Origin of the sequence: Methylobacterium sp. Leaf102 (assembly GCF_001422425.1) — a bacterium.
Taxonomy (GTDB): Bacteria; Pseudomonadota; Alphaproteobacteria; order Rhizobiales; family Beijerinckiaceae; genus Methylobacterium.
Genome location: NZ_LMMX01000012.1, coordinates 242,462 through 298,631, shown reverse-complemented (window position 1 = coordinate 298,631; position 56,170 = coordinate 242,462). Strand labels below are relative to the sequence as shown.

50 protein-coding genes and 1 pseudogene (1 of these 51 only partly in view) are annotated in these 56,170 nt (G+C 67.4%); 25 read left to right on the top strand and 26 right to left on the bottom strand.

The features are described 5' to 3' along the window. The 4 genes from ASF27_RS09555 to ASF27_RS09540 form a co-directional block, all read left to right on the top strand. Nucleotides 1-634 carry the 3' portion of a metalloregulator ArsR/SmtB family transcription factor gene (locus ASF27_RS09555; protein ID WP_056170241.1) on the top strand. Its footprint begins 374 nt before the window's first position, so the window shows 634 of its 1,008 coding nt (coding positions 375-1,008); its start codon lies beyond the left edge, outside the window; it ends in the stop codon at nucleotides 632-634. A gap of 62 nt (nucleotides 635-696) precedes the next feature. Beyond that, nucleotides 697-1,617, top strand: coding sequence for a methylenetetrahydrofolate reductase [NAD(P)H] (gene metF / locus ASF27_RS09550; RefSeq protein WP_056260709.1), 921 nt, complete (start codon nucleotides 697-699; stop codon nucleotides 1,615-1,617). Nucleotides 1,618-1,791: 174 nt separating this feature from the next. Next, the gene (metH, locus tag ASF27_RS09545) at nucleotides 1,792-5,544 is read left to right on the top strand and encodes a methionine synthase (RefSeq protein ID WP_056170235.1); all 3,753 of its coding nucleotides are present in this window, start codon (nucleotides 1,792-1,794) and stop codon (nucleotides 5,542-5,544) included. Between the two features lie 191 nt (nucleotides 5,545-5,735). After that, a complete protein-coding gene (locus tag ASF27_RS09540; RefSeq protein ID WP_056170711.1) occupies nucleotides 5,736-6,167 on the top strand; it encodes a hypothetical protein in 432 nt (143 codons plus the stop codon). A gap of 18 nt (nucleotides 6,168-6,185) precedes the next feature. Here ASF27_RS09540 and ASF27_RS09535 read toward each other — a convergent pair whose 3' ends face one another. Further along, on the bottom strand, nucleotides 6,186-6,401 hold the full coding sequence (locus tag ASF27_RS09535; protein ID WP_056385137.1) for a hypothetical protein: 216 nt from the start codon (nucleotides 6,399-6,401) through the stop codon (nucleotides 6,186-6,188). A gap of 167 nt (nucleotides 6,402-6,568) precedes the next feature. On the opposite strand from ASF27_RS09535, the gene fae reads away from it, so the two are divergent. Continuing rightward, the gene (gene fae, locus ASF27_RS09530) at nucleotides 6,569-7,108 is read left to right on the top strand and encodes a formaldehyde-activating enzyme (RefSeq protein ID WP_056170227.1); all 540 of its coding nucleotides are present in this window, start codon (nucleotides 6,569-6,571) and stop codon (nucleotides 7,106-7,108) included. Between the two features lie 139 nt (nucleotides 7,109-7,247). Further along, nucleotides 7,248-7,658: a DUF1236 domain-containing protein gene (locus tag ASF27_RS09525; RefSeq protein ID WP_056170708.1), complete on the top strand. Its 411-nt coding sequence runs from the start codon at nucleotides 7,248-7,250 to the stop codon at nucleotides 7,656-7,658. Nucleotides 7,659-7,826: 168 nt separating this feature from the next. Here ASF27_RS09525 and ASF27_RS09520 read toward each other — a convergent pair whose 3' ends face one another. The 6 genes from ASF27_RS09520 to ASF27_RS09495 all read right to left on the bottom strand — a co-directional run bounded on the left by ASF27_RS09520 (nucleotide 7,827) and on the right by ASF27_RS09495 (nucleotide 12,454). Continuing rightward, entirely contained in the window at nucleotides 7,827-8,096 is a 270-nt protein-coding gene (locus tag ASF27_RS09520; RefSeq protein WP_056170224.1) for a hypothetical protein, read from the bottom strand. A 152-nt stretch (nucleotides 8,097-8,248) separates the two neighbouring features. After that, the gene (locus ASF27_RS09515) at nucleotides 8,249-8,611 is read right to left on the bottom strand and encodes a hypothetical protein (RefSeq protein ID WP_056260702.1); all 363 of its coding nucleotides are present in this window, start codon (nucleotides 8,609-8,611) and stop codon (nucleotides 8,249-8,251) included. 146 nt (nucleotides 8,612-8,757) lie between these two features. Next, nucleotides 8,758-9,576 (bottom strand): class I SAM-dependent methyltransferase, encoded by an 819-nt coding sequence (locus tag ASF27_RS09510; RefSeq protein WP_056304500.1) that lies wholly within the window; start codon nucleotides 9,574-9,576, stop codon nucleotides 8,758-8,760. Nucleotides 9,577-9,658: 82 nt separating this feature from the next. Beyond that, entirely contained in the window at nucleotides 9,659-11,131 is a 1,473-nt protein-coding gene (locus ASF27_RS09505; RefSeq protein ID WP_056170215.1) for an amino acid permease, read from the bottom strand. 110 nt (nucleotides 11,132-11,241) lie between these two features. After that, entirely contained in the window at nucleotides 11,242-11,895 is a 654-nt protein-coding gene (locus ASF27_RS09500; protein WP_056359530.1) for a DJ-1/PfpI family protein, read from the bottom strand. Between the two features lie 178 nt (nucleotides 11,896-12,073). Then, nucleotides 12,074-12,454, bottom strand: coding sequence for an SWIB/MDM2 domain-containing protein (locus ASF27_RS09495; RefSeq protein WP_056170210.1), 381 nt, complete (start codon nucleotides 12,452-12,454; stop codon nucleotides 12,074-12,076). 553 nt (nucleotides 12,455-13,007) lie between these two features. Between ASF27_RS09495 and ASF27_RS23395 the strand changes: the two genes are divergently transcribed. After that, on the top strand, nucleotides 13,008-13,133 hold the full coding sequence (locus ASF27_RS23395) for a hypothetical protein (protein WP_274533785.1): 126 nt from the start codon (nucleotides 13,008-13,010) through the stop codon (nucleotides 13,131-13,133). 82 nt (nucleotides 13,134-13,215) lie between these two features. Then, entirely contained in the window at nucleotides 13,216-13,650 is a 435-nt protein-coding gene (locus ASF27_RS09490; RefSeq protein WP_056260698.1) for a PRC-barrel domain-containing protein, read from the top strand. 65 nt (nucleotides 13,651-13,715) lie between these two features. Here ASF27_RS09490 and ASF27_RS09485 read toward each other — a convergent pair whose 3' ends face one another. Continuing rightward, nucleotides 13,716-14,096, bottom strand: coding sequence for a hypothetical protein (locus tag ASF27_RS09485; RefSeq protein ID WP_056170204.1), 381 nt, complete (start codon nucleotides 14,094-14,096; stop codon nucleotides 13,716-13,718). A gap of 465 nt (nucleotides 14,097-14,561) precedes the next feature. On the opposite strand from ASF27_RS09485, the gene ASF27_RS09480 reads away from it, so the two are divergent. The 3 genes from ASF27_RS09480 to ASF27_RS09470 all read left to right on the top strand — a co-directional run bounded on the left by ASF27_RS09480 (nucleotide 14,562) and on the right by ASF27_RS09470 (nucleotide 18,566). Beyond that, nucleotides 14,562-15,242, top strand: coding sequence for a PRC-barrel domain-containing protein (locus ASF27_RS09480; RefSeq protein ID WP_056260696.1), 681 nt, complete (start codon nucleotides 14,562-14,564; stop codon nucleotides 15,240-15,242). Next, a complete protein-coding gene (locus ASF27_RS09475) occupies nucleotides 15,239-16,582 on the top strand; it encodes an MFS transporter (protein ID WP_056359527.1) in 1,344 nt (447 codons plus the stop codon). Before ASF27_RS09480 ends, ASF27_RS09475 begins: the two co-directional genes overlap by 4 nt. 220 nt (nucleotides 16,583-16,802) lie before the next feature. Next, entirely contained in the window at nucleotides 16,803-18,566 is a 1,764-nt protein-coding gene (locus ASF27_RS09470; RefSeq protein WP_056170195.1) for an ABC transporter ATP-binding protein, read from the top strand. Nucleotides 18,567-18,599: 33 nt separating this feature from the next. Here ASF27_RS09470 and ASF27_RS09465 read toward each other — a convergent pair whose 3' ends face one another. From ASF27_RS09465 to ASF27_RS09450, 4 genes are all read right to left on the bottom strand, one after another. Next, nucleotides 18,600-18,971, bottom strand: a complete 372-nt coding sequence (locus tag ASF27_RS09465) for a response regulator (protein ID WP_056170193.1) — start codon at nucleotides 18,969-18,971, stop codon at nucleotides 18,600-18,602. Nucleotides 18,972-18,991: 20 nt separating this feature from the next. Further along, complete coding sequence (locus tag ASF27_RS09460; protein ID WP_056170190.1) at nucleotides 18,992-20,269, bottom strand: ATP-binding protein; 1,278 nt, start codon at nucleotides 20,267-20,269, stop codon at nucleotides 18,992-18,994. A 129-nt stretch (nucleotides 20,270-20,398) separates the two neighbouring features. Beyond that, nucleotides 20,399-21,754 (bottom strand): M48 family metalloprotease, encoded by a 1,356-nt coding sequence (locus tag ASF27_RS09455; RefSeq protein WP_244480966.1) that lies wholly within the window; start codon nucleotides 21,752-21,754, stop codon nucleotides 20,399-20,401. Between the two features lie 146 nt (nucleotides 21,755-21,900). Continuing rightward, nucleotides 21,901-22,716, bottom strand: a complete 816-nt coding sequence (locus ASF27_RS09450) for a DNA-binding protein (RefSeq protein WP_082478919.1) — start codon at nucleotides 22,714-22,716, stop codon at nucleotides 21,901-21,903. A gap of 622 nt (nucleotides 22,717-23,338) precedes the next feature. Between ASF27_RS09450 and ASF27_RS09445 the strand changes: the two genes are divergently transcribed. The 4 genes from ASF27_RS09445 to ASF27_RS09430 all read left to right on the top strand — a co-directional run bounded on the left by ASF27_RS09445 (nucleotide 23,339) and on the right by ASF27_RS09430 (nucleotide 27,841). Further along, a complete protein-coding gene (locus ASF27_RS09445; protein ID WP_056260689.1) occupies nucleotides 23,339-23,749 on the top strand; it encodes a helix-turn-helix transcriptional regulator in 411 nt (136 codons plus the stop codon). 143 nt (nucleotides 23,750-23,892) lie between these two features. Next, complete coding sequence (metK, locus tag ASF27_RS09440; protein WP_056170702.1) at nucleotides 23,893-25,071, top strand: methionine adenosyltransferase; 1,179 nt, start codon at nucleotides 23,893-23,895, stop codon at nucleotides 25,069-25,071. A gap of 4 nt (nucleotides 25,072-25,075) precedes the next feature. After that, complete coding sequence (locus tag ASF27_RS09435) at nucleotides 25,076-25,819, top strand: tRNA (guanine(46)-N(7))-methyltransferase TrmB (RefSeq protein ID WP_082478917.1); 744 nt, start codon at nucleotides 25,076-25,078, stop codon at nucleotides 25,817-25,819. A 375-nt stretch (nucleotides 25,820-26,194) separates the two neighbouring features. After that, nucleotides 26,195-27,841: an HWE histidine kinase domain-containing protein gene (locus ASF27_RS09430; protein ID WP_244480965.1), complete on the top strand. Its 1,647-nt coding sequence runs from the start codon at nucleotides 26,195-26,197 to the stop codon at nucleotides 27,839-27,841. Nucleotides 27,842-27,861: 20 nt separating this feature from the next. Here ASF27_RS09430 and ASF27_RS09425 read toward each other — a convergent pair whose 3' ends face one another. After that, nucleotides 27,862-28,881, bottom strand: a complete 1,020-nt coding sequence (locus tag ASF27_RS09425) for a hypothetical protein (protein ID WP_056359518.1) — start codon at nucleotides 28,879-28,881, stop codon at nucleotides 27,862-27,864. A gap of 219 nt (nucleotides 28,882-29,100) precedes the next feature. On the opposite strand from ASF27_RS09425, the gene ASF27_RS09420 reads away from it, so the two are divergent. The 7 genes and pseudogenes from ASF27_RS09420 to ASF27_RS09395 all read left to right on the top strand — a co-directional run bounded on the left by ASF27_RS09420 (nucleotide 29,101) and on the right by ASF27_RS09395 (nucleotide 38,958). Beyond that, nucleotides 29,101-29,700 carry a superoxide dismutase gene (locus ASF27_RS09420; protein ID WP_056170175.1) on the top strand — a complete coding sequence of 200 codons (600 nt, stop codon included), beginning with the start codon at nucleotides 29,101-29,103 and terminating at the stop codon, nucleotides 29,698-29,700. 159 nt (nucleotides 29,701-29,859) lie between these two features. Beyond that, nucleotides 29,860-31,389: a murein biosynthesis integral membrane protein MurJ gene (gene murJ, locus ASF27_RS09415; RefSeq protein WP_056359515.1), complete on the top strand. Its 1,530-nt coding sequence runs from the start codon at nucleotides 29,860-29,862 to the stop codon at nucleotides 31,387-31,389. Nucleotides 31,390-31,583: 194 nt separating this feature from the next. After that, a complete protein-coding gene (locus ASF27_RS09410; RefSeq protein ID WP_244480959.1) occupies nucleotides 31,584-32,714 on the top strand; it encodes an FAD-binding domain-containing protein in 1,131 nt (376 codons plus the stop codon). 575 nt (nucleotides 32,715-33,289) lie between these two features. Beyond that, nucleotides 33,290-35,722: a PAS domain S-box protein gene (locus ASF27_RS09405; protein ID WP_056359512.1), complete on the top strand. Its 2,433-nt coding sequence runs from the start codon at nucleotides 33,290-33,292 to the stop codon at nucleotides 35,720-35,722. Between the two features lie 160 nt (nucleotides 35,723-35,882). Beyond that, a pseudogene (locus tag ASF27_RS23070) lies at nucleotides 35,883-36,319 on the top strand (IS630 family transposase); the annotation flags it as partial. Between the two features lie 1,309 nt (nucleotides 36,320-37,628). After that, nucleotides 37,629-37,892, top strand: coding sequence for a hypothetical protein (locus ASF27_RS09400; RefSeq protein WP_056170165.1), 264 nt, complete (start codon nucleotides 37,629-37,631; stop codon nucleotides 37,890-37,892). Further along, complete coding sequence (locus ASF27_RS09395) at nucleotides 37,885-38,958, top strand: HD domain-containing phosphohydrolase (RefSeq protein WP_244480958.1); 1,074 nt, start codon at nucleotides 37,885-37,887, stop codon at nucleotides 38,956-38,958. The genes ASF27_RS09400 and ASF27_RS09395 overlap by 8 nt, the downstream gene beginning before the upstream one ends. 577 nt (nucleotides 38,959-39,535) lie before the next feature. On the opposite strand, the gene ASF27_RS23065 is transcribed toward ASF27_RS09395, so the two are convergent. The 12 genes from ASF27_RS23065 to ASF27_RS09335 all read right to left on the bottom strand — a co-directional run bounded on the left by ASF27_RS23065 (nucleotide 39,536) and on the right by ASF27_RS09335 (nucleotide 52,003). After that, the gene (locus ASF27_RS23065) at nucleotides 39,536-39,679 is read right to left on the bottom strand and encodes a hypothetical protein (protein WP_244480957.1); all 144 of its coding nucleotides are present in this window, start codon (nucleotides 39,677-39,679) and stop codon (nucleotides 39,536-39,538) included. Between the two features lie 253 nt (nucleotides 39,680-39,932). Continuing rightward, nucleotides 39,933-41,501: a sensor domain-containing diguanylate cyclase gene (locus tag ASF27_RS09385; RefSeq protein ID WP_244480956.1), complete on the bottom strand. Its 1,569-nt coding sequence runs from the start codon at nucleotides 41,499-41,501 to the stop codon at nucleotides 39,933-39,935. 32 nt (nucleotides 41,502-41,533) lie between these two features. Then, the gene (locus tag ASF27_RS09380; RefSeq protein ID WP_056170161.1) at nucleotides 41,534-42,091 is read right to left on the bottom strand and encodes a protein phosphatase CheZ; all 558 of its coding nucleotides are present in this window, start codon (nucleotides 42,089-42,091) and stop codon (nucleotides 41,534-41,536) included. A gap of 777 nt (nucleotides 42,092-42,868) precedes the next feature. Beyond that, nucleotides 42,869-43,840 (bottom strand): type II secretion system F family protein, encoded by a 972-nt coding sequence (locus tag ASF27_RS09375; RefSeq protein WP_056170156.1) that lies wholly within the window; start codon nucleotides 43,838-43,840, stop codon nucleotides 42,869-42,871. Between the two features lie 32 nt (nucleotides 43,841-43,872). After that, nucleotides 43,873-44,841 (bottom strand): type II secretion system F family protein, encoded by a 969-nt coding sequence (locus ASF27_RS09370; protein ID WP_056170153.1) that lies wholly within the window; start codon nucleotides 44,839-44,841, stop codon nucleotides 43,873-43,875. Nucleotides 44,842-44,890: 49 nt separating this feature from the next. Continuing rightward, complete coding sequence (locus tag ASF27_RS09365) at nucleotides 44,891-46,339, bottom strand: CpaF family protein (protein ID WP_056170152.1); 1,449 nt, start codon at nucleotides 46,337-46,339, stop codon at nucleotides 44,891-44,893. A gap of 54 nt (nucleotides 46,340-46,393) precedes the next feature. Further along, nucleotides 46,394-47,638: an AAA family ATPase gene (locus ASF27_RS09360; protein ID WP_056359510.1), complete on the bottom strand. Its 1,245-nt coding sequence runs from the start codon at nucleotides 47,636-47,638 to the stop codon at nucleotides 46,394-46,396. Between the two features lie 112 nt (nucleotides 47,639-47,750). Next, nucleotides 47,751-48,494: a CpaD family pilus assembly protein gene (locus ASF27_RS09355; RefSeq protein ID WP_056260666.1), complete on the bottom strand. Its 744-nt coding sequence runs from the start codon at nucleotides 48,492-48,494 to the stop codon at nucleotides 47,751-47,753. Nucleotides 48,495-48,541: 47 nt separating this feature from the next. After that, complete coding sequence (locus ASF27_RS09350; protein WP_056359507.1) at nucleotides 48,542-50,065, bottom strand: type II and III secretion system protein family protein; 1,524 nt, start codon at nucleotides 50,063-50,065, stop codon at nucleotides 48,542-48,544. Nucleotides 50,066-50,100: 35 nt separating this feature from the next. After that, nucleotides 50,101-50,904, bottom strand: a complete 804-nt coding sequence (cpaB, locus tag ASF27_RS09345) for a Flp pilus assembly protein CpaB (protein ID WP_056304488.1) — start codon at nucleotides 50,902-50,904, stop codon at nucleotides 50,101-50,103. A 141-nt stretch (nucleotides 50,905-51,045) separates the two neighbouring features. Further along, a complete protein-coding gene (locus ASF27_RS09340; RefSeq protein ID WP_056359731.1) occupies nucleotides 51,046-51,564 on the bottom strand; it encodes a prepilin peptidase in 519 nt (172 codons plus the stop codon). Between the two features lie 247 nt (nucleotides 51,565-51,811). Continuing rightward, nucleotides 51,812-52,003, bottom strand: coding sequence for a Flp family type IVb pilin (locus ASF27_RS09335; RefSeq protein WP_056359506.1), 192 nt, complete (start codon nucleotides 52,001-52,003; stop codon nucleotides 51,812-51,814). A gap of 347 nt (nucleotides 52,004-52,350) precedes the next feature. Here ASF27_RS09335 and ASF27_RS09330 point away from each other — a divergent pair, with 347 nt between their 5' ends. Beyond that, complete coding sequence (locus ASF27_RS09330; RefSeq protein ID WP_056359502.1) at nucleotides 52,351-52,839, top strand: pilus assembly protein N-terminal domain-containing protein; 489 nt, start codon at nucleotides 52,351-52,353, stop codon at nucleotides 52,837-52,839. A 22-nt stretch (nucleotides 52,840-52,861) separates the two neighbouring features. On the opposite strand, the gene ASF27_RS09325 is transcribed toward ASF27_RS09330, so the two are convergent. Next, the gene (locus tag ASF27_RS09325; protein ID WP_056359500.1) at nucleotides 52,862-54,364 is read right to left on the bottom strand and encodes a phosphomannomutase/phosphoglucomutase; all 1,503 of its coding nucleotides are present in this window, start codon (nucleotides 54,362-54,364) and stop codon (nucleotides 52,862-52,864) included. A gap of 303 nt (nucleotides 54,365-54,667) precedes the next feature. On the opposite strand from ASF27_RS09325, the gene ASF27_RS09320 reads away from it, so the two are divergent. Beyond that, the gene (locus ASF27_RS09320; RefSeq protein ID WP_056170127.1) at nucleotides 54,668-55,354 is read left to right on the top strand and encodes a 50S ribosomal protein L25/general stress protein Ctc; all 687 of its coding nucleotides are present in this window, start codon (nucleotides 54,668-54,670) and stop codon (nucleotides 55,352-55,354) included. Between the two features lie 143 nt (nucleotides 55,355-55,497). Then, on the top strand, nucleotides 55,498-56,124 hold the full coding sequence (pth, locus tag ASF27_RS09315) for an aminoacyl-tRNA hydrolase (protein WP_056359497.1): 627 nt from the start codon (nucleotides 55,498-55,500) through the stop codon (nucleotides 56,122-56,124). The last annotated feature ends 46 nt before the right edge of the window (nucleotides 56,125-56,170 follow it).

Below are 56,170 nucleotides of genomic sequence, written 5' to 3'. Positions count from 1 at the left end.
CTTCTTCGCGCGTCTCGCTCCGAAGTGGGATCACCTGCGCTCGCTCCATGTGCCGGAGGCCACCGTCGAGGCCGCCGTGCTCGATGCGCTGGGCAACCGGCCGATTCACAACCTCATCGATCTCGGCACCGGCACCGGCCGGATGCTCGGACTGCTCGCCGGCCGGGCCAGCCGGGCGACGGGCCTCGATTCCAACCATGCCATGCTGTCGGTGGCGCGCGCCAACCTCGAGCGGGCCGGCCTGTCGCGGGTCGATCTGCGGCAGGGCGACATCCATGCTCCGCCGTTCGGGCGCGGCAGCTTCGATCTGGTGCTGGTTCACCAGGTCTTGCATTACCTCGACGATCCGGCTCGCGCCCTGCGCGAAGCCGTGCGGCTCGTGGCGCCGGGGGGGCGTCTCCTCGTGGTGGATTTCGCGCCCCACGATCTCGAGTTCCTGCGTGAAACCCAGGCCCATCGCCGCCTCGGCTTCGCACCCGAGCAGGTGACGGGCTGGCTCAACGATGCAGGACTGTCCACCGTCACCACCCGCGATCTCGCCCCTCCGCCGGCCCTGGCCCACCACCAGCTCACCGTGACGCTCTGGCTCGCCTCCGAAGCCGAAGAGGCCGGGCTTGAGCGGGCCGTCGCCTGACCGACGCACGTCACATCCTGTTCGCGATCCGTCTGAACCGACCGACATTGAGGACGACCCCGATGCCCACCGCCTCCCAACACCGCGCCAGCCGCGACGGCTACCGTCCGATCAGCGTCTCCATCGAGTTCTTCCCGCCGAAGACCGACGAGATGGAGAAGATCCTGTGGTCGTCCATCGAGCGCCTGGCGCCGCTACAGCCGAAATTCGTCTCGGTGACCTATGGTGCCGGCGGATCGACCCGTGAGCGCACCCACAACACCGTGGCCCGCATGGTCCGGGAGACGGGTCTCAGGCCCGCCGCCCACCTCACCTGCGTCGATGCCACCCGCGAGGAGATCGACGCCGTCGTGCAATCCTACTGGGATGCCGGCGTGCGCCACATCGTGGCCCTGCGCGGCGACCCTCAGGACGGCGTCGGTACGACCTATCGTCCGCATCCGGGCGGCTACGCCCAGACGGCGGACCTCGTCGCCGGGATCAAGCGCATCGGCGACTTCAAGGTCTCGGTCTCGGCCTACCCTGAAAAGCATCCCGAGGCCGCCAGCCTCGACGCCGACATCGACGCGCTGAAGGCCAAGGTCGACGCCGGCGCCGATCAGGCGATCACGCAGTTCTTCTTCGAGAACGACATCTACCTGCGCTACGTCGACAAGGTGCGGGCGGCGGGCATCGATATCCCAATCATCCCGGGCATCCTCCCCGTCCAGAACTTCAAGCAATCGGCCAACTTCGCCCGCCGCACCGGCGCCTCGGTGCCGTACTGGCTCGCCGCCCGCTTCGAGGGGCTCGACAACGATGCCGACACCCGCCGCCTCGTGGCGGCGGCGGTGGCGGCCGAACAGGTGCTCGATCTCGTCGATCGCGGCGTCAACGACTTCCACTTCTACTCGATGAACCGTTCCGACCTCGTCTACGCCATCTGCCATCTCCTCGGCCTGCGTTCGCAGGCCCCGAAGGTGGCGGCGGCGAAGGCGGCCTGAGCACACGCGTTCGACCTTCTCAGAATCTCATCCTGAGGCGCCCGCGTCGGCGGGCCTCGCAGGAGGACACCAGCACCAATGTGCGAACGGGAGCCCTCCTTCGAGGCCTCCGCTTCGCTCCGGCACCTCAGCACGAGGTGGTTTGATGGGACCCAGCGTCTCCAAGGATACACCATGACCGACCTGCGACCCGTCGATGGAAAAGAGATCGAAGCCGCGCTCCGTGCGCGCGCCGCGGAAAAGATCCTCGTCCTCGACGGGGCGATGGGCACCGTGATCCAGCGCCTCGGCTACGGCGAGGCGGACTTTCGCGGCAGCCGCTTTACGGATCACGGCCACGACCAGAAGGGCAACAACGACCTCCTGATCCTGACGCAGCCCGATGCGATCCGGCAGATCCACCTCGACTACTTCCTCGCCGGCGCCGACATGTGCGAGACCAACACGTTCTCGGGGACCACCATCGCCCAAGCCGATTACGGCATGGAATCGATCATCCACGAGCTCAATTCGGAGGGCGCGCGCCTCGCCCGCGAGGCCGCCGCCCTGGCCGAAAAGCAGGACGGCCGCCGCCGCTTCGTGGCCGGCGCCATCGGCCCGACGAACCGCACCCTGTCGATCTCACCGGACGTGAACAATCCCGGCTACCGCGCCGTGACCTTCGATGAGGTGCGTCAGGCTTACATCGAGCAGGTGCGCGGCCTGATGGACGGGGGCGCCGAACTCATCCTCATCGAGACCATCTTCGACACCCTCAACGCCAAAGCGGCGGTCGCCGCCGCCTGGGCGGTGTTCGAGGAGCGGGGCATGGTCCTGCCGATCATGATCTCGGGCACGATCACGGATCTCTCCGGCCGCACCCTCTCGGGCCAGACCCCGGAGGCGTTCTGGAATGCGCTCCGCCACTCCGCGCCCCTGACCATCGGCCTCAACTGCGCACTCGGCGCGAAGGAGATGCGCGGCCACATCTCCGAGCTGTCGCGCATCGCCGACACCCTGGTCTGCGCCTATCCGAATGCGGGCCTGCCCAACGAATTCGGTCTCTACGACGAGAGTCCCGAAGCCATGGGGAAACTGGTGGGCGAGTTCGCCAGCGCCGGTATCGTCAACATGGTCGGCGGCTGCTGCGGCACCACCCCGGACCACATTCGCGCCATCGCTGAAGCCGTCGCGGGGTGCAAGCCCCGTGCGATCCCGGAAGTGCCACGCCTGATGCGCCTGTCGGGCCTGGAGCCGTTCACCCTGACGAAGGAGATCCCCTTCGTGAATGTCGGCGAGCGCACCAATGTCACGGGCTCGGCCAAGTTCAGGAAGCTGATCACCGCCGGCGATTACGCGGCGGCCCTCGACGTCGCCCGGGATCAGGTGGCGGCGGGCGCCAGCATCATCGACATCAACATGGACGAGGGCCTGCTCGATTCCGAGAAGGCCATGGTCGAGTTCCTCAACCTCGTCGCGGCCGAGCCCGACATCGCCCGCGTGCCGGTGATGATCGACTCCTCGAAGTTCCACGTCATCGAGGCTGGGCTCAAGTGCGTCCAGGGCAAGGCGATCGTGAACTCGATCTCCATGAAGGAGGGCGTGGAAAAATTCATCGCCGACGCGAAGGTGTGCCGCTCCTACGGCGCCGCCGTGGTGGTGATGGCCTTCGACGAGCAGGGCCAGGCCGACAGCTACGAGCGCAAGGTCGAGATCTGCACCAAGGCCTACCGGGTTCTGACCGAGGAGATCGGCTTCCCGCCGGAAGACATCATCTTCGATCCGAACGTGTTCGCGGTGGCCACCGGCATCGAGGAGCATAACGGCTACGGCGTCGCCTTCATCGAGGCGACGAAGACCATCCGCGAGACCCTGCCCCATGCCCACATCTCGGGCGGCATCTCGAATCTCAGCTTCGCCTTCCGGGGCAACGAGCCCGTGCGCGAGGCCATGCACGCGGTGTTCCTGTATCACGCGATTCAGGTCGGCATGGACATGGGCATCGTGAATGCCGGCCAGCTCGCGATCTACGCCGAGCTTCCGGCCGAACTGCGCGAGCTGTGCGAGGACGTGGTCCTCAACCGCCGCGACGATTCCACCGACCGTCTGCTGGAGGCGGCGGAGCGCTTCAAGTCCGGCGGCGGCGTCCAGGCGAAGACCGCCGACCTGTCCTGGCGCGAGGCGCCGGTGCAGAAGCGCATCGAGCACGCCCTGGTCAACGGCATCACCGAGTACATCCTCGCCGATACCGAAGAGGCGCGCCTGGGCGTCGAGCGCCCGCTCCACGTCATCGAGGGCCCGCTGATGGCCGGCATGAACGTGGTCGGCGACCTGTTCGGTTCGGGCAAGATGTTCCTCCCGCAGGTGGTGAAATCCGCCCGCGTGATGAAGCAGGCCGTGGCCTACCTCGAGCCGTTCATGGAGGCGGAGAAGCTCGCCAATGGCGGTGACGGCAAGCGCCAGGCCGCCGGCAAGATCCTGATGGCGACGGTGAAGGGAGACGTCCACGACATCGGCAAGAACATCGTCGGCGTCGTGCTCGCCTGCAACAACTACGAGATCATCGACCTCGGCGTGATGGTGCCGGCGGCCAAGATCCTCGACGTGGCCAAGCGCGAGAACGTCGACATCGTCGGCCTGTCCGGCCTCATCACCCCGTCGCTCGACGAGATGGTGCACGTGGCCGCCGAGATGGAGCGCGAGGGGTTTTCGGTTCCCTTGCTCATCGGTGGGGCCACGACCAGCCGCGTCCATACCGCCGTGAAGATCCACCCTTCGTACAACCGGGGCCAGACCGTCTACGTGACGGATGCCAGCCGCGCCGTCGGCGTGGTGTCGAGCCTGCTGTCGAAGGAGACACGGGATTCGACCATCGAGAAGGTCCGGGCCGAGTACAGGAAGGTCGCCGACGCGCACGCCCGCTCGGAGCTCGACAAGCAGCGCCTACCGCTGGCGAAAGCCCGCGCCAACCCGTTCCGGATCGACTGGTCGGGCTACCAGCCGAAGAAGCCGAGCTTCACCGGCACGCGGGTCTACTCCTCCTACGAGGTCGCCGATCTCGTGCCCTACATCGACTGGACGCCGTTCCTGCAGACCTACGAGTTCAAGGGCCGCTACCCAGCGATCTTCGAGGATCCGAACCAGGGGCCGGCGGCGAAGGCCCTGTTCGACGATGCGCAGGAGATGCTCGCGCAGATCGTCGCCGAGCGCTGGTTCAACCCGAAGGCGATCATCGGCTTCTGGCCGGCCAACAGCATCGGCGACGACATCGCCCTCTACACCGGTGAGAGCCGCTCCGAGAAGCTCGCGACTTTCCACGGCCTGCGCCAGCAATTGTCGAAGCGCGACGGACGTGCCAACACCTGCCTGTCGGATTTCGTCGCTCCCGCCGACACCGGTATCGCCGATTACGTCGGCGGCTTCGTGGTCACGGCTGGCCTGGAGGAGGTTCGTATCGCCGAGCGCTTCGAGCGGGCCAACGACGATTACCGCTCGATCCTGGTGAAGGCGCTGGCCGACCGCATCGCCGAGGCCCTCGCCGAGCGCATGCACGAGCGTGTGCGGAAGGACTTCTGGGGCTACGGCGCCGATGAGACCTATGCGCCCGAGGACCTCGTACGCGAGGAATATGCCGGCATCCGTCCCGCCCCCGGCTACCCGTCGCAACCCGACCACACCGAGAAGGTGACGCTGTTCGATCTCCTCAAGGCGGAGTCGCGCATCGGTGTGAAACTCACGGAATCCTACGCCATGTGGCCGGGCTCCTCTGTCTCGGGTCTCTACATCGCCCATCCGGAAGCGCATTATTTCGGCGTCGCCAAGGTCGAGCGCGATCAGGTCGAGGATTACGCGCTCCGCAAGGGCATGGATCTGGGGCAAGTCGAGCGCTGGCTCGGGCCGATCCTCAACTACGATCCGGCCCGCTATCTCGCAGCGGCGGCGGAATAGGGTACGAAGCCCCTCCTCGCTTGCGGGGAGGGGCGATGATGGTCCGGACGTCGAAACGCGCGGGAGTGTGTCCGGGCAAGGCTTGACCGTGGGGACGGCTGCGCTTCAATGCCCGCCGAGACTTTGGCGAGGCCAGACGGAAGGGCGCCCCGATCGTGTACCGGCTGACCAGCCCCGTGCTGTCGACCAAGATGCCCGCGGCGCTGGCGGTCATCACCCTCGGCCTGCTGGCCTCGGGCTGCACCGGCTTCTCCTACCTGTCGAAGACCTATGTCAGCCTGACCCCCCAGGTGGTCACCATCGGCTGCAAGGATCCCTACGAGGTCTACGACCAGCGACGCCTGCGCAAGATGCTCATCGTCTCCAATTCCCTGCGGGAGGTCACCGGCTGCGGGATCGACGACCGGCTCGAGGGCGGCGACCCGGCCCTGACCCGAACCAAGCGGTTTCGCGATGCGGCCCGCACCTATCTCGACGAAACCGTGCGGGAGGATTGCCGGATCACCGGCGAGACCGTGTTCACGGATCTCCAGACGGAGTTCGCCTACACCTGTGCCGGTCCGATCGAGCCACGCGGGACCAAAGTCCCGCGCCTGCCGGGTCGCAACCGCGTCGGGCTCTGAAGGCTCGGCCCCGGAGGATCAGGTTTCGGGCGGATGCTGGAACGTCCGCTCGATGGCGTCGCCCGATGCGGCCAGTAAGGCACGCGCGAGGATGCGGGCCTCGTCCCGGTCGAGGGCGAGGATCGCGGTGAATGGCTGACCGGCGACATCGGGCAGGCCGATCTCGAGCTGTACGCCATCCGCGCTCTCCGCGACCGACAGGCTCCAGTCCCGGTCGTGTGACCCTCGGCTCATCGTCTCGTCACCCTCGTGGCGGGTGCGTCCCGCCATTCCTGCATGACCGATCCCCTGCGATCAGGCCAGTCTCGCCCGGCGATTGACGTCGCGCCACCCGGTGGTGTTTGTGCGCCCCGACCCGCCCGGTTCATCGCCGGGTCCACAAACCTTCGAGAAAGACACCCATGTCCGAGATCTGGTTCCGCACCGGCGAAGCCACCGTGCTCGCCGCCGAAGGGCAGTACACCGATGCCATGCCAGAGGTGCTCATCGGCTCCACCCGTGGACCCGCCGGCCACGCCTTCGCGGGTATGATGGGGCAGGTTCAGGGGCACACCCGGATGTTCGTGGTGCGCGACCTCAACCAGCTCGTGCGCCCGGCGACGATGATGACCACCAAGGCCACCATCCACACGGCCGAGTACGTCGAACTTCTCGGCGGCGTGGTTCAGGCCGCAACGGGCGATGCCATCATCGACTGCGTCATCGAAGGCGTGCTGCCGAAGGATGGCCTCGACGATCTCTGCATGATCATCATGATCTGGCTCGACCCGCGCTGCGCCGACGATACGAATCTCGACCACAAGGACCTCTACCGTACGAACTACGAGGCGACGAAGCTCGCCATCGCGCGTGCCATGAAGGGCGAGCCGTCCATCGACGAACTCATCGCCAACCGGAAAACGGTGAAGCACTACGCGTTGGAGGACGTGATCGAGTATTGAGCGCGAACGCCGGCCGTACGCATCGAAATGGTGGGCACGGCCCCTCGGGGATCGACGGTTTCGGGCCTTTCGCGGGCGGGCCCGCGATGGACCCCGACCGACCCCTACACAGACAGCCCGCATGGAGAACCGGAACCGGATGCCCCTCAAAATCATCGCAGCCATCGCGTTCGCGATCGGCGCTGCCTCGGCGGTCCAAGCTCAGGGCCTCGCACGCGGCGCGCAGGATGGCGCAGAACGGGGCGGCAATATCGCCGGCCCCCTCGGAGCGGCCGTCGGCAGCGCCATCGGGGGCGCCGTCGGCACGGCCAACGAGATCCTGGGGATCGATCGGCGCGAGCGCTTCCGCATCTATACGCAGGGCGAACGACGCCCCTCCTTCGCCCACAAAGGGCCGATTCAGGTCGGAACGGTCCTGCCTCCGAACGGTGTCGTGTACTACGACGTCCCGCCCGAATTCGCCCTGAAGGGTTTGAACTACACCATCGTCAACGATCATCCGGTTCTGGTCGACCCGGCGACACGCCGGATCGTCGAGGTGATCGATTGAGCTTGGATTAGGAACCCTGTTCCATATCGGCATTTCCGAAGGCCGGCGTGCCGCTTCGGATCCGATCTTCTGGAAAACGGACATGGCCGGCCCGGGCGGACGTATCCAACCCGAGCCGGCCAAGCCGAATATCAGTGGCCGGTCCTTCGCGAAGGACCGACGGCGTTGTCAGCGGTCGCGACGCTCACGCACCGTGCCGCGCTCCTCGCGGCGCTCCATGCGCTCTTCGCGCCGATCCGGATCGACACCGAGGACGCCACCGACCGTGCCCGTCGCGGCTCCGACCGCACCGCCGACGATGCCACCGACCGGCCCGGCCGCGCGATTGCCGTCCTCCACGCCGCGTTCCGCGCCGCGTACGGTTCCCTGGGCCTGAGCCGAGGCCGACAGGGCCAGGGGTGCGAGAACGAGGGTGCTTGCGAGAATGAAAGCCTTCATGGCCGTCTCCTTGATCTGCTGCGCTGGAGGCCCCGCGGCGTGTCGCGCCGACGGGGCCAGCTCATGAGGTCAACGAACGACGGCCGGATTGGTCCCCATCTCCGACACTTCTTGCCGCGAGGGAGGACCAGCGGGGCTTCCGAGCCAACCGATCAGCAGCTCAGCCGGCGGCCTTCGCGGCGGCCGAACTTCTGATAATGCGCCAGCGCCGAGGTCAGTTGGCCGGCACGCAGGGCTTGGGCGACGTCGGGGTTGCACCGCACGTAGGAGCGCTCATCGAACCCGCCACCACCGCCCCGATCCGCATAGCCCGAATCGCGACCACGCGACCCGCGTCCGCGATCGTCGTAATCGTCGTCGCGATCACGGCGTCTCTGCCCATAATCACGATCGCCATAGCCCGAGTCGCGCCGGTCATAACCGTAATCCCGCCCGCCGTAAGGCTGAGCCTGTGCGAGATCCACCGGGACCAGCAGGCTCATGCCGACAGCCGCCACTGCAAAAAAGACTTTCATCGTGTGTTCTCTCCCCAACTAAGCACCACAACGATCCTGGGCCGTCGTCGGTTCGATCATCGGCCTCAATGCGCGAATGACGATCTGCCGAAGAGCCCGACGGATAGGATTGGCTCGGCACGAACCGCGTCGTCAGCAGCGGCAATCTAATCTGGCACTCCGTAGGACTCGACTGATGTGTGAGCCGTTTCTCGGCGCACGAATACGTAGATGGCTTCGCGTCCGGTGTCCGAACCGTCGAAATCGCCCAGCACACCCGCGAGGCTGAGGCCGCACCGCTCCGCATTCCTGACGATCTCGGTTCGATCGACTGCATGATAGACGAGTTCTTCCCACGACTGCCGCGTGATCGTCCCGGCGGGATCGATCAGGGTATACTCCATCACCTGACAGAATCGGCCGGTGTCCTCTGCGAACGTTCGCGCGACCACGCGGATACGGACGCTGTCCCCGGCCGCATTGTACGGACCGGACAGTTCCTCGTCGCCGAGGGGCTGGCGCAGCATGGCATGGGCGGGCAGATGGATCGCCGCCTTGCCGCCGGGTTTCAGATGCCGGGCGACGACCGCCAGGGCGTCCGCTCGCGCGGTGGGCGTGCCCAGATGCGCGTAGCCGTAGAACGGGATGATCGCTCCATCGAATTGGCGGTCCAACACGATGCGGGTCATGTCGCCCTGCATCAGGGCGATGCGGCTTCCCACCTCCGGCGGCAGGCGCTCGCATTTCATGGCGGCGCGCTGGATCATCGCGGGCGCCAGGTCGACGCCGAAGACGCCGTAGCCGCGCTCCGCCAGAGCGATCACGATCCGGCCGGTGCCGCAGCCGAGTTCGAGGACCGACGATCCGGCGGGGCCCACGAGGTCCGCATAGAAGTCGATATCGCCCCGAAAGGGATAGGCGCTCGAGACAACATCGTAGAACGCCGCACTCAAGCCGGTATCATCGTAGTAGGGGAGGTTGCTCATCGCATATCCAAGGAGGCTGACCCGTCGCCCATGGGCGGCCGGTCAGACGTTCCGTTGTCCTGCCGCACGATGGAAGCGCGCCTCAAGTGCCGGCCTGCTCGCGGCCGATGCGGCTGTGACGGCGGCTCCAGCTGAAATAGATCACGAAGCCGATGGCGAGCCACACGAGCAGGCGCAGCCAGGTCTCGCCATCCAGCGACACCATCATGGCAAAGCAGCTCACGATACCGAGGATCGGCACCAGGGGGACCAGGGGGGTGCGATAGTCGCGTCGTGCATCGGGTTGGGTCCGGCGCAGGATGATCACGCCGGCACAGACGAGCATGAAGGCCAGCAGCGTACCGATGCTGGTCATGTGGCCGAGCTGGCTGATCGGAAGGAAGCCGCCGAGCGCGCTGGTGAAAACCATGAAGAACAGGTTCGAGCGGTACGGCGTCTTCCAGGTGGGATGAATCTTGGAGAAGAAGCCCGGGAGCAGCCGGTCCTGGCTCATGGAGTAGAACACCCGGCTCTGGCCGAGCAGCAGCACCAGGATCACCGTTGAGAAGCCCGCGATGACGCCGAGCGTCACGAGGCTGCGCAGCCACGGAAACGGCGTCTGTGCGATGGCGGTGTTCACGGGCGCCGCATCGCCCCTCATCTGGTCGTAATGCACGAGGCCGGTGAGCACGCCGGCGAACAGGATGTAGATGACCGTGCAGATGGCAAGGGAGCCGAGGATTCCGATCATCATGTTGCGCTGGGGGTTCTTGGCCTCCTGCGCCGCCGTCGATACGGCGTCGAAGCCCACATAGGCGAAGAAGACGACGCCCGCGCCGCGCATGATCCCGCTCCAGCCGTACTCGCCGAAGGTGCCGGTGTTCTCGGGGATGAACGGCACGTAGTTCTGCGCCTTGATGTAGAACAGGCCCACGCCGACCACGACTGCCACGACGGCGAGCTTGATCATCACCACGACGGCGTTGACCCGGGCCGATTCGCGGATGCCGATCATCAGGAGCGCCGAAGCCGCCACGATGATCAGGATCGCCGGCAGATTGACGAGGCCGTGCGCCGTCACGCCATCGACGGTGTAGGTCTCGAACGGCGAATGGACGAGGCCCGGCGGAAGGTTGATGCCGAGGGTGTCACGCAGGAAGCGGGTGACATAGCTCGACCAGCTCACCGACACGGTGGCGGCCCCGACCGCATATTCGAGGACGAGATCCCAACCGATGATCCAGGCGACGAGTTCACCCATGGTGGCATAGGCGTAGGTGTAGGCCGAGCCCGCCACGGGGATCATGCCGGCGAGTTCGCTGTAGCACATGCCGGCAAACGCGCAGGCGATGGACGCGATGGCGAACGAGATCACCACGGCCGGGCCAGCGTGTTCGGCCGCCGCGATGCCGGTGAGGGAGAACAGGCCGGCGCCGATCACCGCGCCGATCCCCAGCGCGATCAGGCTCCACGGCCCGAGGGTGCGGGCGAGCTTGTGCTCGCCGCCCTCGGCATCGGAGTTCAGCCGTTCGAGGGATTTCGTCCGGATGAGGTCGTCCGCCAAACCGCCGGCCATGCAACGTCTCGCTGTTGGAAATCCGTGAGATGGCCGCGACGTTAACGCAAATTATCCGATGTACCAGCCGGTCGCCGTGCGCCCGTCGCGGTTGTCCCACGCGAGGGCCATCAACGCGCCCGGGCAGCAGCGAGCGAGCCCTCGATCAGATCCTTCAGAATGCCGGTGGCGGAAGCCGTGATCGCGGGGCCGGCAGTGCGTGGCGTGCCGGCCACGAAGGGGGGCTGCGGTGCGTACTCCGCCACGAGCTGGCTGGTCCGGGCGTAGTCCGGATCGCGCAGGCGCGCGGACAGCGCCAGGGCGAAATCGAGACCGGCCGAGATGCCGGCGCTCGTCACGCGATTGCGGTCGAACACCACCCGTTCATCCACGGGGATCGCATCGAAGAGGGGCAGGACCCGATCGCGGACGCACCAGTGCGAAGTCGCCCGGTATCCCGTCAGCAGGCCCGCCGCGCCGAGGATCAGGGACCCGGTGCAGACGCTCGTGACCCAGTCCGCCCGCCCGGCGCGATCGCGCAGGAAAGCGAGCAGCCGCTCATTGCGCATCTGGTCGGGCGTTCCATCGCCGCCAGGCACGATCAGGACATCGAGGTCCCGCGGACAGGTCTCGAAGTCCGCGGTCGCGACGATCTCGAGTCCGGTATCGCTGGCGACGGGGCCGATCCGCTCGGCCACCAGATGGAAATTCGGACCCGCGAGACCAGCCAAAAGGGCCTGGGGCCCGACCACGTCCAGGGCCGTCATCCCCGGAAACAGCACCATGGCGATCTGCCGGAAAGGCGCCGGGTGGGCCGTCGTTTCGGCGAATAACGGCTGGCTACCCGTTGCGGAAAATCCGGCCGACAGTATGCCCATCGTCGCGAGGGTCACGGCCTCGCGACGGCTCGGTCCGGCATCGGCCGCCGGCCCGTGTTCGGGGCCGGCGCGACGTCCCGCAGGATCAGGCGGACTTGAGATGGGCGGCGAGATGCTTGTTCATCTCGAACATCGTGCACTTATCCTTGCCGAAGACCTTCTTGAGCTTGTCGTCGGCCAGGATCTCGCGCTTGTTCTCCGGGTTCTGAAGCTCATGCTTCTTGATGTATTCCCAGACCTTGCTGACGACCTCGCCACGGGGCAGGGCGGCATCACCGACAACGGCCGCGAGCTCGGGCGACGGCTTGAGCGGCTGCTGGAGAGCGTTCGGCTTGGCGCCCTCGCCCTTGGGGGCGGCGACCTTCTTGCCCTTTGCGGCGGTCTTCTCGGCGGCCGGCTTCTCGTCGCCAGTCGCGGCGCTCTTGTCCGCGCTCTTGGTGGCACTCTTGGTCGTGGTCTTGGCCATGGATTTCCTCCAGAGGTTCGGCAGCGAGCGCCGGTACGCCCACGGCACGTGGCCTCGGAGCGCATAGCTGCAACAACTAAGCAGTGTTGCGACCGTTCCAAGGGAAATCCGCCCTGTGCTTGGGAGCCGTCCACAGGGAGCGCGCCCTATCAACAGGATCGCTCCCGGCGCACGTGGAGAAGTTCAAGGCGCACATTCGAGATCTTGATCGGTGTCGGCGTTGTACTTTGCCTTGTCCGAGCGCGAAGCCAGCGATTCCAGCGGGCGGTAGCGCTCGCGCGATGCCGAGCCAAGGCCATGACTTGCAATGGTTTTCTCGAATTCTCGCAACGCCGGCCGGTAGGGCGGAGGTCTACGGCGATCCCTTGTTCCGGCGGCGACCGACCTCGCCGGAATACGGCCGGCTTCAGCCGAGGGTGCGCGGCGGACTACGCGGTTCGTCCTTGCCCGCGAGGAACGAACTAATTTTCGCCCTCGATGGATCGACCGCCCGACGCGGCTTTTGCGCCTTCCGGAAACGGACGGTTAAGCCTCCGAGGCCGAGGGTCCGGCCATGATCATCGCCGTCTTCGCCCTCGCCCTCTGTGCGGCCCTCGCTCTCATCGGCGGTCTCGGAGCCGTCATCGCGTCCGAGTCCGGCACCGTCTCGGACGCGCCGCACGGCGCCGGGTACATCTGAGGCACCCGTCCGGGGAGAGCGATCCGGGAACCGGGGCGGGGCGCTCGCGCGTTTGCCGTTCCAGACATCCCGGAGCGACGAAATGCCGACCGATCTTCCCAATGAGCGCCCGATCAGGCCAGCCGGGACCCTCGAACTCGATCCCAAGGGCGAAGGGGTCGCCATCGACGAGACGCCGCGCCTCATCGCCTCGGACAAGGTCGAGGGTACGGCGGCCTACGACGCGGACGGCGCGCATCTCGGCACCGTGCATAATTTCATGGTGGACAAGGTTTCGGGACAGGTCGCCTACGCGGTCCTGTCGTTCGGCGGCTTCCTCGGTCTCGGTGAGAGCTACCATCCGCTGCCGTGGCGCTCGCTGCGTTACAGCGTCGAACTCGGCGGGTATATCGTCGACATCGACAAGGATACCCTCGCCCGAGCTCCGACGCACGGGGCCGGCGAAGATCCGTTCGCCGATCCCGCCTTCGGCGGACGCCTCGACGATTATTACGGCGGCCGTCGCTCCGCGATCTGAACTGCCTTAGGACAAGGGCCGGCGCATCGAGCGCCAGCCCTTGGACGCGCAGATCCCGGGTGGCCTCAGAACTTGCCGCCGACGCCGACGCCGCCCGAACCGAGGCTGGGGGTCATTCCACCGCTGCCCGAGCCCGAACGCCCGTCCGCGCTGCCTTCGATGTCCTCACGGCGAATGCGCCGCTCTTCCGACGCGGACGCGCGGGCGACGCCGCCTGCCGAGCGAGGCAGATCGAGTCGTCGCGTCGGCGTGGTCTGGATCTGGTTTCCATCGGCATCGACGCGGGCCGAGCGCGGACCCGATGCGTTCGGGACCGAGCCACGCATCGAGGGCGGCGGGCCGACATCGCTCTCCGGCATCACGCCGCCGCTACTGCCGAGCGCCTGGCAGCCCGCGAGGGCTGCGGCGAGGAGCGCCGCGGCGCTGGCGTTTCGAATGAAGGGCATCGGCTCAAGTCCTCGGACGATCGGGCACCCCCACACGGTGGGGTCTGGGCGAAGTTTCGCGTGTGTACGACGCGGGTTTGACGAAAACCAGACGAGGCGGATCGATCCCGACGACATAGGTCGGGAGATCGGATTCCAGCGAGATCCGTGACCGCGCCGCGAGGCGCTGGGACGCAGCCGCACTAGGCCCTCGAATTGGCCGATTGCGAACCGCAAGGCGGAATGGCAGAGCTGTGCGGGACCCTGCGCGGATCCGCGGAGTCGGCCCGGTTTTTGCCCACAGATTTTTGGCCGATGGTCCTTGCCGGATCTCGCCTTCACAACTTCGCCTTGGTCGTTGCGCAGTGACACGAGACCCGGACATGGGACCCGCTCCGTTGTGGGAACCCGCCGGATGGGTCCGTGTCCTGTCCAAGGGCCGGCGCGATCATCGCTCGGGGAACGCACGTGTTCAGATTTGTCCGGATGATCGCCGCGACGACGATCAGCCTCGGGGCCGCCTCCGCTTTCGCCGAGGATACGCCCCCCGGCAGCAAACCCGCCGAGGTACCCGCTGCGCCCGCAGGGCCGAATGGGGCCGCTCCGCCTGCACCGCAGGCGCCCCCGGCGCCGACCTCCGTCCAGCCGGCACCTGCTCCGACGGGCGCTGCGAACCCGGCTCCGGCCCAAGCGCCGGTTCTGCCCACGGGGACTCCCGCCACGGTCCTCGACACGGCGGATTACGAGGGCGTGCTCGGCAAGGCCGTGCGCAGCGCCACCGGCGAGGACATGGGCCGGATCATCGACATCATCCTCGACAAGGACGGCCGCCCCCGCGCCGCCATCATCGATTTCGGCGGCTTCCTCGGCGTCGGCTCACGCAAGATCGCGGTGGATTGGCGCTCCATGCGCTTCACCTCGGACGGCAAGCCGACGCGCCTCGTCCTGCAATTGTCCCGGAATCAGGTCCGCGTCTCGCCGGAATACAAGGCGGGCGAGCCCATCGTGGTCCTTGGGCCGGCGAGCCCGGCTGTCCCCGAGGGCGAGCCGCCGGCTGCCGCCCCCGTACCACCCGCTGCGGCCCCGGCTGCCGCGCCCGTCGCGCCCCCGGCTCCGACCGCCGAGAAGATGCCCGAGAAACCGGCAGAGAGAACGCCGGACAAATGACGGTTCCCCTCCCGAAGGACCGGCGCCCCCTCAAGCCGAGGGAGGTCGTCCGGTCCGAATTCCGGCCGCGCCCGATGCCTCGGCGCGAGGCCCTGGCCGATGCCGCGGAGGGTCCCGCCGACATGAAGGCGATCTCGCGCACCAGCAGCCAGGGCCTCGATGGGTTCGCATTCTTCGTCGCCAACCTCCAGACGGGGTTCGGGCCGTTCCTCGCCGTATACTTCACCCAGGCGAAGTGGACCCAGTCGGACATCGGCTTCGCGCTGACCATCGGCAGCCTCGTCAGCCTGCTCGGTCAGGTCCCGGGCGGGGCTTTCGTCGATGCCATGCGGTCGCTCCGCTTCGCCGCCGGCTTCTCGGTCGTCGCCATCGCGCTCAGCGCCTTCGCCCTGGCCATGTGGCCGAACTTCCTCATCGTCATTCTGGCCATGGCCGCCCATTCGGCGGCGAGCTGCATCCTCACGCCGGCCATCGCCGCCATCAGCATCGGTCTCGTCGGCCATGCCCGGGCCGGTGAGCGCCTCGGGCGCAACGCGAGCTTCTCGGCCCTGGGCAACGCCGTCGCCGCCGCCGGCATGGGAGCCTGCGGCTACTATCTTTCCAACGACGCGGTGTTCTACCTCACCGCTTTCCTGATGATCCCAACGCTGGTGGCCCTGTCGTTCATCCGGGCCGACGAGATCGGCCCCGTGACCGTGGCCAAGGCGCCGGGTCCCGCCCCTGGGGCCGTCGCGCCCCGGCGCGACGGTGTCGTCCGCGCCCTGCTGGCGAATCGGGCACTGATGTGCTTCGGCGGATGCATGATGCTGTTCTTCCTCGCCAATGCGGCGATGCTGCCCCTGGTGGGCAGCATGCTGACCCTGCGCGCCAGCGAAACCGCGACCGCCCTCATCGCCGCCTGCATCGTCGTTCCGCAGGTGGTGCTCGCAGTCTCGGGGCCGGCCGTCGGGCGCGCCGCCGAGCGTTGGGGCCGCCGCCCGCTCCTCCTCATCGGGTTCGCCGCCCTGCCGATCCGCGGTCTCCTGTTCGCCTACACCAGCAGCCCCGAACTCCTCGTGGCGATCCAGGTGTTCGACGGAATCTCGGCCGCGGTGTTCGGCGTGATGGTGCCCCTCGTGGTATCCGACGTCACCCGGGGCACCGGGCGCTTCAACCTCGCGCTCGGTGCCGTCGGCACGGCCATGGGGATCGGGGCCGCCCTGTCCACATCGCTCGCCGGCATCATGGCCGATCGCTTGGGGAGCCATTCGGCCTTCCTGGGCCTCGCCGCGGTGGGCTTCGCCGGCTTCGTGATGATCGCTCTGATCATGCCCGAGACCCGACGGTCCACCGTCGCTTAATCCCCGGGGTGGGGACTGGGCGGCATTGAATTCGCTTGCCGCTCAAGCCGCGTTCAGGTTTCTTCCTTGAGAACGGACGAAGCTGGACGTTAGCGTGCAACGCTCGACCGAGCTTCGCGTTGCGATCCTTGGGGGCACATAAGTCGCGTGCGGATCGCGCACGGGCTTCGTTCGAGGGACGGCAGGCGCGGGTCTGCTGGAAAACGGGATTGTCACCGCGATGGAAGACCTGTGCGTCTATGCAGACAGGCCGTTCGCCTTCGTCGCGCGCTACCTGCGCCGCCGGGCACTGCCGCATCTCGTGATCCTGTGCGCCGTGCTGGGCGCCGTCGGTTTCTCCGTCAGCACGGATTACGCCCTCAAGGGGGTCGTCGATGCCCTGAGCAAGGGGCCCGAGGCCGGCCTGATCTGGGGCGCGCTCGCCCTGCTCGTCGCGTTCATCGCCGCCGACAACATGCTCTGGCGCGTCGCCAGCCTCACGGGGTCGTTCACGTTCGTCGGCGTGACCGGCGACATCCGCCGCGACCTGTTCCGCCACATGACCGGGCATTCGCCCTCGTTCTTCGCCGATCGCCAGCCCGGCACCCTGGCCTCGCGCATCACCGCGACCTCGAACGCGATCTTCACGGTCGAGAACATGTTCGTGTTCAACGTGATGCCGCCTTGCGTCGCCGCCTTCCTGTCGATCCTCTACATCGGCACCGTCAGCCTCACGATGGCCCTGGTGCTCGCCGGCATCTTCGCCGCCGTCGTGTTGCTGATGTTCAAGATGGCGGCCGCCGGTAAGCCGCTGCACCACGATTTTGCCGCCAAGGCGGCTTCCGTCGACGGTGAGATGGTGGATCTCGTCGGCAACATGCCCCTCGTGCGCGCCTTCTCGGCGTTCAAGCGCGAATACACCCGCTTCGACGGGACCATCGGTGTCGAGATGCGCTCGCGCCGTTCGTCGCTGCTCTATCTCGAGAAGCTGCGTATCGTGCACGCGATCCTGACCGTGCTGGCCGTGCTCGGACTGCTCTATTGGGCCATCACCCTATGGGAGGCGGGGGCTGCATCGAACGGGCAGGTGGTTCTCGTCTGCACGCTCGGGATCCGCATCCTCGCCGCCACCCGCGATCTCGCCGTCGCCCTCGTGGACGCGACCCAGCACACGGCCCGCCTGTCGGAGGCCCTGCACACCCTGCTGCAACCCCACGATCTCACCGATCACCCGGAGGCCGTGCCCCTGTCGGGGACCGGCGCGGAGATCACGTTCGACCACGTCGCCTTTTCGTACCCCGACGGGCGCGCCGTGTTCACCGACTTCGACCTCGCCATCCAGCCCGGCCAGCGCGTCGGTCTCGTGGGCAAGTCGGGCGGCGGCAAATCCACCTTGTTCTCCCTGCTCCAACGCTTCTACGACGCGCAGGGCGGGCGCATTCTCCTCAACGGACAGGACATCCACCGCGTCACGCAGGACTCCCTGCGCGAGGCGATCACGGTGGTGCCGCAGGACGTGTCGATGTTCCACCGGACCCTGCGGGAGAACATTCGTTACGGCCGGCCCGACGCCTCTGACGAGGACGTGTGGAAGGCGGCCGCCGCGGCGCATTGCACCGATTTCATCGAAGCGCTGCCGGAAGGGTTCGACACCATCGTGGGTGATCGGGGCGTGAAGCTCTCGGGTGGCCAGCGCCAGCGCATCGCCATCGCGCGGGCGATCCTCAAAGACTCGCCGATCCTGCTTCTCGACGAGGCGACGTCGGCCCTCGATGCCGAGTCCGAGGAAGCGATCCGTCACGCCCTCGCCAACCTCATGAAGGGCCGCACGGTCATCGCCATCGCGCACCGCCTCTCGACCCTGAAGGACTTCGATCGAATCGTGGTGCTGGAAGGCGGCCGCATCATCCAGGACGGCTCGCCCGACAAGCTCACGCATCTCGACGGGTTCTACCGCGAGCTGATGAAGAAGGAATCCATGTCGCTGTCGCTGGCCGCGGCCTGAGGGCTACAGCCTCGGGCGGGCGACCTGGGGAGTCTAAGGCCCGCTGCCGCCCAACGTGCGGATCGCGGAGATGATCGCGTTGGCGCGGTAGGGCTTGGTGAAGAACACGCTGCCCTCCGCGAGGCGCGGCGGCGTCTGGGTAAAGCCCGTCGCGTAGATGATCGGGAGGCCGGGCCGCAGACGGCGTGCCGCTTCGGCGAGCTGCCAGCCGTCCATTTCACCCGGCAGACGGATATCCGTGAACAGGACGTCGATGGCCGCATCGCTTTCGATGAACGAGAGAGCGATCTCGGCGGTGGTCGCCTGGGAGACGGTGAAGCCCGCATCCTCGAGTTCTGCGGCGACCACTTCGAGGAGCATGATCTCGTCCTCGACGATGAGGACCCGTGGAGCGGTTTCGGTCATGGGATGTGTCGCGGCTCCGGTCAGGCGAAGCGGGGAGGGGGCAGAGCGGTCGTCAGCAGCGTCGGCTCTTCGAGGATTCGCGTCACGGGTCGTGCCGCCGCCTCGAAATGGCGTGGCAGGTAGACTTGCACCGTGGTGCCTTCGCCGGGCCGGCTGTCGATGGCGATATGGCCCCCCGACTGCTTGGCGAACCCGAAGGCCTGGCTCAGGCCCAGGCCCGTGCCTTCGCCCACGGCCTTGGTGGTGAAGAATGGCTCGAAGGCGCGCGCGGCGACCTCCCGGCTCATGCCGCAACCCTTGTCCGTGACGCTGATCAGAACGTGATCGGCAGCCGGCAATCCGACCAGACCGCCCGCTTCGGCGGCAGGTACGTTGCGGGTACGGATCGTTGCCCGCCCGCCTTCCGGCATGGCGTCCCGGGCGTTGACGGTGAGATTCAGCAGCACGTTCTCCAGCTGATTGGCATCGACGCGCACGGGCCACAGGTCGGGTGCCAAATCCATTTCCGGCGGCTCGGCGGTGTTCAGGGCGCCGCGAAGCAGCTCGGTCAGATCCCCGATGAGTCCGTTGACGTCGAACCGGGTCGGCTGCAGGGGCTGGCGCCGTGCGAAAGCCAGCATCTTCTGCACGAGGCTCGCGGCGCGCTCGGCGCCTTTCAGGGCATTCGTGCGCGCGCGTTCGGCGCCGCTGTCGAGGGAAAAGCGTTCGAGGCGGTCGAGGTTGGCGATCACCACGCCGAGCAGATTGTTGAAGTCGTGCGCGACGCCGCCCGTCAGGGCGCCGATGGCCTCCATCTTCTGGGTCTGCCGCAGCATCGCCTCGGCCTGCTCGCGCTCGTGGATCGCCGTCTGGAGGGCTGCGAGGGCGGCATCGCGCTCCGTGACACGGGCAAGGAGTTCCGCATTGGCGCGGCGCAGGGTCTCGGGGGAGGGGAGCGCCAGCGCGCGCGGCAGCAGCAGCCAGAGCAGAATCGCCGTGAGCAGCGAGATCACCGCCGTGAACGCCTTCACCAAGGCCTCGGCGGCGTAGTCCGGCACCCATAGGGTCCAGATCGCGAAGAAATGCGTGGTGCCGCAGGCGAGGATGAAGCTGGCGAAGGCCCAGGCCATCCATCCGAACGCGACGTCACGGCGCTTCGTGACGAACACCCCGAGCGCCACGGGAATCGTGAAGTAGGCCAGGCCGATCACGAAATCCGAGACGACGTGCGTCCAGATCAGCTCCGGCCGCCACAGCAGGCAGATGCCGTGGGGGGACAGGTCGCTTCGGTCGAGGAAGCTCCCGAGGGCATCGAGCATGGCACAGTCTCAGGGTCGGTTTGCAAGGCGTGCGACGCACGATGCGGATTCGCGTGACGACGATGGCGCGTTTTTGCGATCCGCGAAACCGGATCGCTGCGCACTGGCGCCCGGTCTGCCGCCGCGCGCCTACTCGACGATGATTTTGTAACCCTGGCCCATGCGCAGGGTCGCCCCGCGCTCCAACCCATTGAGGACGAGGAAGCGGTCGCTGGCCCGGTCGGACACCAGCATGCGCTGCGCGAGCGTATCCACGGTGTCGGTGGGCGTGGCCGTCACCACCTGCACGCGCAAGGGGCGTAGGGATTGGGTCTCCGCGGCCCCGACGGCCGCGAGGCTTTCCGTCCAGCGTCGGAAGGCCGCGTCCGGGTCCGTCATGCCCTTGGCGGCCATGATCATCCGGAAGGTCGTCTCGCCCATGCGGATCGCGGCGAGGCGGAAGGTCCAGTCCTTGCCCCGCGACAGGGCCGTGACGGCCGGATTTCCACCGATGGCCCGGTTCTCAAGGGAGCCGGGCTCGATGGCATCGTTCCAGGTCGCCTTCAGCACCTCTTCGAGACCCTGTCCGGCCGGGTTCTCCACCTGATCGAACAGGAGGCGTCGGCTGCCTTCGGGAGTCGTGCCGAGGACGGCGTTGCGGGTGTTCTCGATGGTGAAGCCATCCGGCACCTCGAAGGCGATGCCGAGGCCGGGATGCAGGAAGCGGCGGCCGCGCACCAGACCGTCACCCGGATTGTCGCCGTAGGCGATGCCGTCCACCGCCGCGAGATAGCGCGCGCGCTCGTCTACCCCGAGGCCGGGGGCGCCGATGAGGCGTGCCGCCCGCGTCACCAGGGTGATGCGCTCCTGCGTACCCGGATGGGTCGCGAGCATGTCGGGTTCGCCCGCCTGCCCGGTTCCGGTCTTCATGCCGGTGGTTCGGCTGAGCGAGCGCAGGAAGCGCCCGGCACCGAACGGGTCGTAGCCGGCCCGTGCCAGGGTCTTCACCCCGACGCCGTCCGCCTCGAGTTCCTGATCGCGGGAGAACCGCGCCAGGGCGAATTTGGACTGGCTCTGCAACTGCGCGCCCGTGGCGGGATCGTTCAGGACGTCGGCGACGACCTTGCTCACGAGCTGGGAGCGGAGCGCCAGTTCCGTGCGAGCCGTCGCGTGGCGCAGGGTGACGTGCGCGATCTCGTGCGAAAGGACGGCGGCGATCTCGGAGGTATCGCTGGCGAGCGCCAGTAGGCCCCGGGTGACGTAGAGACGGCCGTTCGGCAGCGCGAAGGCATTGATGACCGGCGAATCGAGGAGGGTCACCGCATAGGTCTCCTCGGGCCGGTCGGTGGCCCGCACCAGCCGGTCGGTGACCTCGGTCAGGAGTTTCAGCGCAGCCGGAGCGCGATACTCGCCCCCGAAGGACGCGACCAGCTTGGCGTGATCGGCGTCGGACGCGGTGCGCTCGCGGCCGGTGACGCGCGGCGCCCCCGCCGGCACGGCGACCATGGCGGGCTGCAGGGTGGCACCGGTCTGATCGCCGATGCAGCCCGACAGCAGGGCCGACAGGAGGAGAGCTGTCGCGCATGCGCCGGCGGTGCGGCCCGCGGGCGCCGCCAATCCGTTCGTGATCCTGTGCGCCCGCGTCATACCGTTCAGCGCCCCTGCGCCGTATCCAGGATTTCGATCATGTCCGCGCTCGCCACATCAAGGGTCGGGCCGCGCCAGACCTCGACGATGCCCCGAACCCGGACGAGACGGCCACGCAGGGTCGCCGCACTCAAACCACGTTCCTGCAATTGGCGCCAAGTGCGTTTCGACACGGTTACGGTCAGTCCGTCCTCGCCCCGCCGGGCGAAGTCGAGATAGGTCCGCCGCGGCCGTTCGCCGACCCAGAGGACCCGCCCACGCGCCACCACGAAACCGCCGAGGCGCAGTCTCAGGGCGGCACCGTCCTGGGCATCCTGCTCCGCCTCCCGCCACAGGCCGCGCCCGGCCTGACGCGCGCCGGATTCGACTGCGAGCAAGCCGGGGCGACACAGGCTGTCGCGCTCACCGGCATCGACGGTGGCGAGGCCCGCTTCCACGAGGCCGCCGGCGAGATCGAGGGCGCCGTCCGCCACGCTCGCGTCGACATGGGCGCGGCCCCAGCGATCGGTCTCTCCACGCGCCACGAGGATGAGAGGAACGCTCCGCTGCGTCTCGAGCCAAGCGGCCGCAGCCCCTGCGAGTTTAGGATTATCCGGCCAGCGCAGACCGTCGAGGACCCCGCGGGCGCCGGATGCGAAGACGAGTTCGCCCCGGAGGCCGACGGCAGTCAGGGTGGTCGTACCGAACGGAGTGGTCCTGCATTCGGGTGCGACGGCCATGGCGGGAACCGCTCCGCAGACCCCGGAGACGCAGACCCCGGAGATCAAGAATGCCAGGATACGCGTGCCGAACGCGCCGCCGCGCCGCCGCTGCTCCGTCATGGTGAAACGATCCCCGTGGCCTCGGCGGGCATTGTGGGAGATGGCGGAGGCAGGACAAGCGCGGCGCGTTCCCAAGCTGTCGTTTCGACCGCCCTGCGGCAGCCCCGCAACAGGAGCGGCGCAGCCCGGTTGGCCAGATCCGGGGTTGGTGTTACGAAGACGCCGGTGAGTCTCCGTAGCTCAGCTGGACAGAGCACAGGTTTCCTAGACACAAATTGGGCGCCGCGAGGGGAAACCGCGCGGCGGATCCGCTCAAATTCGGGGAAAGCCCGAGGGTCCGTGTCACAGCGGGCCCCGCCGATCCCGAGCCAAGCCCATCGTTCTCCGCGAGGCGTGCGACGGGAAGGTGTAGAGACTAGACGGGCGGCACCTAACGGCTTCCTCGGAAGCCCATGGTGGAGGGATAGTCCAGGCCACGAACGTGCCCGCAAGGGGGCGGCGGCGGAAGCCGAAGTGGTATGAAACCTGGGGTCGCAGGTTCGAGCCCTGCCGGGGACGCCACCATTCACTGAAGCCCGTGCCGCATACTTGCGGGATCGCGTGGCCCTTACCCGTCGCGGCGGGGGATGGCCGAGCTTTTCCTCCGAGATCCGGTGGAAGGCCGCGTTACGGAACGAGCAGAATGGCTGGCCAGAAGACCGACGCGCGGGACGTGCATGTGGGTCGGCGCATCGCCGAGCAACGCAAGAAGGCGTCGTTGACCCAGAAGCGGGTGGCCGAGCGCTTCGGCATGTCGGCCGCGCAGCTTCAGAAGTACGAGAAGGGCACCAACCGGATCAGCGCGCTCCACCTCGAGAGCTTCAGCCGGATGACCGGGGTGCCGGTCACGTACTTCTTCGAGGACCTCGTTCACACGGACGAGGAGGCTGCCGTCGGGTTCTCGGAGCCGCCACAGCAACCTTACATTCCAGGCGACAGTTGGCAGGGCCTCGCGGACGCGGTGGCCCGCCACGTGTCGGAGCACTTCTCCGATGCGCGGCGTCAGGAATTGGCGGCGGCTGTGCAGGCGCTCCATGCCAAACTCAAGGCCTGATCAAAGCTCACTTTGTTCTTTTTAAAGAACGCGTCCGGTTTTTCGGCTTGACCGTCCCCATGGGCGGTGCGAGAACCCCGGCCTTCCGTAGGCCGGGGTAGACGCATCGCACGAGGCGCACCCGAAAACCGGGTATGCTGTCCATGGCACGTTCCAATTATCTGTTCACGAGCGAGTCCGTCTCGGAAGGTCATCCGGACAAGGTCTGCGACCGGATCTCCGATACGGTCGTGGACGCCTACATGGCGGCGATGCCGGAGGCCCGTCTCGGCGTCGAGACCCTGGCGACCACCAATCGCATCGTCATCGCCGGCGAGGTGCGCGGTCCGGATTCCGTGACCTTCGAGCACCTCGAGCACCTCACCCGTGAGGCCGTGAAGGACATCGGCTACGAGCAGTCGGGCTTCCACTGGAAGAACAACGACATCGCCATCCATCTCCACGCCCAGTCGGCCGACATCGCCCAGGGCGTCGATTCGTCCGGCAACAAGGACGAGGGCGCGGGCGACCAGGGTATCATGTTCGGCTACGCGTCCGACGAGACGCCCGAACTGATGCCGGCACCGATCTACTACGCCCACAAGATCCTCAAGGACCTGGCCGACGCCCGCAAGGGTAAGCAGGGCGATGCGGCCAAGCTCGGTCCCGATGCCAAGAGCCAGGTCACCGTGCGCTACGAGAACGGACGCCCCGTCGGCGTGACGCAGATCGTCCTCTCGACCCAGCATATCGACGAATCCCTGGATTCGGCCGACGTGCGCGCCATCGTCGAGCCCTACATCCTCGCCGCCCTTCCGAAGGATTGGGTCTCCGAGGAGACGGTCTGGCACGTGAACCCCACGGGCAAGTTCGTCATCGGCGGCCCCGACGGCGACGCTGGCCTCACCGGCCGCAAGATCATCGTCGACACCTACGGCGGTGCGGCTCCGCACGGTGGCGGCGCCTTCTCGGGCAAGGATCCGACGAAGGTCGACCGCTCGGCGGCCTACGCCGCACGCTATCTCGCCAAGAACGTCGTCGCGGCAGGGCTCGCGACCCGCGCCACCATCCAGCTCGCCTACGCCATCGGCGTGGCCAAGCCGCTGTCGATCTACGTCGATCTCCACGGGACCGGTCAGGTCGACGAGGCCAAGCTGGAAGACGTTCTCATGAACGCCTTCGATCTGTCGCCCCGCGGCATCCGGACGAAGCTCGGTCTCAACAAGGCGATCTACGCCCGCACCTCGGCCTACGGCCACTTCGGCCGGGCCCCAGAGGCGGATGGCGGCTTCTCGTGGGAGCGCGTCGATCTCGCCGACAGCCTCAAGTCGGCTCTGTCCTGATCCCATGACCATGGGGCGGGATGAACTCCCGCCCATCGTGGGCGGGGATGTCGTCGAGGGCGCGGACCGTGCCTTCTTCGGACGCCGCAAGGGCAAGCGCCTGCGCGCTGTCCAGGAGCAGCGCCTGGAAGAATTGCTTCCGCGCCTGCGGGTCGTTCTGCCGGCACAGGGCGAACGCCTCGATCCGATCGGCCTGTTCCCGGTCCCGGTGGACGAGGTCTGGCTCGAGATCGGCTTCGGCGGCGGCGAGCATCTCGCGGCCCAGGCCACGGCCAATCCGCGCATCGGCTTGATCGGCGCCGAGCCCTTCGTCAACGGCGTGGTCAAGCTCCTGCGCGCCGTCGACGACGGGTGCCTCTCGAACGTTCGGGTGTGGGACGAAGACGCCACTGCGTTGCTGGCGGCGATCCCCGACGGTGCCCTGGCGCGGGTCTACCTGCTCTATCCCGATCCTTGGCCCAAGCGCCGACAGCGCAAGCGCCGGTTCGTCTCGGATGAGTCCTTGCGTGAGATCGCGCGTGTCCTGAAACCCGGCGGCGTGTTCCGTTTTGCCAGCGACATCGACGATTATGCCGGCTGGACCCTCGTGCGTGCCGCTCGCTGCCCCGCGCTCACCTGGACCGCTGTGCGCGCGGACGATTGGCGCGTGGCGTGGTCCGATTGGCCGGGAACGCGCTACGAAGCGAAGGCCCTGATCGCCGGGCGTGCGCCCACCTATCTGGAATTCCGGCGCGCCTCGGCGGATTGAGGGGCTTTCCGACGGGGCTTCCTTTTCCGGGGCAGAGCCCTTCTCGTTTCCGGGGCAGAGCCCTTCTTGTTTCCGGGGCAGAGCCCTTCTTGCAGGGGTGGAACCCCCCTATACAGGGGAAGGGCCCCATTGCGGGGGCACAACCCCTCTTGCCTTCCGTCGCCCGAAGGCTTTGCATGCGCTCGGCGCGTCGGTTTCCCAAGATCGGCGAAGGTCTTCCCGAAGTTCTGGGAAGCTTGCATGCGGCGGGGTGCCGTTGAGCGAGGTTGCGGTTTGAGCGACGTTGCGGATCACAACGGGACGGCGGCGCCTCCACCGCGCGCGAACGATCCCGCCGACGTAGCGTTCACTGGGGCCGTCATCGGCCTTCTCGTCATCGGCCTTGGCGATGGCCGTATTCGCACGGCCAACCCCCATCTCTGCCATCTCTTGGACTACCCCGACGGGGGGCTCACGGGGGTGGAACTCACCCGCCTCGGTGAAACCGCCCTGCCCGTCACGAACGGCATCCGGCGCTGGCATCGCGCCGATGGCGGCATCCTCGATATCCATGTCCGGTCCTCGCCCCCTACGAATGGCGTCCAAGTGGTCGTGGTCGATGCGGTGGACGCCGACGACCTGGTGCCGGCCGTCGAGAATCAGGCAGCCCTCACCGCGGCCGGCGTCGGCGAATGGCGCTTCGATACGGCGACCGGCCTCATCTCGCTGTCGCGACGCGCGGCCTTCATCCTCGGCGACCGGCCAGGCGTCCGGTTTTCCTGGGCGACCCTGCGCGGCCGCCTGGACGCGGAGGAGGTGGGGCGGATCGAGACCCAAGTGCGATCCGCCCTGGCGGAGGGTGGGCCCTTCGCCCTGCAATGCCGGTTGCGCCGGGCCGACGACGGAACCGAGATCCATCTCGGCTTGCGGGGCGAGGCGAGCCGGAATGACGGTGTATCCGCCGGCATCGTCGGTGTCGTGCAGGACATCACCGCACAGGTCGTCGCCCGCACGGCCCTGCGCGCGGGGGAGCAACGCCTGCGCATCGCCACGTCGCTCGCCGCCCTCGGGATCTTCGAGTGGCACATGCTCGACGATCAGGCGGTCTGGGAGAACGAGCGCATGTTCGCGATCTTCGGGCGCAGCGTCGAAGATGGCGCCGTGGGCAAGCGCGAGTTCTTGGAGCACATCCTCCACCCCGACGATCGGGCGGCCTTCCGCTCCGCGATCACGAACGCCCTGCGCGGCGATGCCGTGCTCAAGGCCACGGGGCGGATTCGGCGCCGCAGCGACGGAGCGTGGCGGATCATCGATCTCGCCGGGCGCTTCGAGCGCGATGCCCCCCACCGGCTGCCGCGCCGGCTCATCGGGGTCGTGGCGGACGTCACCGAGCGGCGCATGGCCGAGGAGCGCCAGACCCTCCTCATCCGCGAACTGCATCATCGGGTGAAGAACACCCTCGCGACCGTGCAGGCCATCGTCGGCTCGACGGCCCGCACGGCCTCCAGCATCGAGAGCTTCTACGAGGCCTTCGTCGGGCGGATCATGTCCCTCGCCCACACCCATTCGGTGCTCACCGAGGACACGTGGCAGACCGCGTCCCTGCGCACCCTGCTCGCCAACGAGTTGCGACCCTACGCCGACGGTGACATGGACGGGGCCGGGGATGCCCGGATTCACCTGAAAGGTCCGGCCGTGGATCTCACGTCCGAACTCGCCGTCCCCATCGGCATGGCGATCCACGAACTCACCACGAACGCGGCGAAATACGGAGCGCTCTCGACCCCGGATGGACGCGTGGTGATCACTTGGGATCTGGTGCCGGACGGCCCGGCCGGGACCCTGCGCTTCGAGTGGCGCGAGAGCGGCGGTCCGACGGTGCGCGCGCCGACGCGCCAGGGGTTCGGTTCACGCCTGCTCCAGCGCGTACTCACGGCCCAGGTCCGGGCGGACGTGACGATTGACTATCCGCCGGACGGTTTTCATCTCCGGATGCTGGCGCCGTTGCCGGCACGCAGCACGGTTCTGGACCCCCGCGGCTAAGGGGGAGACGAGGAGGCGCCTCAGGCGGCCCCCCGCGCATCGGTTTCGCCGCCGGCTTCCACGAAGGCCTTCAGCTCATCGAGGGAATCGAAGCTGAAGCGTCCACGCGGCGTCTCCGCTTCGATGGAACCGTTGGCGTACATCACGTAGGTGTTGCCGCCGGACGCATAGGTTCCGACGATCTCCGGTTTGTCCTCGACGGCGGGCGTTTCGGGCGCCGGCGCGGGCTCGGGGGTGATGTCGGCCATCGTATCCAGGGTCGGATACAGACGGACCGGCTCCCCCGGGGCGTCGGTGCCGGTGTCGAACAGGGCCATGGCGCGACGATCCTCCGGCGGAGCGGCCTGCGCCGCGACCGATTCGGGTTCGTCAGAGCGGGGCTCGGCAGGCGAGATCTCGGCAGAAGAAGTCTCGGCAAACGTTGGCTCGGGAGCGAGGGGCCGCACCTCGGCGCTCGGCGCCTGCGCGTCCAGCGGCGGCAGGAGATCGGGTAGCAGCGGCTCCACGGTCTCTGGGGGCGGCGGGGCAGGAAGGTCGATGTCGGGCGGGAGAACGAAGGTCGGCTCCGGCCCGCGACCATGGGGCCCCGCGCCGAATTTCGCCTGGTCCGGTTCGGCGGCAGCGAGTGCCTGGGCTCCGAGGCCGGCGGCCCCGAGACCCAATCCACCCATGGCCATGCCGCCCATACCGAATTCGCGGCTTTCGGGGCCGCCGAGGCTCGGACGCTGGCGCATCGGCCTTTCGCCGAGGGCCGGCATGGCAAACGCCGGTTCGGAGACCTCGGGCTCGGGTGGGCGTGCCGCGAGACTCTCGACCGGGGGCGTCGCGGCCCGCACCTCGCCCAGGCGCCGCCCGAGGCCGCGCAGGTGGCTCGCCACCGTGGCGAGGCCCAGAACCACCGCCCCCGCAGACGCGGTGGTCGCGCCGGCGACGGTCATCGCCATACCGCTCTCGAGGCGCACGAAGGGAAACCCCTGAACGACCGATGCAACACCACCGACGATCATCAGGACGGCAAGCGCGAACAGCGCAATGATCATGGAACTCTCGAAAAACGCCCGCACCCGGAGTGCGGCGCGCACAGTAAGGCCCTGCCGGCCTTTTGCAAAATCGAAACCCCGGACACAGGCCATGGGCCGCTCGGGCGTTGCCGCCGTGCCGGCATCCACTTAGGTATCGGCGCGTTGGGTGTGCGGATGGCCGGCGGATCGTCCTGCCTGCCTTCGCATTCCCTGACGTCACGACCCGGAGATTTGCCGATGACCTTCACCCTGCCCGAACTGCCTTACGCCTATGACGCGCTCGGCCCCTACATGTCGAAGGAAACCCTCGAGTTCCACCACGACAAGCACCACAAGGCCTATGTCGACACGGGCAACAAGCTGCTCGAAGGTACGGGTCTCGAAGGCAAGAGCGTCGAGGAGGTTCTGACCTCCGCCTACGGCAACAACCAGCCGCTGTTCAACAACGCCGGTCAGCACTACAACCACATCCACTTCTGGCAGTGGATGAAGCCCAATGGCGGCGGTGCCGTGCCGGGTGCCCTTGCAAAAAAGATCGACGAGGATCTCGGCGGCTTCGAGAAGTTCAAGGCTGACTTCATCCAGGCCGGGATCGGTCAGTTCGGCTCGGGCTGGGCGTGGCTCGCGGTCAAGGACGGCAAGCTCGAGATCCAGAAGACCCCTAACGGCGAGAACCCCCTGGTGCACGGCGCGAAGCCGATCCTCGGCGTCGATGTCTGGGAGCATTCCTACTACATCGACTATCGCAACCGCCGGCCCGACTACCTCAAGGCGTTCATCGAGAATCTGGTGAACTGGGAGCACGTGGAGAAGATGTACGGCGAGGCCATCGCCTGATCTTTTCTTGACTGCGCGCCGCGAGCCATCGAGGCTCGTGGCGCCTCTTTCGGTTCGCGCCTCGACACGCGGCCATTCCCCACGAAGGCAGCCCGCCCCCACAAGAGGGGCCGAGCGCCCCGAAGGGCAACATCCTTCCTCGTCTCCCCGATTGTCTCCATGATCCGCTCCATCCTCTCCGTCGGCGGCTGGACGCTGGTGTCACGGGTCACCGGGTTCGCCCGCGACGTGGTGATGGCGGCGATCCTTGGAGCGGGTCCCATCGCCGACGCGTTCGTGGTGGCGTTCCGGCTGCCGAACCACTTCCGTGCGATCTTCGGCGAGGGTGCGTTCAACACCGCCTTCGTGCCGACCTACGCCGGCCTGTCCGAGGCCGCCGAGGCGGGGGCGGCCCGGCGCTTCGCCGACCGTATCTTTACCCTGATGCTGCTCGTCCAGGTCGTGTTCCTGGCCCTCGCGATGCCGGCGATGCCGTGGGTGGTCAGGGCCCTGGCACCGGGATTCTCCGAGGATCCCGAGCGCTTCGCGCTGGCCGTCTCGCTCACACGGATCACGTTCCCCTACCTGCTGTTCATGACCCTGGTGACGCTGTTCTCCGGCCTGCTCAATGCGCAGCGGCGCTTTGCGGTGGCGGCGGGCGCGCCGGTGCTGCTCAACCTGTCGATGTTGGTGGCATTCAGTCTGGCGTTCCTGTTCCCGAACGCGGCCTACGCCGCCGCCTGGGGCGTGTCGGTCTCCGGCGTGCTGCAGTTCGCCCTGCTGTGGTGGGCATGCCGACGCTCCGGCATCGCGCCCTCCCTCGTGCCGCCGACCCTACGCGACCCCACCATGACGCGGTTTTTCAAGGTCCTGGGTCCGGCAGTGATCGGTTCGGCCGGGTTCCAGATCGCGTCCTTTGCGGACACCATCATCGCGAGCTTCCTCCCCACCGGCGCAGTCTCGGCGCTCTGGTATGCCGACCGTCTCTACCAGCTGCCCTTCGGGGTCATCGCCATCGCGGCCGGCACGGTGCTGCTGCCGGAGATGAGCCGGCGAATCGCCGCCGGTGACGCGGCGGGCGCGCATGCGGCGCAGAACCGGGCGGCTGGTTTCTCGCTCGCCCTATCGGCTCCCTTCACCATCGCGTTCCTGAACTTGCCGGGTCTGATCATGGTGGCCCTGTTCCAGCGTGGCGCGTTCGGTGCCGAGGATGCGGCACGCGCCGCCTCGGTGCTCGCCGCCTATGGGCTGGCGCTCCCAGCCGTGGTGCTCCTGCGCAGCGCCCTGCCGAGTTTCTACGCCCGCCAGGACACGATGACGCCCCTCATCGCCTCGCTCTCGGCCATCGCGATCAATGTCGGTTTCAAGGTCGTGCTCACGGGCCCTTACGGCGTCACCGGTCTGGCGCTCGCCACCGCGATCGGGCAGTGGGTCAATCTCGCGATTCTGGTGGTGCTCGCCTGGCGGCGCGGCTGGATGGTGCCAAGCCGGGGGCTCGGCATTACCCTCGTCGGCGTCACCATCGCGTGCGCCGCCCTGGCCGTCGTCGCCCGCTATGGACTGTCGGTGGTCGAGGGCGTGGTGCCGGCTCTGCCGCATCTGCGCGAAATCGTAGTCCTCGGTGTGCTCGGCACCGCAGGAGCCATCGTCTATGGACTGATCCTCCTCGCGACCCTTCGGGTGTTCGGCATGCGCCTGCGCAGGGCTTGACGATCCGGAGTGCGGCGCACCTGCGACGAGGGAGATCCGGTGCCGCGGTAGAATGAGCTTACAGACTCGGACGGGCTCCGGATTGCGCGCCTCGGGCAGGCAATCGAACGAGCCCGGAACCCGGCCAATGAGCAAGGACGCCGCCGGGAATTGAGTCGCATCGGCGCTGCCATCGACGACCCTAAATCGAACCGATGCATCGTACCTTCACCATGACCCGGGCCGCCGGGCTCGAGCGCCTCTCCGATTTCCTCGGAGGCCCCGGCGCCGCTTACGCTGCGGACCGCAACACCGACCGGGGGCCGGGCAACGGGCCGAGCACATCGATGCTCTCGCCCTATCTGCGCCGGCGCCTGATCACGGAGGCGGAAGTCGTGGCCGCCGCGGATCGGGCGTTCGGCGATGGCGGAGCGGAGAAGTTCGTCTCCGAGGTCTTCTGGCGAACCTACTTCAAGGGGCATCTGGAGACCCACCCGGCGGCCTGGACGAACTTCCTCGCCGAGGTCGGACACGGGCATGACCTGCTCGCCGCCGAACCCGGACTGCGCCGCATCCACGAATCGGCCACGGAGGGCCGAGCCGGCATCGACGGGTTCGATGATTGGGCGCGCGAACTCGTCGAGACCGGCTGGCTGCACAATCACGCCCGAATGTGGTTCGCCTCGATCTGGATCTTCACCCTGCGCCTGCCCTGGGCGCTCGGGGCCGCATTCTTCATGCGACACCTCGTCGATGGCGATCCGGCCAGCAACACGCTGTCCTGGCGCTGGGTCGCTGGCCTGCACACCCGCGGCAAGCACTACGTCGCCCGTGCGGAGAACATCCGGCGCTACACGGAGGGACGCTTCGACCCCGTCGGTCTCGACGAATACCCGGACGCCCTCGACGAGCCGATGCCGCCGCGGGAGGTGGAGTTGCCGCAGGCAGATCCGATACCGGAAGGCGATGTCGCCCTGCTCCTGCACCTCGACGATCTCCACCCAGAGAGCCTGCCGCTCCGCGGGACGAAGATCGTCCGGATCGGAGGTCTGATCGTCCATGCCGAGGGTGCGTCCGATCGGGTCGAGGCCGCGGACGAGGCCGCGATGGCGGATGCCTTGGCCCGGGCGGCGGCGCATTTCGCGTGCCCGGCGGCCCCGGTCGGGAACGGCTGGGCGGACGGCCTGCCGGTGGTGACGGCCTGGCCCCCGGTCGGACCTTCGGCGACGGCGATGCCGGATGGGTGCTTGCGCGTGCGGCGGGCCTGGGACGATGCGGCGTGGCCGAAATCCACGCGCGGCTATTCTCGTCTCCGCTCGGCGATCCCGGCCCTGCGCGGCGCCTGACTTCGCATTCTCCGCCGTGTCGCCTCGCGATGAGCAAAGCACTCCCGATCGGTCTCAGGCCCCCGGATCGTCAAGGCGGGAGACGGAAACGATGCATCGGCGGGGACCCGTGGCGCTTGTCCGGAGGCGCCCATGCGTACGATCCGGCAAAGTGAGCAGCGAAGCGAAACACAGGATCGACGTCCGGCCGATCACCGGCTGTGCGGGGGCGTCCCGCGGGCGGACCGGTGCGAGCGGCGGCGGTGCGCCCGGGACGATCCGTCACCCCACGGGCGTCGGCGGAACGGATTTCCGGGGAACGTCCATGACTGTTCAGGGCTCGCCCGTACCGGTATCGGCCAGCGGGGCGATCGTCTAAATGTCTCTCGCAAAACTCCCGCTGCATCGGGGTGCACAGAGCGAGCGCTGGCGGTGATCGGGAGTTTTGTGAGGCCTCTAAGCCGTCGCTTCGCGAACCTCCCTCGATTCTCACTGGCCGGGCGCGGCTGGGGTGCGCGGAGGCGGACCCTCTCTCGCTCTCGGCCGTTGCGTTTGGGCGTGGCGCTTGCGGCGCTGTTCCCACGGAAGCGGACGGCATGGACATCGAGAACGAGCGCCTACGCACCGAGAACCGCGAACTCCAGGCCGAGATCGCGCGGCTGCGCGAGCGGAACATCTCGCATGTGCGTCGACCGGAAAGCGGTCAGCAGACGTCCGCGGCGGATGTCGACCTCCTGTTCACGGCTGCGGAGAAGACCCGCATGCCCCAGATCGTCACCGACCCCAACCAGCCCGACAATCCCATCGTGTTCGCCAACCGGGCGTTCCAAGATCTGTGCGGCTACTCGGCAGAGGAATTGATCGGCCGCAACTGCAGATTCTTGCAGGGACCGGACACCGATCCGGCCGATGTCGCCCGCGTCCGCGATGCCATCTCGGCCCGGCGCGATGTGGTGGTCGAGATCCTGAATTACCGCCGTGACGGTTCGACGTTCCGCAACGAGCTCTACGTCAGCCCGGTCTTCACCCCCGAGGGCCAGCTACGTTACTTCTTCGCCAGCCAGCTCGATGTCACCCGGTTCCGGACCGAAGAGGGCATGCTCGCCGAGAGCGAGGCGCGCTACCGGACCCTGTTCAACGCCCTCGACGCCGGCTTCTGCGTGATCGAGATGCGTTTCGACGCGGAGGGCCGGGCCATCGATTACCGCTTCGTCGAGGCGAACCCCGCTTTCGCCCGTCATACCGGGCTCGACGACGTGGTCGGCAAGTGGGTGAGCGAAGTGGTGCCGGACCTCGAACGGACCTGGCTCGACACCTACGGTGCCGTTGCCCTGTCCGGGCAAGCCGTCCGGTTCGAGAGCGGGGTCGTGGCGCTGGGGCGCTGGTTCGAGGTGCAGGCCCTGCGCATCGGCGAGCCTGTCCAGCACCGGCTCGCCCTGCTGTTCAACGACGTCACCGACCGCCGCCTCGCGGAGGGCATCCTGCGGGATACCGCCCGCGAACGGACCACGGAACGCGATCTCGTGTGGCGTGCCAGCCGGGATCTGCTCGTGGTCTGCGGTTTCGACGGCTTCTACCGTGCGGTCAATCCGGCCTGGACCGAGATGCTCGGCTGGTCCGAGGGCGACCTCGTGGATACGTCCTTCGACGACTACGTCTACCCCGACGACAAGGGGGCGGCCGCGGCGGCCTTCGCGCAGCTTCGCGCCGGCGAGGTACTCGACAATCTCGATGTGCGGATCCGGGCGGCGGATGGCGGCTATCGCTGGGTGTCGTGGAACGCGATCCCCCAAGGCGATCACTTCTACGCAGCCGGCCGCGACGTCACCGAGCGTCGCGCCCTGGAAGAGCAGCTCCGTCAGTCCCAGAAGCTGGAGGCCGTGGGTCAGCTCACGGGCGGCGTCGCGCACGACTTCAACAATCTGCTGACGGTGATCCGGTCCTCGACCGATCTTCTGAAGCGTCCGGACCTGTCCGAGGAACGCCGGCAACGCTATATCGGAGCCATCTCGGACACGGTCACGCGCGCCGCCAAGCTCACGGGCCAGCTCCTCGCCTTCGCGCGGCGTCAGGCCCTGACGCCGGAGGTGTTCGACGTCGGCCGCAGCGTCGCTTCCGTCGCCGACATGGTCGGAACCCTGACGGGTGCGCGCATCCGGGTCGTCACCGACGTCACCCCGGTCAGGAACGCCGAGGGCGAGGACGTCCCACACCTCATCAATGCCGACCCGAGCCAGTTCGATACGGCCCTGGTCAACATGGCCATCAACGCACGCGATGCCATGGGCGGCGAGGGTCGCCTCGATATAGGCGTGCGGCGCGCCTCCGGCATTCCGGCGGTCCGGGCTCACCCACGCATCCCGGGCGACTTCGTCGCGGTGTCGGTCCGCGACACGGGAACCGGAATCGCGGAGGGCGACCTCGACCGGATCTTCGAGCCGTTCTTCACCACCAAGGGCGTCGGCCAGGGCACAGGTCTCGGCTTGTCCCAGGTGTTCGGTTTCGCCAAGCAGTCGGGTGGCGAAGTTCTGGTCGAGAGTGCGCCCGGCAGCGGCACCACCTTCACCCTCTACCTGCCCCGCGCGATGGGGCGGCACATGGCCGAAGAGACGGACGACGAGCCCGAGCCACTCGCCGACGGCCATGGGACGCGGGTTCTCGTGGTCGAGGACAACGAGGAGGTCGGCGCTTTCGCCACCCAGGCGTTGCGCGAACTCGGCTACGAGACCGCCTGGGCGATGAACGCCGAGAAGGCCCTGGAGATGCTGCAGGCCCCCCCGGGCTTCGACGTGATCTTCTCCGATGTCGTGATGCCGGGGATGAACGGCATCGATATGGCCCGCGAGATCCGGCATCGCCATCCGGGAATGCCGGTGGTGCTCGCGTCTGGCTACAGCCATGTCCTAGCCGAGGAGGGCACACACGGCTTCCCGTTCTTGAAGAAACCCTATTCGGTGGAGGATCTGTCGCGAATCCTGCGGCGGGCCGTGAGCCGGGCGGCCACGGGAGCATCACAACGGCGACGCTGATCGCGCCGCTCGCTCGAGGTCTCCGGGCTCGAAGGAGAAGGCAAGCGCTCGGTTCGGCCTTCGACGATCGACCATAGAGCCCGCGTCGGCGCGTACCCGAAGACCGCGCGCGTCAGCCTGTCCTGGTGGTTGAGCCCTGACGGTCGAGTCCGTTCGGGGGGGGCGGTTGCGGGATAAGACGCGGCCGACGCGCATCCCGCCGCTGGGGCCGGAGGTGGCGGCGCGCGTGGTGGCTCTGACGCAAGGCGATCCGCCCGGCGCGACCACGCATTGGACGGTCGCCGCCATGAGCAAGGTCGCGGCCATCAGCGTTTCGTCGGTGCAGCGGATGCTGGAGCGGGCACGGTCTGCAGCCGCATCGGGTCCGGTAGTTCAAGCTCTCCACCGATCCGGCCTTCGCCGCCAAGTTGCGTGACGTCGTTGGGCTCTACGTCGACCCGCCCGCCCGCAGGACCCGTTGCCGATGAAGCCGGGCAAGCCGACGACCCGCACCCACGACTACAAGCGCCACCGCAGGAGTTTATCCGCTTCCTCAATGCAGTCGAGGCGGCGGAAACGGCGGGCAAGATCGTCAACGCGATCCTAAACAACTATGCCGTTTGGCTGGACACCAATGGCGTTGGCGATGCAGATGGCCCCGCTCGTGGCGATGTTGACGAGGCTGGCACCGCCGAAATTCACGCCTCCGCCGGTAATCGTCTAGCTCTGAGCAACGGTGCTGAAAGTCCAGCTATCCGGCGTGATCGGGCCGACCCGTACGTTGATGGCGGTGGCGCCCGTGTCGGTGAAAACGGCAGACCGGCCCGCTTCGATCGGAGCCGTCCCGTTATTCCGATTGGGTCCGGGGCTGTAATCGCCGGTCGTCGTGGTGGCGCCTGTGCCCTCTCCAAATCGACGATTGCGCGTGGGCCATGCCGGTCCCGACGGCGAGGGACGCGGACCACCAGCCCGGAACGGGCGAGCACGCCACGCGCCCGGACGGCCAACACCGCAACCGCCCGTAGGGTCTCCCGCAATTGCCGCCGCCCGATCCGCGCCGCCGGGCGCACCTTCCGGATGCGCAGGGGGTTCAGCCGGGCGACGAGGGCGGCCGGAGTCTCGACGGCGAGGGCCAGCCAGCGGGCGATCCGCTCGCGCAGGAGCGTCGCGGCCACGGGCGGCACCGTCGGGGTCTGGCACGGCTGAACGCTAAACCCGACAAGGGTTGTCGAGGCCAGCAGGAGATCGCGCGCCCGGAGGCGGGCCGACGCGACCGTGATGTTGCTGCCTGTCATAACCCGACCCTTGACGCCAGACCGATCCCGTCGGTCCCGTCCGACGGGAGGTTCGGCGCACTCAACCTCCGCTGGCAGCGGATGGCGCGCTATTGCCTATTGTCTGAGCGTTCCGATTCTCCGGATTGCCCATCCAGTTCATCACACGATCGAGAGTAGGTCGGTCAAGCGAGCCCGCCGGTCTTCGGCATCCCTGAGCTTTGCGGCCCGTCTCGGTGCGAAAGCTTGGCTACGCTCGGCACGATCCAACGGCGGTGGGATGTGGGCTAGCCCCTGGGCGACACAGCGCATCTGCAGGCGCAGCGAAGCGTGGGCCGATCTGGCTGGACTCCCGGTTGCGGTCGGCTGGGCAGGAAGCCTCGGCCCAGATGAGCCTTGGGCGAATCAATCTGAGGTTGCCGTTGGGAAGGGTATACCTGGAACTGAAGTGACGACCGTTACTGCATAAATATTGAGTAACGAATCGGGGTGTACATATTCTGCGATGGCTATCCAGTCTGAAATTTGGTGTTGGAAGCAGATCGTTGCCCGAAAATCCCAACAGATCGATCGAGCGCCAGCGGGCGCCCCGGAACACAACGAACTGGATCGGCCTCATTCGGACCCCCGGTGGGGCTGAGACGCCCTGTACGGTGAAGGATGTTTCAAGCACGGGCGCCAAGATCGGCGTGCCGGCGCACATCGAGCTTCCGAACGATTTCATGCTGAAGATCATCGGCATGGATTACGTCTGCTCGGTCAACCTCGCGTGGCGCGCCGGAAGCCTTGCGGGCGTGCGGATCCTCCAACTCGCCAAGTTGCCCCCGAAGCCGCTGACGCCGCAGCAGCAGGCCGAGGCCGCCGACCGGGCGCCGCATCAGTCCTTGGGAACCCGGCGCGGTCTGCGTCGTGGTTGAGGCCATCGGCACGGCGCCGGCCGACCGCGCGAAGCGCGTCCTCTGGGTCACGGACGATCCGGGCCGCAACGCCGCGCTGATCCCCCAGCTCGCGCCGGCTTTGGCCTGCCGGATGCACGATCTCTACGCCGATCCGGCTCCGGCTGAGCCGTATGCGACGTTGATCTGCGACGTCGTCGATCTCGATGAAGGCGCCATGATCCGCCTGCGCGCCCTGCGCGCCCTCTCGCGGATCAAAGGGCCGCTGATCGTCGTTCAGACACACGAAAGCCGCCGTACCCGCCTCCAGGCCGTCGAGTTGGGGTCCACGCACATCCTGCCGGCCCCCGTCGACGTGCAGCGCATTCGCGCCGCCCTCGGGGTGGCGGAAGCGCCGCCGACGCCGCTCGCTCCGCATGTCGCCGCACAGGCGGCACGGGTCAGCGCGTTCTACACCGACGTGTTCGTCACCGATCGCCCGATCACGCCGACCCTGATCGACAACGGCACGGAGCTCGTCGCGCGCGCGATCGGGGAAACCGGCATCCGGGACTGGATCGGGGCGATGCACCGCTTCGACGACGCCACCCACCAGCACTGCCTGCTGGTTGCCGGCGTCGCGGCGGCCTTCGCCACGCATCTCGGCTTCGGCGCCCACGAGCGGCACCGCCTGACCAAGGCCGCGCTGGTGCACGATGTCGGCAAGATCCACGTTCCACCCGCGATCCTGAACAAGCCCGGCCGCCTCGACGACGCCGAGTTGGCGGTGATGCGGCTCCACCCCGGGCAGGGGCACGCCATGCTTGCCGGGGAGGGGTTCGAAGCGGAGATGTTGGGCGTGGTGCGCTCACATCACGAATTGCTGGACGGGTCGGGCTACCCGGACGGGCTGAAGGATGCGGAGATCCCCGACCTGGTGCGCCTGATCACGGTCTGCGACATCTACGCGGCGCTGATCGAGCGGCGGTCCTACAAGCCGCCGATGCCGGCGGCAAAGGCCTACGCGATCCTGACGGAGATGGACGGGCGCCTGGACCCCGTGCTGGTGCGGGCGTTCGCGCCCATCGCCGGCGGGTTCACCGACTGATCGGGCGGTCGATCCCGCGCCCACCCCGCAGGTGCATGGCCTCGGCGAAGTGGATGCAGGCGGTGGCATCAGCGGGAAAAGCCGTTGTGCTGGAAAGCCGCCATCGCGGTGGCGACACGCGTTTCAGTCGAGGTTTTCCCGCTGGACGGCTCGGTCCCTAAACGTCTCATGCCATTGCGGATTCCGGCATTGACTGTACGTCCCGGGTTCGGTGTGTGTCCCATACGTTGTCTGCGCGTCGACTCGTTCGGTCGTCCCGGGGAGATCCATGCGATGTAAGGCGTTGACGATGCGAGGCCTGGACATTTGTCTTCAGGGCGGGCGCCCCGGCACTCGCCATCGTCATGCGCGTCGCCTCGGCAAAGGAAGCGCGGGCATGTGATGGGCTTCCGATGGGTTCGACGCTCGGCATGCCACTCATACTGGGCGGAACGCGCGTTGTGTTCCACATATAGCCCGAGAACAGCCGTTGCCGATCACGACATGGACTGCCGTAGTACTCCCCCCAAAGGCTCCCTGCCGGCTCGAACCGTTCCGCAGCCGGACCAAGCGATATCGCCCCCGTTCAGCACGAACGTCAGTGGATCAACCACTGTCCGACAAGCACCAGGGTCGCCGAATAGACGGCCTTGTGATCCTCATCACTCACCAGAATCGAATAGGCGAGCCGATCATTGTTGTTGCAGGCCTGCTCGCGCGCGATTTCGGGCAGGACTCGCATCGCTTACGATTTCACCTCGTCCAGGCTGGAGCACTCGATGCCGACCGCATCGAAATGTGATGTGCCATCGTGAATGTCGAAATAGTACAAGGCCACAGATGCACTCCGCGCTTGTCTGGCGAGAGCAATTTTCGCTCTCGCACGCTGCGTCTCAAGTATCGAGACGGGCTGGGGCTATAGCTAGTCCGGTCATTTTCCGGTGGCTACTGATCTTATGTGCGACCGGGTAACAAGCGGGTACGCTTTGTTCGGCCTAGGCCGCATGCCTGCTCTTGATGCCCATCACCGTGTAGCAGGTCCGGTTGCGGCCGTTCGCCTTCGCTTCGTAAAGGGCTGCGTCGGCCAGACCGAACAGGTCTTCGGGCGTACCGCCCTTCCATGGCAGGCTGAAGGCGAGGCCGATGCTCACGGTGACCGGTCCGACATCGACGCCATCAGCCCAGACGACGAGCTCGCCGACTGCCGCGTGTACCCGGTCGGCGATCCAGGCGGCTCCCTCCGGTTCGATGTCCGCCAGGAGTATGGAGAATTCCTCGCCACCGACGCGGGCGACGAGATCGTTCGGGCGACGTGCGCTCCGCTCCAGGGCGCGGGCGAGCGCCTGCAGAACTCGATCGCCGACGGCGTGCCCGTAACGGTCGTTGTAGCGCTTGAAGTGATCGGCATCGATGGCGAGCAAGGCCACAGCGCCGCCGCGACGGCGCGCCTCGTCCCAGATCCGTTCCGACGACTCCTCGAAGCTGCGCCGGTTGTGCAGCGCCGTGAGCGCATCGGTGCGGGAAAGGCAGGCCAACTCGGCTTCCGCGGCAGCGCGGCGCCTGAGTTCCCATCCGACCAGGAGCGACAGCCCGACCGTGAGGCCGCACAGGACCAGTACGAGGGCGCCGATCACAAGAGCCTTCGCCCGCCACTCGCCCTCTATTTCCTGCGTGTGGAGGGCGACGTTCAGGATCAGCGGTAATTCGGCCACCTGCGTGAAGGTGTACAATCGCTCGAGCCCGTCGCTCGGGGTGATGCCGACGAAGCTTCCGCGAATCTCGCGCAGGAAGCGTTGGACGTTCGGCGAATCCGCGAAGTTCGGGGCGAGCACCGAATTGGGCTCGGGATGGCGCACGAGGCGCGTACCGTCGTGCAGGAATAGGTTGATCGTCCCTGCCCGTCCGAGTTTGATCCGGTCGAACAGGCGGTTGAAGTAGTGCAGCGACAGGCTGCCGAGCACGACGCCGCCGAAGGAGCCGTCGGCCTTGTCGATCCGCCGGCTGAGCACGACGATCGGTGTGCCGCTGAGCTGTGAGATCAGCGGCCGGCTGATCTGGAGGCCCAGGTGGGGGTTGGCCTTGTGGGCCTGGAAGTAGGGGCGTTCGGCGCTGTTGAGGCGGCGCACTGGCCAACTCGCGGCGTCGAAGGCCACATCGCCGTTCTCGTCGAGCACCAGCATCACGCCGAGGTCCTTGGCATTGACGGCGCGGTCGAACAGGATGCGTTGGCGGAACTGCGGCGCAATCTCGCTCAAGCCCGGCAGCTTGAGATTGTCGACGATGCCGAGCAACGCCAAGTCGATGATCTCGATGTTGCGATCGATGTCGCGCTCGATCACCTGCAGCAGGTTTCGGGAGGTTTGCTCCGCCTTGTCCCAAGCGTCCTGACGAAGTTCCATCAGCATCACGACGCAGACGCCGAGCATGCCGAGAGGTGCCAGGATCCCGAGCCCGATCCAGACCCGGGCGGACCGGAAACCGGGTGCGACGGTTGCTGCCACCGGCTTGACCACCCGCGCAATCGCGGGAGCGATCCGCGTTGTCATGCCGGCGATCTGCGGCATCCGGCCCATCGGCAAGTCCTCGTGTGGTGGTCTTACGGGAACATCGCGTCGACGGCGTCCTGGCTGACGGCAGCCGTGCCGGGCAGTGCGGGACCGTTCAGCAGCGATTGTTCTTCGTCCGGCCTAGCGCCGACCGCCTTGCGGGCTGCCGGTCTGGCCGACCCCGTCGTCCCGGCTTGACCCGTCCAGAGGCGCAGCATCTCACCGACCCGCTCCTCGACATAGGCGATGGTGCGAACGACCTTCGAGATCCGCTGCCCCGTGAGATCCTGAAAATTGCAGGCCTCGAAGATGGCCTGCATCTGGCGCTGGATGGCCTCGGCGTCCGCCCGGGTCGCAACGTCCTGCGTCCGTCTGGCAATCCCACGGGCGAGGCCGTCCACGGTCTCGGAGGCGGTGAGGATGCTGTCGGTGGCCTGCTCCGTGCCGAGAACCACGGCTTGCAGTTCGTCGCAGGCTCGACCGGCCTCATGCTCCTGTTGCAGTTCGGCGATTTCCCGGCGAGTGCGCACGATGGCTTCGGAAATGGAAACCAGATGTTGCTGCAGGCGAGCGGTACGATCGTCGAGGACGGGCTTGCTGCTGATCATTGGGTCGATCGCTACTCGCTGGTGGTGCGCCACCATCGATAACCTATAGTTGTTAAACAAATCGGAATTGAACTCCGTTCTCCATTGTTCGGTGATTGATGGGATATTTCGGGATGAGTTTGTGTTTGCGACTGACCGAAGACGCTGTGTCGGAAAAAGCAATCACCCTCACGATTGCTGCAATATCTCAGTATTGAACCAAAAATCGTTTCTCTGTCTCCGCCCGATCGAATGCCCCACGGCCAAGTCGGCGTGGGCTCGGTGTATCCCCCACACAGCCTGCCCCGGCTGATGACGTCGTCGATGAGTGCGACAAGGCGGATAATCACATCATTGTCCGTCTCGCAGCCGGTCGGACCGGCTCCTACGCTCGCGTTCGTTCGAGGAAGCGCGAGCCGAACCAGGATCGAGACTGGCGGTGATCGAGACGTGCGGTCCTTGCGGAAATCGTCCGTCGAGCGGCGACCTACGCGATGAGGGATCCCGACGGTCGGACCTTTCGACGATGCCAGCCGGATCGAATAGGGTCACGTCGCGATCCGGCTGGATGGGAACGACGAAAGCCGCGGGCTCTTGCCCGTGATGCCTCGACGGCTCGGGCATCTCTTGTCCGGACCTCGACGAACGGGTGCGGATTCCTCCGGTCCGACTCGTCACGGAACAGATCGGAACCGGAGATTGGGTGACCGATCGACTCTTGAGATCGGCGCCCTCACGGAACTATCGAGCGATCGCGTTCCGGAAGCGACGGGCCGCCTGCGGCCCCCCGTCCGACGCTTACTTGAACACCTGGATCATCGCCGGGGTGAGGATCACCACGAACAGCACCGGCAGGAAGAACAGGATCATCGGCACGGTGAGCTTCGGCGGCAGGGCCGCGGCTTTCTTCTCGGCCTCGTTCATCCGGGTGTCGCGGCTCTCCTGGGAGAGCACACGTAGGGCCTGGCCGACGGGCGTGCCGTAGCGCTCGGCCTGGATGAGGGCGGTGGTCACCGCCTTGACCGGGTCGAGGCCCGTGCGATTGGCGAGATTCTCGAAGGCTTGGCGCCGGTCGGGCAGGAACGACAGTTCGGCGGTCATCACCGCGAGTTCCTCGGCGAGCACGATGGACTGGGTCGCGATCTCCGTGCTCACCCGCCGGAAAGCGTGCTCGACCGACATGCCGGATTCGACACAGATCAGGCTGAGGTCGAGGGCGTCGGGCCAGGCCTTCCGGATCTCGGTCTGGCGCTTCTTGGTGGCGTTGTGGAGGTAGAGCTCGGGCATCTTGATGCCGAGAAGCACGGCGGCGATCACCATCATGGCGCGGATCGCCACGGGCTGGTCGATGACGTTGAGGACGAACAGGTAGAGGATCGACGCCACGAGCATCGCGATGGGCGTCACCATGCGGAAGAACAGGAACCCGGTCTCGGCGCCTGGGGAGCGGTAGCCGGCCATGAGGAGCTGCTGTCGCGCCGTCTCGGTTCCGAGCCAGCGGCTGAGGTTGAACTGCTCGACCACCCGCTTCATGTAGGCTTTCGGCGCCACCCGAAGGGTCGCCTTGGCGGCGGTGTTCGACAGGCGTTCGCGCTCGCGCTGGCGCAGCTCGTCGCGCTCCTCCCCGACCATCTTCATGCGCTTGCCCAGGCGATCGGGCTCGATCAGGGGCTGGAGCAGGGCGAAGGCGGTGGCTGCCGCCGCGATTCCGGCGAGCGCCATTCCGAGGAAGCGCGGATCGATGAGCTTGTGGGCGAGGACGTCCAGCATGGTTTTCAGGCTTTCGCGCGGTCGCGCTCCCGTCAGAAGTCGAAGCTGATCATCTTCTTCATGGTGAAGATGCCGAGCGACATCCAGATCGCCGAGGCGACGAGGCCGATCTTGCCGATATCCGTCGTCCACAGCAGGGCGATGTAGTCCGGGCTGGCGATGTAGGTCAGGGTCGCGACCACGAACGGCAGCGCCGCGATGATGCCGCCCGACGCCTTGGCCTCCATGCTCATCGCCTGGATCTTGCCGGCCATCTTCTTGCGTTCGCGCAGCACCCGGGAAAGGTTGGCCAGGGCCTCCGAAAGGTTGCCGCCGGATTTCGCCTGGATCCCGATGACGATGGCGAAGAAGTTCACGTCCGAGACGGGGACGCGCTCGTGCATCTTCACCAGGGCTTCGCCCAGGGACAGGCCGAGGGTCTGCGACTCGACCACGATCCGGAACTCGGAGCGGATCGGCTCCTCGGCCTCGCGCGAGATGATGCGGAAGCAGTCGCTCACGGGAATACCGGCGCGCACGCCGCGCGTGATGATGTCGATGGCGGTTGGCAACTCGGCGATGAAGCGCGCGACCCTGCGCTTGCGCCAATGGGCGAGAAACCACATCGGCAGACCGAGTCCACCCGCGAAGATCGCCGCGAGGGTCGCCGGAATGCTGCTGATGGTCAGATAGGCGACGAGGCCCAACAGGAAGGCGAGCACGCCCGAGACGACGTAGTACTGCTCCCGGCTCCAGGTCAGGCCGGCCTGGGCGATTCTGAGCTCCAGGCTGGCGCGGGTGCCGGCCTTCTTGGCCTCGATCTCCTTGAGGCTCTTCGCCACCTGCTCGCGCCGGCTGGTGGTGACCGCGCGCGCGCTCGCCCCCGGCGTCACCACGCTGATCGCCCGGCGGCGCTGGCTCGCGCGCTTCTCGCCCGTCATGAGCGGGGTCAGCATGACCCAGGCGACTGCGCCGGCGGCCAGGGCGGCGAGCCCGGCGGCGAGGGGCAGGTTGGCGTTCACGGCGTCACCGTGGGGATGCGACGGACCCCGTCGCTCAAGAACGGGTGCCTCACAGGCTGCCCTCCTCCAGTACGGCGGCGGCGTCGAGGGCCGCGGCCAGGGCCTTCTCCTCGCCGTAGTACCGCGCCCGTTCCCAGAAACGCGGCCGCCCGATACCGGTGGAGCGATGCCGCCCGATGAGCTTGCCGTTCTGATCCTCGCCGAGGATGTCGTAGAGGAGCAGATCCTGGGTGATGATCACGTCGCCCTCCATCCCCATCACCTCGGTGATGTGCGTGATGCGCCGCGAACCGTCACGCAGGCGGGTGGCCTGAACGATGATGTCGATGGAGCCGCAGATCATCTCGCGCAGGGTCCGCGACGGTAGGGTGAACCCGCCCATGGTGATCATCGATTCGAGGCGGCTCAGGGCCTCGCGGGGCGAGTTGGCGTGTAGCGTGCCCATCGAGCCGTCGTGGCCGGTGTTCATGGCCTGGAGCAGATCGAAGGCCTCCGGGCCGCGAACCTCGCCGACGATGATCCGTTCCGGCCGCATGCGCAGGCAGTTCTTCACGAGATCGCGCATGGTGACCTGGCCCGAGCCCTCCATGTTGGCCGGCCGGGTCTCGAGGCGCACCACGTGGGCCTGCTGGAGCTGCAGCTCGGCCGCGTCCTCGCAGGTGATGATGCGCTCGTCGTGGTCGATGTAGGCCGTGAGGCAGTTCAGCAGGGTGGTCTTGCCCGAGCCCGTGCCGCCCGAGATGACGACGTTGCAGCGCACCCGGCCGATGATCTGCAGGATGCGCGCGCCCTCCGGCGAAATCGCCCCGAAGGTGACGAGCTGGTCGAGGGTGAGCTTGTCCTTCTTGAATTTACGGATGGTCAGCACCGGTCCGTCGATGGCCAGCGGCGGCGCGATGATATTGACGCGCGAGCCGTCCGGGAGACGCGCGTCGCAGATCGGCGAGGCCTCATCGACGCGTCGGCCGACCTGGCTGACGATCCGCTGGCAGATGTTCATGAGCTGCTGATTGTCGCGGAACCGCACGCCCGTGAGCTGGATCTTGCCGCCGACTTCGATGAAGGCCCGGTTGGCGCCGTTCACCATGATGTCGGCGATGTCGTCGCGCATCAGAAGCGGCTCGAGCGGACCGTAGCCGAGGACGTCGTTGCAGATGTCGTCGAGCAGGTCTTCCTGCTCGTTGATCGACAGGACGATGTTCTTGAGACCAATGATCTCCGAGACGATGTCGCGGATTTCCTCACGGGCGGATTCGGCATCGAGGCGAGCGAGCTGAGCCAGATCGATGGCCTCGATCAGCGCGCCGAAGATCATGCTCTTGGTGCGGAAGTAATCCTCGGATTTTGCCGCCTCGACCACGGGCTGGACGGGCACCGGCACCTCGACGCGCGGGCGCCCCGCCGGTTCCTGGTGGATCGGCTGGGTCGCGACTGGACGCGGGGCGAGGTGCATGGGGGCGACCTGAGCGGCCGCCGAGCCGTGTCGCCTACCGAACATGGGGGATGTCTCCGGTCGAGGGAGCTGGGACCGGGCGGCGATGCGGATCGCGCATCACGACGCCTTGCGGCGCTGCAGCCGCGCCAGGAGCGGCTCGAGAAGGTTCGCGCGCGGGCGCCGCGTCTCGGAACGCCCCACGAGGGTGGCGGCCAGCGCCGAGAACACGTCCGTGACCTTGGCCCCGGCCTGCACCTCGGCGATCATCTGGCCGTTGTTCGCCGCCGTTCCGAACAGGGCGGGCTCGAAGGGCAGGCTCGCGGTGATCGGGGCGTCGAGGGCCTTGGCGAACTCGGCGACGCTGATCTCGGGGCGCTTCGACATGCCGACGCCGTTGAGGACGACGCGCGCCTTGGCGTCGTTCGGGCGGTTCTGCTGGAGCAAGGTCAGAAGGTTCTTGGTGTTGCGCAGGGACGCGAGTTCGGGGGCGCTCACGATCAGGATCTCGTCGGCCGAGACAAGGAGCCGTTTCGACCAGGCGGTCCAGACATGCGGCACGTCGAGGACGACGCACGGGACCGTGTTGCGCAGGAGGTCGATGACGGCGTCCATGGCCTGCTCCGACAGGTCGATGGTCCGGTCGAGGGTCGCGGGCGCGGCGAGAAGGGTGAGGTTGTCGGCGCATTTCGACAGCAGGCGGTCGAGGAGGTTCGCGTCGAGGCGCTCGGGCGAGAACACCGCTTCGGCGATGCCCTGGGGCGGATCCTGGTTGAAGTTCAGGCTCGCGGTGCCGAAGGCGATATCGAGGTCGGCGATCACCGTCGCGGTTTCCTGCTCCCGGGCGATGGTCCAGGCGAGGTTGTGGGCGAGGGTGGACGCGCCGACGCCGCCCTTTGCACCCACCACCGCGATGGTGCGGCCGACGGGCTTGGCGCCCGGGGCCGAGAACAGGTCCGACACCGCCTGGATCAGCATGATCGGATCCACGGGCGCCATGAGGTACTCGCTCACCCCGCGCTGAAGGAACTGGCGGTAGAGCATCACGTCGTTGACGTGGCCGATGACGATGACCTTGGTGCCGGCGTCGCAGACTTCGGCGAGGGAATCGAGGCATTCGATCGGGCGTGACTTGGCCCCTTGCGTCTCGATGACGATGACGTTCGGGGTCGGCGCATGGCGATAGGCTTCGACGGCGGCGGCACCGCCGCCCATCTGCACCTTCACGTGAGCCTTCTGCATCCGCCGGTCGGAGCTCGCGGCTTCGATCACGACGGCCGTGTCCTGGGTCTCGCAAAAGGCCTGGATCGTGATCCGCGGCACCGGGGCGATGAGGCGCTCGGGTGTCTGGTTCGGGTCCACCATGGCTCTGGTTCCGGTTCAGGTTGCCCCGAAGGGCGCATTCGGGAGTCGCGGGTTTCGGTCGATCGGCACGTCTTCGGACTCGGCACCCCGGAGCAGGCGCCGCGGCCGGGGGCTACTGCGAGACCTGGGATTTCACGTCGGCCTTGCCATCCTGGCGCCAGGGAATTGACGGATCATTGCCGGCCCGCAATTTCTCGATGTTCTTCGTGCGGCGGACGGTGTCGATGCGACCCTCGGGACGGCCGCGCACGAGATCGATGGGATCGGCGACTTGAGCGGCGATGTTCGACTGCGTCGAGCAGCCGAAGTTCCAATGGGCCTCGTTGCGCCCGTTGAAGGCGGCGTCGCCGACCCCGAGATCCTGCGGCCACGATCCGCACTGGCCCGCGACCTTGGCCTCCATCCGCTGGAAGCTGAGGCGCAAGGGGGCGACGAGGGTCGGAGTTGCGACCGCGTAACTCGTCACCACGAGTTGTCCGGGGGCCAAGCCGCCCTCGGCGCTCATTCGGCGGATGGCCGCGCCCGTGCGTTCGACGGCGGCCCCCATGGCGGGGGCGACGCCCCGCGGCATGTCGAGGACGAGGGTGCCGCGGCCGTAGCGCCGGAAGTCGACGAGGAACGCGTCGATGTCGGCGGCCTGGCGCGGATCGATGTGGCCGGTGCCGGTGACGAACACGTCGAGGCTGCGACCCGCATCCGTGAGGGCGATGGGGTGCCGTGCCCGGTAGTCCGTCGGATAGAGCGAGCCCGTCGTCGCCGGAGCACGGTTCTGGCACGCGCCGAGGAGCGCCGTCAGGGCGCTGATTGCGGCCAGGGCTTTGAGCGTGGAAGACTTAGGCGTGGGAGACGCGGGCATGGAAGGGGTCCTGGCGGAACGGGGGCCGGGTCTTTGAGCGGGTAGGACTAGTCGGTGATGAAGCCGACGCGGCCGCGATAGGCCGGTCCGAGAGGACTTGCGCCCGCGACGCCGTAGAGGCGGTTCAGGCGTCCGAGCAGGATGCCCTGCGCGTCCTGGGCGTCGACGAAGCCGTCGTCTGGCCGCGTGGGCTGGCGCGCGTCCATCGGCTTGGCGATGTAGGGGGTGACCATGATCATCAGCTCCGTCTCCTGGCGCTGATAGTCGCGCGACCGGAACAGGGCACCGATGATCGGCAGGTTGATCAGTCCTGGCAGCCCCGAGATGGTGGCTTTGTTGCGCTGCTGGATCAGGCCGGCGGTCATCATGCTGGCGCCGGAGGCGAGCTCGACGGTGGTCTCGGAGCTGCGCACCGTGAAACCCGGCACGGCAATGTTGGAATTGCCCTGACCGATGTTGATGGAATTCTGCTGGTCGATCTCGGTGACGTCTGTGCCGACGCGGATCGAGATGCGGTTCTCGGCCAGCACCACGGGTGTGAACGTCAGGCTGACGCCGTAGGGCTTGAATGCGATGGAAGGGGTGCAGATCTGGTTCGTGCCGGTGCCCTGAACGCAGGCGAGGGTCGCCGGCACCGGGATCTGGCCGCCGGCGGTGAACTTCGCCGATTCGCCCGAGATCGCCGTGAGGGTCGGTTCGGCCAGTACGCGGGAGACGCCCGCCTGCTCGAACGCCCGGAGGGTCGCCGACAGGCTGGCGCCGCCCGTTCCGGTGACGGTGCCGGTCAAGGCGTTCCCGCTTGGAAAAGATCCCCCGTTAAGGGCCAGGGGTGCCGTGTTGACGAGGTTCAACCCCGACCAGTTGCCGCTGATATTGACGCCGAACTGCTTCAGCACCGTGCGGGCGACCTCGACCACGGTCACGCGCAGCATCACCTGATCGCGGCCCCGGATGGTGATGTTGTTGATCACCGTGCCTCGGGTCGGGGTGCTGCCCGCGGCGGCGCCCGCCGAGGCGCCGCCCGCGCCCGCAGAGCCGGACTGGCCCACGAAGGCGTTGGCGATGTCGATGGCCTGGGAGGCTTCCGCCGCGGAGTTGACGCTGCCGGACAGGATGATCGAGCTGCCGGCGGTGCGGATGTCGAACCGGGCATTCGCGATGCTCTGCGTCAGGATCTGGCGCAGGGCGCCGAGCTGGAGGTCGCGCGCCACGGTGACGTCGAGGGCGGTGATCTGTCGGCCTTCGCCGTCCATGATGAAGATCGAGGTGGCGCCGTCCTCCATGCCGATGACGAACACCTTGCGGGTCGAGCGCACGACGGCGTTGGCGACCTTCGGGTTGGCGACGAACACCTCCTTGGCGTCGCGCGGCAGGTCGATGACGATGGAGCGGCCCATGGTCAGCTCGATCTTGCGCGAGGTCGCGGCCTCGTTCGAGCCCACGGCGAGCACGGGCGCCGGAGCGAGGTCGGGCACCGGCCGAGCCGTGACCGGACCGGCGAGGAGGCTCGCAAGGACCGGCACCACCAGGATCGGCAGTTGGCGGGTGGCGCTCCGGGATCGGACAATCATCGGTGAAACCCCTGTCATCGCGTTCGCCGGAGCCATCAGCGCCGCGACTGTTGCTTGGAGACGCCGAAGCGCACGACCGTCACGCCACCCTCGCCGCGGGTGTCCGGCGCCACCTCGGTGGTGCGCCCGGAATCGACGAGGCTGCGCAGGGACAGGGAGAGCTGGCCGACCTTCTGGGCCAGGGTGACGATCTCGGCTTGCGCCGGCGTCAGGGCGAGGGTCGTGGTCTCGCCGGTCACGACGTTGCTGCCGTTCTTTTCCTGGACGATCTGGCCGACGGCGAGCACGCGGATGTCCGTGAGGATGGTCTCCGAGATCTGTGTCTCGGACCCACCGGCCTGCATGGCCTCCTCGTCGCGGTAGGTTCGGATGAGGTCGACGTGGTCGTTGGGCAGGATGAAGCCGCCGGCGGAACTCGATCCCCGCGAATCGGTGACGATGGCCACGGCGCGCATGCCGGATGGCAGGATGGCGGCCATGAACCCACCGTCCGAGCGGGCGAGCTTCTGGGGCCGGATCGGCTCGCCGGAGAGGAACCCGGAGCGGGCGATGGAACCTGTGATGTCTTCCAGGCCCTTGGGCTGGCTGGTGCGGGTGATGTAGCCGGGCGTGATGGCCTGATCGGGCCAGGGCTGCCAGCGCAGATCCGCTGCCTGGAGGCTTTGCCCCATCGGCAGCTCGGCCGCGGCCACGAGCACGTCGGTCGTCGGCAGGACCGGCGGCGGCGGCGCCGCCAGGATCACGGGAGCCGGGGGTTTGTCGTCGCCGCTCATCAGGTAGGCGGCGAGGCCGCCGGTGACCAGGGCGATGGCGAGGACGGCAAGGCGGGCGGGTTTCATTGCCGGGGATGAACCTGTGGGACGGCCGAGTGCCGCGCCCCGTCACGATGGTCCCGGATTCCTCAAATTAGGGTTAAGACTTCCTGATGGATTGCGTGGTCCGCCGGTCACCGCGAAGGCGCTGCCGTTCGTCCGCGTCGATCAAAGACCGAGGGCCCGCGTCCAGATCGCCGTCTCGGGCAGGACCATCACCGCCGCGAAGGCCAGCGCGATACCGTAGGGTACGCCCGTGCGCTTGTCGTGGAGGTGGAGGAGGAACGGCATGCGCGACAGGGTCGACCCGACGAACACCGGCAGGGGCTGCGAGCGCAGGGCGAGAATCGCCACCGTGAGCACGCCGCCCGCCAGGGCCGCGAGGGTGAAGTAATCGAGCAGATGGTCGAAGCCGATCCAAAGGGCGGTGCCCGCCGCGAGCTTTGCGTCGCCGCCGCCGATATGCCCGAGGGCGAATAGGGTAAAGGTTGCAGCAAGGACGAGTGCGCCGGCCCCCACATGGAATGCCAACTCGGTCCATCCCAACCCGAAGCTCGCCGCGATGACAACGAAGCCGGCTACGAGCGCGAGCATGACCCGGTTCGGGATCAGCATCGTCAACAGATCGTTGACGGCAGCGTAGACCATCAGGAACGGGAAGACGATCAGAACGCTCGCGGCGGCCATGGTGAAGCTTCCGGGATGAGAGTGAGTCATGAGGCGTGTCGAACGCCGCAGGCCCTCGAGTTCGAGAACCACGGCGTTGCGGAAGCTTCGTGAAGTCCACCGGATGGCGGACCCGCGAAAAGGGAGGAGGCGTGACCGGTCATCACGCCTCCTTCAAGCCCTTCGATCTTCGTGCTCGACATCGTGGAGGTTAGGATCCACGTTTCGATTTACGGTTTTAACGAAATCGTCGATCTGTCTACTGTGATTATTTGGTAGTGGCGGTTGTTCTCGCAGTATCGAGGCCAGTGCCGATGCTCGTGAACGTTGTCTTGATCGACGAAGAAACCGTGCTGAGCGAGGCGATGATCGCAACCGCGATGAGCGAGGCGATGAGGCCGTACTCGATGGCGGTGGCGCCGGACTCGTCGGAGGCAAAACGCTTGAAGATGTTCGTCATGACGCAGGATCCTTGTTCGACCGAGAAGAAATCAGGTGCCGTCGAAGATCGTCACGTTTCGTCCGGCGACAGAAACGACATTGCCCGTCCCGCGTTGCAAATCGGTTAAACGAGTCGCCGAAACCTGGGCTCGTCCGGTCCGATCGCAGCATGGTAAAGCTATCGTAAAGACTAGACCGTCTGCGAAGACGATGGAGGAGGCGGTTCGCCGGTGTCGTGCCCGGTCACGGCCCGTCCTTAGGGGCCTGTTTACCCTCCCTGTGTTTTGGTGATCCGTCGGCTCGACGAACGCGGTCGACCGCCGCTCCAATCCGCGCGGGTGCGGTCCCCAGGCACGAGTGATCCCCATGGACGACCGTTTCCCAGCTTTCCGATCCACCGCGTCCCATGCGGTGGTTCCGTTGTTCGCCGCCCTTCTGCTCGCCGCCGCCCTCGGACCGGCCGCCGCGCAGGCGCCGACTTTGGTGACGGTGACGGTGGACAACGCCAAGGTGATCCGCTTGCCGGAGAACACACAGACGGTCATCGTCGGCAATCCGATCATCGCCGACGTGTCCCTTCAGAAGAACGGCGTCCTCATCCTCACGGGCAAGAGCTTCGGCTCGACCAACCTCATCGCCCTCGACCGCGGCGGCAACATGCTGGCCGAATCCACCATCAGCGTGCAGGCGCCCCAGGCCGCCGTCGTCACGGTGCAGCGTGGCCTGGAGCGCGAATCGTATTCGTGCACGCCCAATTGCCAGCCCTCGGCGCAGCTCGGCGACTCGACGCGCTATTTCGGCGAAGTCAGCGGCCAGGCCGAAGCCCGCCGTGCCATGGCGGTCGGCGGGAAGTAGACCGCCTTCCCCCTTCGCTTCCTCAGAGGGTCTGGTTGTAGGCGCCGACCCCGTCGTTCTCGCGCAGCACCCCGTCCACCGCCGCGAACATGGCGTGGAGGCGATCCTCCGAGATCGGGCTCTCGATCACCACCACGAGTTCGGGTTTGTTCGACGAGGCCCGCACCAGTCCCCAGGTGCCGTCCTCGGTCGCGACACGGACGCCGTTGACGGTGACGAGGTCCGTGATCCTGGCGCCCGCGAGGGTCTCGCCCGCGTCCAACATCGCCCGGAACCGCGCGGTCACGGCCTCGACCACCCCGTACTTCACCTCGTCGGCGCAATGGGGCGACATGGTCGGCGAGCCCCAGGTCTTCGGCAGTGCCCGGTAGAGGTCGGCCATGGAACGCTCTGGATTGCGGTCGAGCATCTCGATCACCGCGATGGCGGTGAGCAGTCCGTCGTCGTAGCCGCGCCCGATCGGTTCGTTGAAGAAGAAGTGCCCCGACTTCTCGAAGCCGGCAAGCGCCCCGAGTTCGTTGACCCGGCGCTTGATGTAGGAATGCCCCGTCTTCCAGTAATCCGTCCGGATCGCCAGCGCCTGGAGCTCGGGGTCGGTGTGGTAGAGCCCCGTCGACTTCACGTCGACCACGAAGGTGGCACCGGGATGCAGCTTGCCGAGGTCGCGGGCGAGCATGACGCCGATCTTGTCGGCGAAGATTTCCGCGCCCTCGTCGTCGACCACGCCGCAGCGGTCGCCGTCGCCGTCGAAGCCGAGGCCGACATCCGCCCCCGTCTCCTTCACGCGCGCCGCGATGGCGTGCAGCATCGCCATGTCCTCGGGGTTCGGGTTGTAGCGTGGGAAGGTGTAGTCCGGGTCGACATCGAGGGGGATCACCTCGACGCCCAGGGCCTCGAGAAGTTGCGGCGCGAAGGCTCCGGCCGTGCCGTTGCCGCAGGCGGCCACCACTTTGAGTTTTCGCGAGATCGGTTTCGCCCGCGCCTTCAGATCGGCGAGGTAGACCTGCGAAAACCCCTCGACGAACTCGTAGGCGCCCCCATCCCGGTAGCGGTAGGTTCCACCCAGCACGATCTCCTTCAGGCGGCCCATCTCCTCGGGGCCGAAGGTCATGGGCCGGTTGGCGCCCATCTTCACGCCGGTCCAGCCGTTGTCGTTGTGCGAGGCGGTGACCATGGCCACGCACGGGCAATCGAGGGCGAACTGCCCGAAATACGCCATGGGGGACAGGGCGAGGCCGACATCCTTCACCCGCAGGCCCGCCGCCTGCATGCCGGCGATGAGGGCGAGCTTGATGGAGGACGAGTAGGCCCGGAAATCGTGGCCCGTGACGATGTCGGGGCGCACGCCCATCTCGTGCACGAGGGTGCCGATGCCGAGGCCCAGCGCCTGCACGCCCATCAGGTTGATGTCCTGCGGGAACAGCCAGCGTGCATCGTATTCGCGAAACCCCGTCGGCTTGACCAGCGGCAGTTCCTCGAACGCGAAGGTGTTCGGCACGAGCGCGGCGTGGGGCTTGGGGAACATCGCGGGGCCTCTCCAGGATCTCGGTGAGGCTTATCCGAACGGCGTCGACAGAAGAAGTCCGGGCGGCGCTGCCCCCGGCACCTTCGCCTGAAGCCGACGCGTTCGCGTCCATCCGGGGGCCACTGTCCATCCGGCGTCGTGCGGGGCGGGTCCTTGAACCCGGGCGCCCCCCAGGCTATAGGCAACCCGCGCCCGCCAGACACCCTTGGAGGCACGGGCGCGAATCGGGGTTCGGTGTGGCCGTCCGTTTCGGGCGGCCTTTCGTTGTTCCCCGGCTTGTTTCAATCTTTGAAGGATCACGCCATGAGCGCAGTCAAGACGCTTGAGGCCGTGGCACGCGACCGGGTCGGCAAGGGGGCCGCCCGGGCCGTTCGTCGCCAGGGCCAAGTTCCCGCCGTCATCTACGGCGGCGGCCAGGCCCCGCAGGCCATCGCCATCGACCTCATCCGCACCCGCACCCTGATCTACGCCGGCGGTTTCAAGACCACGCTGTTCGAGATCAACGCCGGCGGCAAGAAGACCCGTGCGATCCCGCGCGACTTCCAGCTCGACCCGGTCAACGGCGTGCCGCTGCATGTCGACTTCCTGCGCGTCGTCGCCGGCCAGTCCATCACCGTCGAGGTGCCGGTGCACTTCATCAACGAGGACGCGGCCCCCGGCATCAAACAGCGCGGCGGCACCCTCAACATCGTGCTGCACACCCTGGCCCTCGAAGTCGCCCCCGATGCGATCCCCGAGGCCGTCGAGATCGACCTGACCGGCCGCGAGATCGGCGACGCCATCCACATCGCCGACGTCAAGCTGCCGGCTGGCGCCACCTTTACGGGTGAACCCGACGCCACCGTCGCCAACGTCGTGCCGCCGACGGTGCTCGGCGCCGAGGTGGAGGCCGAGGAGGCCGCCATTGCCGAGGCCCAGTCGGCCGAAGCCGCCGAAGAGAAGATCGAGGAGGCCGCGGAGGCCGCCGAGGACGAGAAGAAGGAGGACTGAGACCTGGGGCTCCCCCCGGTTTCACGTCCCTGAGGATGCCCCGGCCGCGAGGTCGGGGCATTCCTGTTTCCAGACCCTTTTCACCTGTTCCCAGACTCCCTCGCTGGTCCGGTTCTCCCTCGTTCGGCAGGAAACGTCGCGCCATGCGCCTGATCGTCGGCCTCGGAAATCCGGGCGCCCGCTACGCCCGCAACCGCCACAACATCGGCTTCCTCGCCCTCGACGAGATCGCGCGGGTGCACCGGGCCGGTCCGTGGCGGAAGAAGTTCCAGGGTGAGATCGCAGAGGCGGTCCTGGGAACCGAGCGCGCGGTCCTGCTCAAGCCGCAGACCTTCATGAACGACTCGGGCCGGTCCGTCGCCGAGGTGCAGCGCTTCTTCAAGATCCCCCTCGGCAGCGTGATCGTGCTGCACGATGAACTCGACCTCGCCCCGGCCAAGGTCCGGGTGAAGCTCGGCGGCGGCAATGCCGGGCATAACGGCCTGCGCTCGATCACGGCCCAATGCGGCAACGACTATCACCGGGTCCGCCTCGGCATCGGGCATCCGGGCGACAAGGCCCTGGTCCACGCCTACGTGCTCAACGATTTCGGCAAGGACGAGGGGCCCTGGCTCGACGATCTCAACCGGGCCATCGCCGACCACATCGCCGTGCTGGCGGCGGGCGAGGATGCGAGCTTCCAGAACAAGGTTCACCTCGCCATGGCGGGGCGCGGCTGGGACGACGTCAAGGGCGTCGGCGAACGGGCGAGTTCGGGCAAGCCCGCTTGAGGCTGCGAATTGACACGAAAACACGGGGACACGATATCGGGTGCGG

What these genes read in the sequence shown, in the direction of transcription:
- metF (WP_056260709.1), top strand. Translation starts at nt 697, where the DNA reads ATGCCCACCGCCTCCCAACACCGCGCCAGCCGCGACGGCTACCGTCCG.
- ASF27_RS09450 (WP_082478919.1), bottom strand. Translation starts at nt 22,716, where the DNA reads ATGACGGAGCAGCGGCGGCGCGGCGGCGCGTTCGGCACGCGTATCCTG.
- ASF27_RS09350 (WP_056359507.1), bottom strand. Translation starts at nt 50,065, where the DNA reads ATGATTGTCCGATCCCGGAGCGCCACCCGCCAACTGCCGATCCTGGTG.
- ASF27_RS09460 (WP_056170190.1), bottom strand. Translation starts at nt 20,269, where the DNA reads ATGCTCGATGCCCTCGGGAGCTTCCTCGACCGAAGCGACCTGTCCCCC.
- ASF27_RS09420 (WP_056170175.1), top strand. Translation starts at nt 29,101, where the DNA reads ATGACCTTCACCCTGCCCGAACTGCCTTACGCCTATGACGCGCTCGGC.
- ASF27_RS09495 (WP_056170210.1), bottom strand. Translation starts at nt 12,454, where the DNA reads ATGGCCAAGACCACGACCAAGAGTGCCACCAAGAGCGCGGACAAGAGC.
- ASF27_RS09465 (WP_056170193.1), bottom strand. Translation starts at nt 18,971, where the DNA reads ATGACCGAAACCGCTCCACGGGTCCTCATCGTCGAGGACGAGATCATG.
- ASF27_RS09505 (WP_056170215.1), bottom strand. Translation starts at nt 11,131, where the DNA reads ATGGCCGGCGGTTTGGCGGACGACCTCATCCGGACGAAATCCCTCGAA.
- cpaB (WP_056304488.1), bottom strand. Translation starts at nt 50,904, where the DNA reads ATGAAACCCGCCCGCCTTGCCGTCCTCGCCATCGCCCTGGTCACCGGC.
- ASF27_RS09355 (WP_056260666.1), bottom strand. Translation starts at nt 48,494, where the DNA reads ATGCCCGCGTCTCCCACGCCTAAGTCTTCCACGCTCAAAGCCCTGGCC.
- pth (WP_056359497.1), top strand. Translation starts at nt 55,498, where the DNA reads ATGCGCCTGATCGTCGGCCTCGGAAATCCGGGCGCCCGCTACGCCCGC.
- ASF27_RS09485 (WP_056170204.1), bottom strand. Translation starts at nt 14,096, where the DNA reads ATGCCCTTCATTCGAAACGCCAGCGCCGCGGCGCTCCTCGCCGCAGCC.
- ASF27_RS09340 (WP_056359731.1), bottom strand. Translation starts at nt 51,564, where the DNA reads ATGGCCGCCGCGAGCGTTCTGATCGTCTTCCCGTTCCTGATGGTCTAC.
- metH (WP_056170235.1), top strand. Translation starts at nt 1,792, where the DNA reads ATGACCGACCTGCGACCCGTCGATGGAAAAGAGATCGAAGCCGCGCTC.
- ASF27_RS09385 (WP_244480956.1), bottom strand. Translation starts at nt 41,501, where the DNA reads ATGCCGCAGATCGCCGGCATGACAACGCGGATCGCTCCCGCGATTGCG.
- ASF27_RS09490 (WP_056260698.1), top strand. Translation starts at nt 13,216, where the DNA reads ATGCCGACCGATCTTCCCAATGAGCGCCCGATCAGGCCAGCCGGGACC.
- ASF27_RS09475 (WP_056359527.1), top strand. Translation starts at nt 15,239, where the DNA reads ATGACGGTTCCCCTCCCGAAGGACCGGCGCCCCCTCAAGCCGAGGGAG.
- ASF27_RS23065 (WP_244480957.1), bottom strand. Translation starts at nt 39,679, where the DNA reads ATGCGAGTCCTGCCCGAAATCGCGCGCGAGCAGGCCTGCAACAACAAT.
- ASF27_RS09360 (WP_056359510.1), bottom strand. Translation starts at nt 47,638, where the DNA reads ATGGTGGACCCGAACCAGACACCCGAGCGCCTCATCGCCCCGGTGCCG.
- ASF27_RS09435 (WP_082478917.1), top strand. Translation starts at nt 25,076, where the DNA reads ATGACCATGGGGCGGGATGAACTCCCGCCCATCGTGGGCGGGGATGTC.
- ASF27_RS09470 (WP_056170195.1), top strand. Translation starts at nt 16,803, where the DNA reads ATGGAAGACCTGTGCGTCTATGCAGACAGGCCGTTCGCCTTCGTCGCG.
- ASF27_RS09455 (WP_244480966.1), bottom strand. Translation starts at nt 21,754, where the DNA reads ATGGTCGCCGTGCCGGCGGGGGCGCCGCGCGTCACCGGCCGCGAGCGC.
- ASF27_RS09405 (WP_056359512.1), top strand. Translation starts at nt 33,290, where the DNA reads ATGGACATCGAGAACGAGCGCCTACGCACCGAGAACCGCGAACTCCAG.
- ASF27_RS09540 (WP_056170711.1), top strand. Translation starts at nt 5,736, where the DNA reads ATGCCCGCGGCGCTGGCGGTCATCACCCTCGGCCTGCTGGCCTCGGGC.
- ASF27_RS09325 (WP_056359500.1), bottom strand. Translation starts at nt 54,364, where the DNA reads ATGTTCCCCAAGCCCCACGCCGCGCTCGTGCCGAACACCTTCGCGTTC.
- ASF27_RS09320 (WP_056170127.1), top strand. Translation starts at nt 54,668, where the DNA reads ATGAGCGCAGTCAAGACGCTTGAGGCCGTGGCACGCGACCGGGTCGGC.
- ASF27_RS09500 (WP_056359530.1), bottom strand. Translation starts at nt 11,895, where the DNA reads ATGGTGCTGTTTCCGGGGATGACGGCCCTGGACGTGGTCGGGCCCCAG.
- ASF27_RS09380 (WP_056170161.1), bottom strand. Translation starts at nt 42,091, where the DNA reads ATGATCAGCAGCAAGCCCGTCCTCGACGATCGTACCGCTCGCCTGCAG.
- ASF27_RS09410 (WP_244480959.1), top strand. Translation starts at nt 31,584, where the DNA reads ATGCATCGTACCTTCACCATGACCCGGGCCGCCGGGCTCGAGCGCCTC.
- ASF27_RS09535 (WP_056385137.1), bottom strand. Translation starts at nt 6,401, where the DNA reads ATGAGCCGAGGGTCACACGACCGGGACTGGAGCCTGTCGGTCGCGGAG.
- murJ (WP_056359515.1), top strand. Translation starts at nt 29,860, where the DNA reads ATGATCCGCTCCATCCTCTCCGTCGGCGGCTGGACGCTGGTGTCACGG.
- ASF27_RS09335 (WP_056359506.1), bottom strand. Translation starts at nt 52,003, where the DNA reads ATGACGAACATCTTCAAGCGTTTTGCCTCCGACGAGTCCGGCGCCACC.
- ASF27_RS09525 (WP_056170708.1), top strand. Translation starts at nt 7,248, where the DNA reads ATGCCCCTCAAAATCATCGCAGCCATCGCGTTCGCGATCGGCGCTGCC.
- ASF27_RS09330 (WP_056359502.1), top strand. Translation starts at nt 52,351, where the DNA reads ATGGACGACCGTTTCCCAGCTTTCCGATCCACCGCGTCCCATGCGGTG.
- ASF27_RS09510 (WP_056304500.1), bottom strand. Translation starts at nt 9,576, where the DNA reads ATGAGCAACCTCCCCTACTACGATGATACCGGCTTGAGTGCGGCGTTC.
- ASF27_RS09515 (WP_056260702.1), bottom strand. Translation starts at nt 8,611, where the DNA reads ATGAAAGTCTTTTTTGCAGTGGCGGCTGTCGGCATGAGCCTGCTGGTC.
- ASF27_RS09365 (WP_056170152.1), bottom strand. Translation starts at nt 46,339, where the DNA reads ATGTTCGGTAGGCGACACGGCTCGGCGGCCGCTCAGGTCGCCCCCATG.
- metK (WP_056170702.1), top strand. Translation starts at nt 23,893, where the DNA reads ATGGCACGTTCCAATTATCTGTTCACGAGCGAGTCCGTCTCGGAAGGT.
- ASF27_RS09520 (WP_056170224.1), bottom strand. Translation starts at nt 8,096, where the DNA reads ATGAAGGCTTTCATTCTCGCAAGCACCCTCGTTCTCGCACCCCTGGCC.
- ASF27_RS09480 (WP_056260696.1), top strand. Translation starts at nt 14,562, where the DNA reads ATGATCGCCGCGACGACGATCAGCCTCGGGGCCGCCTCCGCTTTCGCC.
- ASF27_RS09375 (WP_056170156.1), bottom strand. Translation starts at nt 43,840, where the DNA reads ATGCTGGACGTCCTCGCCCACAAGCTCATCGATCCGCGCTTCCTCGGA.
- ASF27_RS09425 (WP_056359518.1), bottom strand. Translation starts at nt 28,881, where the DNA reads ATGATCATTGCGCTGTTCGCGCTTGCCGTCCTGATGATCGTCGGTGGT.
- ASF27_RS23395 (WP_274533785.1), top strand. Translation starts at nt 13,008, where the DNA reads ATGATCATCGCCGTCTTCGCCCTCGCCCTCTGTGCGGCCCTCGCTCTC.
- ASF27_RS09445 (WP_056260689.1), top strand. Translation starts at nt 23,339, where the DNA reads ATGGCTGGCCAGAAGACCGACGCGCGGGACGTGCATGTGGGTCGGCGC.
- fae (WP_056170227.1), top strand. Translation starts at nt 6,569, where the DNA reads ATGTCCGAGATCTGGTTCCGCACCGGCGAAGCCACCGTGCTCGCCGCC.